Annotated in this window: 73 protein-coding genes and 2 pseudogenes (2 of these 75 cut by a window edge); 69 read left to right on the top strand and 6 right to left on the bottom strand. The window is 36.7% G+C overall.

What is annotated here, in order from left to right:
- The 25 genes and pseudogenes from EO126_RS02400 to EO126_RS02280 form a co-directional block, all read left to right on the top strand.
- Positions 1-94, top strand: a pseudogene (locus EO126_RS02400) (type IV secretory system conjugative DNA transfer family protein); its annotated part reaches 902 nt to the left of the window's first position; the annotation flags it as partial.
- Between the two features lie 96 nt (positions 95-190).
- Positions 191-1,891: a DUF4368 domain-containing protein gene (locus tag EO126_RS02395; RefSeq protein WP_478212864.1), complete on the top strand. Its 1,701-nt coding sequence runs from the start codon at positions 191-193 to the stop codon at positions 1,889-1,891.
- Positions 1,892-2,103: 212 nt separating this feature from the next.
- A complete protein-coding gene (locus tag EO126_RS02390) occupies positions 2,104-2,676 on the top strand; it encodes a TetR/AcrR family transcriptional regulator (protein ID WP_000079884.1) in 573 nt (190 codons plus the stop codon).
- A gap of 50 nt (positions 2,677-2,726) precedes the next feature.
- Positions 2,727-3,245, top strand: coding sequence for a ClbS/DfsB family four-helix bundle protein (locus EO126_RS02385; RefSeq protein ID WP_000708365.1), 519 nt, complete (start codon positions 2,727-2,729; stop codon positions 3,243-3,245).
- Positions 3,246-3,385: 140 nt separating this feature from the next.
- Positions 3,386-5,125, top strand: a complete 1,740-nt coding sequence (locus EO126_RS02380; protein ID WP_001114256.1) for an ABC transporter ATP-binding protein — start codon at positions 3,386-3,388, stop codon at positions 5,123-5,125.
- A complete protein-coding gene (locus EO126_RS02375) occupies positions 5,118-6,827 on the top strand; it encodes an ABC transporter ATP-binding protein (protein WP_127007342.1) in 1,710 nt (569 codons plus the stop codon). Before EO126_RS02380 ends, EO126_RS02375 begins: the two co-directional genes overlap by 8 nt.
- Before the next feature lie 2 nt (positions 6,828-6,829).
- Complete coding sequence (locus EO126_RS02370) at positions 6,830-8,347, top strand: ABC transporter ATP-binding protein (RefSeq protein WP_127007340.1); 1,518 nt, start codon at positions 6,830-6,832, stop codon at positions 8,345-8,347.
- The gene (locus tag EO126_RS02365) at positions 8,337-9,041 is read left to right on the top strand and encodes an energy-coupling factor transporter transmembrane component T (protein WP_000567178.1); all 705 of its coding nucleotides are present in this window, start codon (positions 8,337-8,339) and stop codon (positions 9,039-9,041) included. Before EO126_RS02370 ends, EO126_RS02365 begins: the two co-directional genes overlap by 11 nt.
- A gap of 10 nt (positions 9,042-9,051) precedes the next feature.
- The gene (locus tag EO126_RS02360) at positions 9,052-9,636 is read left to right on the top strand and encodes an MptD family putative ECF transporter S component (protein WP_000791750.1); all 585 of its coding nucleotides are present in this window, start codon (positions 9,052-9,054) and stop codon (positions 9,634-9,636) included.
- A gap of 266 nt (positions 9,637-9,902) precedes the next feature.
- Complete coding sequence (locus EO126_RS02355; RefSeq protein WP_001074478.1) at positions 9,903-10,319, top strand: sigma-70 RNA polymerase sigma factor region 4 domain-containing protein; 417 nt, start codon at positions 9,903-9,905, stop codon at positions 10,317-10,319.
- 84 nt (positions 10,320-10,403) lie between these two features.
- The gene (locus tag EO126_RS02350; protein ID WP_127007338.1) at positions 10,404-10,733 is read left to right on the top strand and encodes a DUF3847 domain-containing protein; all 330 of its coding nucleotides are present in this window, start codon (positions 10,404-10,406) and stop codon (positions 10,731-10,733) included.
- Between the two features lie 245 nt (positions 10,734-10,978).
- The gene (mobQ, locus tag EO126_RS02345) at positions 10,979-12,631 is read left to right on the top strand and encodes a MobQ family relaxase (RefSeq protein ID WP_127007336.1); all 1,653 of its coding nucleotides are present in this window, start codon (positions 10,979-10,981) and stop codon (positions 12,629-12,631) included.
- Positions 12,632-12,633: 2 nt separating this feature from the next.
- Positions 12,634-13,386, top strand: coding sequence for a phage replisome organizer N-terminal domain-containing protein (locus EO126_RS02340; protein WP_047199655.1), 753 nt, complete (start codon positions 12,634-12,636; stop codon positions 13,384-13,386).
- Between the two features lie 173 nt (positions 13,387-13,559).
- The gene (locus tag EO126_RS02335; protein WP_001222548.1) at positions 13,560-13,883 is read left to right on the top strand and encodes a hypothetical protein; all 324 of its coding nucleotides are present in this window, start codon (positions 13,560-13,562) and stop codon (positions 13,881-13,883) included.
- Positions 13,884-13,904: 21 nt separating this feature from the next.
- Positions 13,905-14,912, top strand: coding sequence for an ORF6N domain-containing protein (locus tag EO126_RS02330; RefSeq protein WP_127007334.1), 1,008 nt, complete (start codon positions 13,905-13,907; stop codon positions 14,910-14,912).
- Between the two features lie 109 nt (positions 14,913-15,021).
- On the top strand, positions 15,022-15,207 hold the full coding sequence (locus tag EO126_RS02325) for a transposon-encoded TnpW family protein (RefSeq protein ID WP_000545053.1): 186 nt from the start codon (positions 15,022-15,024) through the stop codon (positions 15,205-15,207).
- An 11-nt stretch (positions 15,208-15,218) separates the two neighbouring features.
- A pseudogene (locus EO126_RS02320) lies at positions 15,219-16,034 on the top strand (VirD4-like conjugal transfer protein, CD1115 family); the annotation flags it as partial.
- A gap of 543 nt (positions 16,035-16,577) precedes the next feature.
- Positions 16,578-16,970 carry an Hg(II)-responsive transcriptional regulator gene (merR, locus tag EO126_RS02315; protein WP_127007330.1) on the top strand — a complete coding sequence of 131 codons (393 nt, stop codon included), beginning with the start codon at positions 16,578-16,580 and terminating at the stop codon, positions 16,968-16,970.
- 24 nt (positions 16,971-16,994) lie between these two features.
- Complete coding sequence (gene merA, locus EO126_RS02310; protein WP_127007328.1) at positions 16,995-18,635, top strand: mercury(II) reductase; 1,641 nt, start codon at positions 16,995-16,997, stop codon at positions 18,633-18,635.
- Between the two features lie 505 nt (positions 18,636-19,140).
- On the top strand, positions 19,141-19,452 hold the full coding sequence (locus EO126_RS02305; RefSeq protein WP_000373439.1) for a hypothetical protein: 312 nt from the start codon (positions 19,141-19,143) through the stop codon (positions 19,450-19,452).
- A gap of 1 nt (position 19,453) precedes the next feature.
- On the top strand, positions 19,454-19,594 hold the full coding sequence (locus EO126_RS02300; protein WP_006555731.1) for a Maff2 family mobile element protein: 141 nt from the start codon (positions 19,454-19,456) through the stop codon (positions 19,592-19,594).
- Between the two features lie 262 nt (positions 19,595-19,856).
- Positions 19,857-20,378, top strand: a complete 522-nt coding sequence (locus EO126_RS02295) for a P-loop nucleotide/nucleoside kinase family protein (RefSeq protein ID WP_003505403.1) — start codon at positions 19,857-19,859, stop codon at positions 20,376-20,378.
- Between the two features lie 359 nt (positions 20,379-20,737).
- Positions 20,738-22,657 (top strand): tetracycline resistance ribosomal protection protein Tet(32), encoded by a 1,920-nt coding sequence (gene tet(32) / locus EO126_RS02290; protein ID WP_003505402.1) that lies wholly within the window; start codon positions 20,738-20,740, stop codon positions 22,655-22,657.
- Positions 22,658-22,738: 81 nt separating this feature from the next.
- On the top strand, positions 22,739-23,194 hold the full coding sequence (locus EO126_RS02285) for an XRE family transcriptional regulator (RefSeq protein WP_003505401.1): 456 nt from the start codon (positions 22,739-22,741) through the stop codon (positions 23,192-23,194).
- A 213-nt stretch (positions 23,195-23,407) separates the two neighbouring features.
- Complete coding sequence (locus EO126_RS02280) at positions 23,408-24,175, top strand: class I SAM-dependent methyltransferase (RefSeq protein ID WP_003505400.1); 768 nt, start codon at positions 23,408-23,410, stop codon at positions 24,173-24,175.
- 252 nt (positions 24,176-24,427) lie between these two features.
- Here EO126_RS02280 and EO126_RS02275 read toward each other — a convergent pair whose 3' ends face one another.
- The 4 genes from EO126_RS02275 to EO126_RS02260 form a co-directional block, all read right to left on the bottom strand.
- Positions 24,428-25,864 (bottom strand): recombinase family protein, encoded by a 1,437-nt coding sequence (locus EO126_RS02275; protein ID WP_127007326.1) that lies wholly within the window; start codon positions 25,862-25,864, stop codon positions 24,428-24,430.
- A 138-nt stretch (positions 25,865-26,002) separates the two neighbouring features.
- Positions 26,003-26,932: a hypothetical protein gene (locus EO126_RS02270; RefSeq protein ID WP_127007324.1), complete on the bottom strand. Its 930-nt coding sequence runs from the start codon at positions 26,930-26,932 to the stop codon at positions 26,003-26,005.
- A 2-nt stretch (positions 26,933-26,934) separates the two neighbouring features.
- On the bottom strand, positions 26,935-27,360 hold the full coding sequence (locus EO126_RS02265; RefSeq protein ID WP_127007322.1) for an ImmA/IrrE family metallo-endopeptidase: 426 nt from the start codon (positions 27,358-27,360) through the stop codon (positions 26,935-26,937).
- A gap of 6 nt (positions 27,361-27,366) precedes the next feature.
- On the bottom strand, positions 27,367-27,849 hold the full coding sequence (locus EO126_RS02260; RefSeq protein WP_127007320.1) for a helix-turn-helix domain-containing protein: 483 nt from the start codon (positions 27,847-27,849) through the stop codon (positions 27,367-27,369).
- Positions 27,850-28,010: 161 nt separating this feature from the next.
- On the opposite strand from EO126_RS02260, the gene EO126_RS02255 reads away from it, so the two are divergent.
- From EO126_RS02255 to EO126_RS02245, 3 genes are read left to right on the top strand one after another with little or no spacing between them, the layout of a single operon-like run.
- Positions 28,011-28,277 carry a helix-turn-helix transcriptional regulator gene (locus tag EO126_RS02255; protein WP_127007318.1) on the top strand — a complete coding sequence of 89 codons (267 nt, stop codon included), beginning with the start codon at positions 28,011-28,013 and terminating at the stop codon, positions 28,275-28,277.
- A complete protein-coding gene (locus tag EO126_RS02250) occupies positions 28,264-28,500 on the top strand; it encodes a hypothetical protein (RefSeq protein WP_127007316.1) in 237 nt (78 codons plus the stop codon). Before EO126_RS02255 ends, EO126_RS02250 begins: the two co-directional genes overlap by 14 nt.
- Before the next feature lie 14 nt (positions 28,501-28,514).
- Complete coding sequence (locus EO126_RS02245) at positions 28,515-28,733, top strand: hypothetical protein (RefSeq protein WP_127007314.1); 219 nt, start codon at positions 28,515-28,517, stop codon at positions 28,731-28,733.
- Here EO126_RS02245 and EO126_RS02240 read toward each other — a convergent pair.
- Complete coding sequence (locus EO126_RS02240) at positions 28,689-28,982, bottom strand: hypothetical protein (protein ID WP_127007312.1); 294 nt, start codon at positions 28,980-28,982, stop codon at positions 28,689-28,691. The genes EO126_RS02245 and EO126_RS02240 overlap by 45 nt on opposite strands.
- A gap of 67 nt (positions 28,983-29,049) precedes the next feature.
- On the opposite strand from EO126_RS02240, the gene EO126_RS02235 reads away from it, so the two are divergent.
- Complete coding sequence (locus EO126_RS02235) at positions 29,050-29,409, top strand: hypothetical protein (protein ID WP_127007310.1); 360 nt, start codon at positions 29,050-29,052, stop codon at positions 29,407-29,409.
- Positions 29,410-29,547: 138 nt separating this feature from the next.
- Here EO126_RS02235 and EO126_RS02230 read toward each other — a convergent pair whose 3' ends face one another.
- On the bottom strand, positions 29,548-30,231 hold the full coding sequence (locus EO126_RS02230) for a hypothetical protein (RefSeq protein ID WP_127007308.1): 684 nt from the start codon (positions 30,229-30,231) through the stop codon (positions 29,548-29,550).
- A gap of 176 nt (positions 30,232-30,407) precedes the next feature.
- Between EO126_RS02230 and EO126_RS10690 the strand changes: the two genes are divergently transcribed.
- The 40 genes from EO126_RS10690 to EO126_RS02035 all read left to right on the top strand — a co-directional run.
- Positions 30,408-30,575, top strand: a complete 168-nt coding sequence (locus EO126_RS10690) for a hypothetical protein (protein ID WP_006556107.1) — start codon at positions 30,408-30,410, stop codon at positions 30,573-30,575.
- Positions 30,576-30,586: 11 nt separating this feature from the next.
- Positions 30,587-30,910, top strand: coding sequence for a hypothetical protein (locus tag EO126_RS02225; protein WP_127007306.1), 324 nt, complete (start codon positions 30,587-30,589; stop codon positions 30,908-30,910).
- A gap of 105 nt (positions 30,911-31,015) precedes the next feature.
- Positions 31,016-31,210, top strand: coding sequence for a hypothetical protein (locus tag EO126_RS02220; protein ID WP_127007304.1), 195 nt, complete (start codon positions 31,016-31,018; stop codon positions 31,208-31,210).
- A 4-nt stretch (positions 31,211-31,214) separates the two neighbouring features.
- Entirely contained in the window at positions 31,215-31,550 is a 336-nt protein-coding gene (locus EO126_RS02215; protein WP_127007302.1) for a hypothetical protein, read from the top strand.
- On the top strand, positions 31,543-31,899 hold the full coding sequence (locus EO126_RS11165) for an HNH endonuclease (protein WP_127007299.1): 357 nt from the start codon (positions 31,543-31,545) through the stop codon (positions 31,897-31,899). The genes EO126_RS02215 and EO126_RS11165 overlap by 8 nt, the downstream gene beginning before the upstream one ends.
- Positions 31,900-32,289: 390 nt before the next feature.
- Positions 32,290-33,030, top strand: coding sequence for a rolling circle replication-associated protein (locus EO126_RS02205; protein ID WP_127007297.1), 741 nt, complete (start codon positions 32,290-32,292; stop codon positions 33,028-33,030).
- Entirely contained in the window at positions 33,023-33,211 is a 189-nt protein-coding gene (locus tag EO126_RS02200) for a hypothetical protein (RefSeq protein WP_127007295.1), read from the top strand. The genes EO126_RS02205 and EO126_RS02200 overlap by 8 nt, the downstream gene beginning before the upstream one ends.
- A complete protein-coding gene (locus EO126_RS02195) occupies positions 33,208-33,597 on the top strand; it encodes a single-stranded DNA-binding protein (RefSeq protein ID WP_127007293.1) in 390 nt (129 codons plus the stop codon). Before EO126_RS02200 ends, EO126_RS02195 begins: the two co-directional genes overlap by 4 nt.
- 80 nt (positions 33,598-33,677) lie before the next feature.
- A complete protein-coding gene (locus EO126_RS02190) occupies positions 33,678-33,920 on the top strand; it encodes a hypothetical protein (protein ID WP_127007291.1) in 243 nt (80 codons plus the stop codon).
- Complete coding sequence (locus tag EO126_RS11160; RefSeq protein ID WP_127007289.1) at positions 33,898-34,104, top strand: Lar family restriction alleviation protein; 207 nt, start codon at positions 33,898-33,900, stop codon at positions 34,102-34,104. Before EO126_RS02190 ends, EO126_RS11160 begins: the two co-directional genes overlap by 23 nt.
- Positions 34,097-34,639 carry a hypothetical protein gene (locus tag EO126_RS02180; RefSeq protein WP_127007287.1) on the top strand — a complete coding sequence of 181 codons (543 nt, stop codon included), beginning with the start codon at positions 34,097-34,099 and terminating at the stop codon, positions 34,637-34,639. The genes EO126_RS11160 and EO126_RS02180 overlap by 8 nt, the downstream gene beginning before the upstream one ends.
- Positions 34,636-35,013: a DUF4406 domain-containing protein gene (locus EO126_RS02175; protein ID WP_021842581.1), complete on the top strand. Its 378-nt coding sequence runs from the start codon at positions 34,636-34,638 to the stop codon at positions 35,011-35,013. Before EO126_RS02180 ends, EO126_RS02175 begins: the two co-directional genes overlap by 4 nt.
- A 25-nt stretch (positions 35,014-35,038) precedes the next feature.
- Entirely contained in the window at positions 35,039-35,452 is a 414-nt protein-coding gene (locus EO126_RS02170; RefSeq protein WP_127007285.1) for a hypothetical protein, read from the top strand.
- Entirely contained in the window at positions 35,453-35,800 is a 348-nt protein-coding gene (locus EO126_RS02165) for a hypothetical protein (RefSeq protein WP_127007283.1), read from the top strand. It abuts the gene before it with no gap.
- A gap of 29 nt (positions 35,801-35,829) precedes the next feature.
- Complete coding sequence (locus EO126_RS02160) at positions 35,830-36,096, top strand: hypothetical protein (RefSeq protein ID WP_127007281.1); 267 nt, start codon at positions 35,830-35,832, stop codon at positions 36,094-36,096.
- A gap of 5 nt (positions 36,097-36,101) precedes the next feature.
- Complete coding sequence (locus tag EO126_RS02155) at positions 36,102-36,356, top strand: hypothetical protein (RefSeq protein ID WP_127007279.1); 255 nt, start codon at positions 36,102-36,104, stop codon at positions 36,354-36,356.
- On the top strand, positions 36,353-37,138 hold the full coding sequence (locus EO126_RS02150; protein WP_127007277.1) for an HNH endonuclease signature motif containing protein: 786 nt from the start codon (positions 36,353-36,355) through the stop codon (positions 37,136-37,138). Before EO126_RS02155 ends, EO126_RS02150 begins: the two co-directional genes overlap by 4 nt.
- A gap of 408 nt (positions 37,139-37,546) precedes the next feature.
- Positions 37,547-38,059, top strand: a complete 513-nt coding sequence (locus tag EO126_RS02145) for a hypothetical protein (protein WP_127007275.1) — start codon at positions 37,547-37,549, stop codon at positions 38,057-38,059.
- Positions 38,060-38,504: 445 nt separating this feature from the next.
- Entirely contained in the window at positions 38,505-39,032 is a 528-nt protein-coding gene (locus EO126_RS02140) for a hypothetical protein (RefSeq protein ID WP_127007273.1), read from the top strand.
- Positions 38,974-40,827, top strand: coding sequence for a terminase gpA endonuclease subunit (locus EO126_RS02135; protein ID WP_127007271.1), 1,854 nt, complete (start codon positions 38,974-38,976; stop codon positions 40,825-40,827). The genes EO126_RS02140 and EO126_RS02135 overlap by 59 nt, the downstream gene beginning before the upstream one ends.
- Position 40,828: 1 nt before the next feature.
- On the top strand, positions 40,829-41,044 hold the full coding sequence (locus tag EO126_RS02130; RefSeq protein ID WP_127007269.1) for a hypothetical protein: 216 nt from the start codon (positions 40,829-40,831) through the stop codon (positions 41,042-41,044).
- Positions 41,045-41,047: 3 nt separating this feature from the next.
- Positions 41,048-42,571 carry a phage portal protein gene (locus EO126_RS02125; RefSeq protein ID WP_127007267.1) on the top strand — a complete coding sequence of 508 codons (1,524 nt, stop codon included), beginning with the start codon at positions 41,048-41,050 and terminating at the stop codon, positions 42,569-42,571.
- A complete protein-coding gene (locus tag EO126_RS02120; RefSeq protein ID WP_164726690.1) occupies positions 42,513-44,402 on the top strand; it encodes a prohead protease/major capsid protein fusion protein in 1,890 nt (629 codons plus the stop codon). The genes EO126_RS02125 and EO126_RS02120 overlap by 59 nt, the downstream gene beginning before the upstream one ends.
- A gap of 13 nt (positions 44,403-44,415) precedes the next feature.
- Positions 44,416-44,739 carry a DUF2190 family protein gene (locus EO126_RS02115; protein WP_127007263.1) on the top strand — a complete coding sequence of 108 codons (324 nt, stop codon included), beginning with the start codon at positions 44,416-44,418 and terminating at the stop codon, positions 44,737-44,739.
- A complete protein-coding gene (locus tag EO126_RS02110) occupies positions 44,732-45,055 on the top strand; it encodes a hypothetical protein (protein WP_127007261.1) in 324 nt (107 codons plus the stop codon). Before EO126_RS02115 ends, EO126_RS02110 begins: the two co-directional genes overlap by 8 nt.
- Positions 45,052-45,663, top strand: coding sequence for an HK97 gp10 family phage protein (locus EO126_RS02105; RefSeq protein ID WP_127007259.1), 612 nt, complete (start codon positions 45,052-45,054; stop codon positions 45,661-45,663). The genes EO126_RS02110 and EO126_RS02105 overlap by 4 nt, the downstream gene beginning before the upstream one ends.
- Complete coding sequence (locus EO126_RS02100; protein ID WP_127007258.1) at positions 45,663-46,163, top strand: hypothetical protein; 501 nt, start codon at positions 45,663-45,665, stop codon at positions 46,161-46,163. Before EO126_RS02105 ends, EO126_RS02100 begins: the two co-directional genes overlap by 1 nt.
- The gene (locus EO126_RS02095; RefSeq protein ID WP_127007256.1) at positions 46,144-46,431 is read left to right on the top strand and encodes a hypothetical protein; all 288 of its coding nucleotides are present in this window, start codon (positions 46,144-46,146) and stop codon (positions 46,429-46,431) included. Before EO126_RS02100 ends, EO126_RS02095 begins: the two co-directional genes overlap by 20 nt.
- A gap of 19 nt (positions 46,432-46,450) precedes the next feature.
- Complete coding sequence (locus tag EO126_RS02090; protein ID WP_127007254.1) at positions 46,451-47,908, top strand: phage tail sheath family protein; 1,458 nt, start codon at positions 46,451-46,453, stop codon at positions 47,906-47,908.
- Positions 47,909-47,920: 12 nt separating this feature from the next.
- Complete coding sequence (locus EO126_RS02085; protein WP_127007252.1) at positions 47,921-48,448, top strand: phage major tail tube protein; 528 nt, start codon at positions 47,921-47,923, stop codon at positions 48,446-48,448.
- A 66-nt stretch (positions 48,449-48,514) separates the two neighbouring features.
- On the top strand, positions 48,515-48,808 hold the full coding sequence (locus EO126_RS02080) for a hypothetical protein (RefSeq protein ID WP_127007250.1): 294 nt from the start codon (positions 48,515-48,517) through the stop codon (positions 48,806-48,808).
- A gap of 159 nt (positions 48,809-48,967) precedes the next feature.
- Complete coding sequence (locus tag EO126_RS02075; protein ID WP_206168751.1) at positions 48,968-51,568, top strand: phage tail tape measure protein; 2,601 nt, start codon at positions 48,968-48,970, stop codon at positions 51,566-51,568.
- Complete coding sequence (locus EO126_RS02070) at positions 51,558-51,761, top strand: tail protein X (protein WP_127007248.1); 204 nt, start codon at positions 51,558-51,560, stop codon at positions 51,759-51,761. Before EO126_RS02075 ends, EO126_RS02070 begins: the two co-directional genes overlap by 11 nt.
- A 1-nt stretch (position 51,762) precedes the next feature.
- The gene (locus EO126_RS02065; protein ID WP_127007246.1) at positions 51,763-52,875 is read left to right on the top strand and encodes a phage late control D family protein; all 1,113 of its coding nucleotides are present in this window, start codon (positions 51,763-51,765) and stop codon (positions 52,873-52,875) included.
- Positions 52,862-53,353 (top strand): phage baseplate assembly protein V, encoded by a 492-nt coding sequence (locus EO126_RS02060; RefSeq protein WP_127007244.1) that lies wholly within the window; start codon positions 52,862-52,864, stop codon positions 53,351-53,353. Before EO126_RS02065 ends, EO126_RS02060 begins: the two co-directional genes overlap by 14 nt.
- A gap of 11 nt (positions 53,354-53,364) precedes the next feature.
- Positions 53,365-53,814: a phage tail protein gene (locus EO126_RS02055; protein WP_127007242.1), complete on the top strand. Its 450-nt coding sequence runs from the start codon at positions 53,365-53,367 to the stop codon at positions 53,812-53,814.
- Positions 53,792-54,112, top strand: a complete 321-nt coding sequence (locus EO126_RS02050; protein WP_127007240.1) for a GPW/gp25 family protein — start codon at positions 53,792-53,794, stop codon at positions 54,110-54,112. The genes EO126_RS02055 and EO126_RS02050 overlap by 23 nt, the downstream gene beginning before the upstream one ends.
- Positions 54,113-55,297, top strand: a complete 1,185-nt coding sequence (locus EO126_RS02045; protein WP_127007238.1) for a baseplate assembly protein — start codon at positions 54,113-54,115, stop codon at positions 55,295-55,297.
- Positions 55,290-55,916 (top strand): phage tail protein I, encoded by a 627-nt coding sequence (locus EO126_RS02040; RefSeq protein ID WP_127007236.1) that lies wholly within the window; start codon positions 55,290-55,292, stop codon positions 55,914-55,916. The genes EO126_RS02045 and EO126_RS02040 overlap by 8 nt, the downstream gene beginning before the upstream one ends.
- A protein-coding gene (locus EO126_RS02035) for a phage tail protein (protein ID WP_127007234.1) crosses the window boundary here: on the top strand, positions 55,909-55,991 show its 5' end (the start). 997 nt of this gene lie beyond the right edge of the window; the window shows 83 of its 1,080 coding nt (coding positions 1-83); it begins with the start codon at positions 55,909-55,911; the stop codon falls past the right edge of the window. The genes EO126_RS02040 and EO126_RS02035 overlap by 8 nt, the downstream gene beginning before the upstream one ends.

Here is a 55,991-nt window from a genome sequence, read left to right as displayed (position 1 = left end):
GAACCCAATTGATAGGCTCTTTGAAGCTCTTGAAAAGAAAGACCCTACTCATTTTGCAGTTAAGCAATATAAGAAATATAAGCTTGCAGCAGGAGTAATAGAATTAAGGAGAACACTTAATCACTATTTTAGTGAAATATGTACTTCTTAATTCTTTTTTTATTGAAAAATTAAGAGAAAGGGGGTAAAAATGAGGAATTTTGAAAAGATAACAGCACTCTATGAGAGATTAAGTCGTGATGATGAACTGCAAGGAGAGAGTAACTCAATCGTTAATCAAAAGAAAATCCTTGAAGAATATGCAAGTAAGAATAATTTAACCAACATCATCCATTTTACAGATGATGGAATCAGTGGAACGCAGTTTGACAGACCGGGATTTATGGCAATGATGAACGGAGTCAATCAAGGAAATATTGGTTGTATCATTGTAAAAGATATGAGCAGACTTGGCAGAGATTATCTCAAAGTCGGTCAATGTATGGAGATACTAAGACAAAAGGGCGTAAGACTAATCGCTATCAATGACAATGTAGATAGTTTTTACAGAGAAGATGATTTTACCCCTTTTAGAAATATCATGAACGAATGGTATGCAAGAGATACATCAAGAAAAATCCAATCGACTTTCAGGTCAAAAGGCGAAAGTGGGAAACATACTGCAAGTACACCGCCTTATGGCTATATCAAAGATGAAAAAGATAAAAACAAGTGGATAGTAGATGAAAAAGCAGCAGAGATAGTAAGGCGAATATTTAACCTGACCATGCAAGGAAATGGTCCGTATCGAATAGCAAAGATATTGGAGAGTGAAAAAGTAGATATACCAGCCTATCATCAACAGAAATTAGGCTATGGACTATATCAAAGCAAAAACTTTGAACATCCCTATCGTTGGTGCAGCTCAACCATAGCAAGCATTTTAAAGAAACAGGAATACTTGGGACATACAGTCAATTTCAAAACAAGAAAACACTTCAAGGACAAGAAAAGCAAATATGTATCCGAGGATAACTGGCTTATTTTTGAAAATACACACGAGCCAATTATAGATCAAGAAACCTTTGACAATGTGCAAAGGATAAGAGGAAATGTAAAAAGGTATCCTGACGGTTGGGGAGAATATCACCCACTCACAGGACTGATGTATTGTGCAGATTGTGGAAGTAAAATGTATGTTCATAGAACAAGCAATTACAAAAATATACCCTATTACACTTGCAGTGCCTATACTAAAACACCTTGTGGCATGCTTTGTCCATCAGCACACAGAATAAAAGCGGAAGTAGTCTTAAATTTAATACAAGACACACTAAAAGATATTAAAAAATACCTTGATGAAGATAATGAAGCCTTTATCTGTTCCATTCAAAATGAAATGGAAGAAAAAGAAAAAATAGAGATAGAAAAGAAAAAGGTAAGATTAACGGAAAGCCAAAACAGACTTAGGGAACTCGAACGACTTATGTGCAGAATTTACGAAGATATGATCCTTAACAAAATACCAAATAGCAGATATGAGATACTAAACAATCAATATGAAACAGAGCAGATAACTTTAAGCAAAGAGATCAAAGATTTAGAGCAGCAGGTATCAAGATATGAAAAAGAAACAGACAGAGCAAGAAAATTTATATCTCTTATCAGTCGTTATGAAAACTTTGATGAACTTACAACTACAATGATAAATGAGTTTGTAGAAAAGATTATCGTACATGAAAGAGATAGAAAAGGAAGTCAGACATCAAAGCAAAAGATAGAAATTTACTTTAATTTCATAGGTAATTACGAACTACCACAGGCGGAGTTAAGCGAAGAAAAAAACAAAAACTTGAGGAAGAAGAAAGAAAAATCGAAGAAAGAAAAGACAAGCTACATCAAAATTACCTAAAGCGTAAAGCGAGTGGAAAACAGAAAGAGTATGAAGATAAATATAAGGCAAGAAGAGAACAGAAGAAACAGGAGAAAATAAAGGTTTTGAAAAGAGTGGGGATACCGGTGAGTGAGTATATAAAAACAAATATTTAAATCTATCTTGACAAATATTGATTTTTAATTTATTATTAAATATAGATTCAGTATTGGAATAGAAAGAGGTGTGCTATGGCACAAGTATTAAAAGAAGAAGTTAGAAATAGAATACTCGAAGCAGCAGAAAAAGTATTTTATAAAAAGGATTATAGAGGTGCCAAATTAACAGAAATTGCAAAAGAAGCAGATATTCCTGTGGCACTAATTTATACCTATTTCAAAAATAAGGCAGTTTTGTTTGATGCAGTAGTAAGTTCTGTTTATATAAACTTCGAGTCAGCTTTTAATGAGGAAGAATCTTTGGAAAAAGGTTCTGCTTCTGAAAGGTTTGATGAAGTTGGAGAAAATTATATTCATGAACTTTTAAAAGATCGTAAGAAGTTAATTATTTTAATGGATAAAAGCTCAGGTACAAAGCATACAGAAGCAAAACAAAAACTCATATCGCAAATGCAGGTTCATATTGAAGTAAGTTTAAAAAGACAATCGAAACAGGAATATGATCCAATGCTTGCCCATATTTTAGCCAGTAACTTTACAGAGGGACTTCTTGAAATAGCAAGGCATTATCAAAGTGAAAAGTGGGCAAAAGATATGCTAAAACTTATTGCAAAGTGTTATTACAAGGGAGTGGAATCATTGTAAGTTGATTTGATATTTAAATGCGATAAATTTAAATTTTTGGAGGAGATATTTTGAAGATATATAAAGATAAAGAAGAACTGAAATCTGAGATAAATAAAAGTTTTGAAAAGTATATTTCTGAATTTGATATTATTCCTGAATCTCTCAAAGATAAGAGAGTCCCTGAAGTTGACAGAACACCAGCAGAAAATCTTGCTTATCAACTCGGATGGACAACATTAGTTTTGAAATGGGAAAAAGATGAGAAAAACGGTTTTGAAGTAAAGACACCGTCGGATATGTTTAAATGGAATCAACTTGGAGAATTATATCAGTGGTTTACCGATACTTATGCTCATTTATCGATAGAAGAATTAAAGAAACGATTGAAAGAAAATATTATATCTATCTATACAATGATTGATACACTAAGTGAAGAAGAATTATTTCAACCGCATATGAGAAAATGGGCTGATGAAGCTACTAAAACAGCGACATGGGAAGTTTATAAGTTTATTCATGTTAATACGGTTGCCCCTTTTGGAACGTTTAGAACTAAGATTAGAAAATGGAAAAAGATTGTGCTATAATTTTTGATTTGCTGATACAGTAATTTAAAAAAATATAGTGATCGGATAAAATAGACTTTGCGTAATCAGCAAAGTCTTACTTTAAACCTTAATACTGAATTAAAATTCAATATTATTCAATTTTGAAAGGAGAGTTGTTCATGCCGGAAAAAGAATTAAGGAAAAAAGTGATTGGGAAAAATAGTTTATCCAATTCACTTCTTGCTTTAAAAATAGTATTTGATTTGATACCACAAATCTTACTTGTATATTTGATTAGTTCTTTAATCACAAACAATATTAACGAAGGTAATTTAAAGTATATATTCTTGGGAATCTTTATATCGTTTGTATTAAAAGGAGTGTTTTATTATTTTGCAACAAAGGTTGCCCATGAGAAAGCATACGAAAAATTAACAGAACTTAGGTTAGATATTATCGGTCATCTGAAAAAACTAAGTTTGGGATTCTTTAAAGAACATAATACAGGAGAGCTTACCAACATTGTTCAACATGATGTAGAGCAAGTGGAAGTATACCTTGCCCATGGTCTTCCTGAAATAATGGCAGTTACACTTCTGCCTACCATTATTTTTGTAGCTATGATTTTTGTTGATTGGCGTCTTGCTCTTGGAATGATTGCTGGAGTTCCACTCATGTATTTGGTAAAAGTTCTTTCACAGAAAACAATGGATAAAAACTTTGCTATTTACTTTAACCATGAAAATAAGATGAGAGAAGAGCTAATGGAATATGTAAAAAATATTTCTGTGATTAAGGCTTTTGCTAAAGAAGAGGAGATTAGTGAAAGAACATTAAAAACGGCAAGAGAATATATTTACTGGGTTAAAAAGAGCATGGGAGCAATTACAATTCCAATGGGACTCATTGACATATTTATGGAAATTGGAGTAGTTATTGTCATGATTTTGGGAAGTATATTTCTTTACTATGGAAATATTACAACCCCTAATTTTATACTTGCCATTATTTTATCGTCTGCTTTTACTGCATCTATAAGTAAGACGGCTACATTGCAACATTTTTCTATTGTGTTTAAGGAAGCACTAAAGGCGATTGGAAAAGTTTTAACAGTTCCGCTTCCAAAGAAAAAGACAGAACAAGGTTTAGAATTTGGAAATATAGAATTTAAAGATGTGAATTTTGCATACGGAAAAGATAGCTTTGAGCTTAAAAATATCAATTTGAATTTTAAGAAAAATAGTTTGAACGCCTTTGTAGGAGCAAGTGGTTGTGGGAAAAGTACTGTATCTAATTTGCTTATGGGATTTTGGGATGCAGATGAAGGACAAATACTGATAAATGGAAAAGATATAAAAGAATATAGTCAAGAAAATATCTCAATGCTGATTGGTAGTGTGCAACAAGAAGTTATCCTTTTTGATTTAAGTATTTTTGAAAATATAGCAATTGGAAAACTAAATGCAACAAAAGAAGAAGTCATAGAAGCTGCTAAAAAAGCAAGATGCCATGATTTTATTTCAGCATTGCCAAATGGATATGAAACACGAGTAGGTGAAATGGGAGTTAAGTTATCTGGTGGAGAAAAACAAAGAATCTCCATAGCAAGAATGATACTGAAAAATGCACCGATTTTAATATTAGATGAAGCAATGGCAGCTGTTGATAGTGAAAATGAAAGACTAATCGGCGAAGCAATTGACGATTTAAGCAAGGATAAAACCATTATTACAATTGCTCATCATCTAAACACAATTAGAGATTCAGACCAAATTATAGTTATGGATAAGGGTGTTGTTCTTGATGCAGGAAGCCATGAAGAGTTGATGAAAAGATGTGAGTTCTATAAGGATATGGTTGAAGCACAGAACAAGGTAGATAGATGGAATTTGAAAGAGGTGGTAACAGAAAATGTTTAGAGAAATGTTAAAGCTGCTTACAAAAACCGGCAAGAGAGATTTGATTATATCAAGTGTATTCTTTGCCCTTTATGGACTAAGCTCCATAGCCATGATTGTTATCGTATTTTCTATACTGTTTCAGATATTTGATGGGACGAGTTTAGCAAGTTTATATAAAGGTTTTATTGCAATTGGGTTACTTGTAGTATTCAAAGGCATTTGTAATATGGTTGCAGATATGAAAAAGCATAGTGCAGGTTTTGATATTGTTCAGCAAATCAGAGAACGCATGATTATTAAATTGAAAAAATTCAGTTTGGGATTTTATACCAATGAAAGACTGGGAGAGATCAATACAATTTTACACAAAGATGTTGATAATATGTCTCTTGTTGTAGGACACATGTGGTCGAGAATGTTTGGCGATTTTTTGATAGGTGCAGTCGTATTTATCGGTTTTGCAAGTATTGATTTCAAACTTGCTATTCTAATGGCTGTATCTGTTCCGATTGCACTTGTCTTTCTATATCTGACAATTAAGCAATCTGAAAGAATAGAGAATCAGAATAATTCAGCACTTCTTGATATGGTTAGCTTATTTGTTGAATATGTTAGAGGAATACCTGTACTAAAGAGTTTTTCAAACAATAAAAGCTTGGATAATGAGCTTATGAACAAGACAAAAAAGTTTGGAGAAACAAGCAAAATAGCTTCAAGATTCAAGGCAAAACAGCTATCTATATTTGGGTTTTTACTGGATATTGGATATTTAGTTCTTTTAATTGCAGGAGCAATACTTGTTATAAAGGGAAATCTTGATGTACTTCATTTTATTATCTTTGCTGTAATTTCAAAAGAGTTTTATAAACCGTTCGCTTCTATGGAACAACACTATATGTACTATGTTTCGGCGGTAGATAGTTACGAAAGACTTTCAAGAATTTTAAATGCAGATGTAATCCCGGATAAAGTGAATGGAATTGTTCCGGAAGATAATGATATAGCTTTTGAAAACATAGATTTTTCCTATGAAAAAGATGAATTTAAAATGGAAAAATTGAGCTTTTCTATTGCTGAAAAAACAATGACAGCCTTAGTTGGAGAATCAGGTAGTGGAAAGACTACTATAACAAACTTACTTCTAAGATTTTATGATGTGCATAAAGGGAAAATTACACTTGGAGGAACTGATATAAGAGATATTCCTTATGATGAGCTTTTAGACCGTATTAGCATTGTCATGCAGAATGTTCAACTATTCGATAACACGGTTGAAGAAAATATCAGAGTAGGTAAAAAAGGAGCTACAAAAGAGGAAATCATTAAAGCTGCAAAGAAGGCAAGGATACATGATTTCATTATGAGTTTACCAAAGGGTTATGAAACTGATATTGGGGAAAATGGTGGGCTTCTTTCAGGGGGACAAAGACAAAGAATATCTATTGCAAGAGCTTTTCTAAAAGATGCACCGATTTTAATTCTTGATGAAATGACAAGTAATGTTGATCCTGTAAATGAATCTTTGATACAAGATGCTATTACAGAACTTGCAAAGAATAGAACCGTACTTGTAGTTGCTCATCATTTAAAAACAATTCAAAAAGCTGACCAAATTCTCGTATTTCAAAAAGGAAATTTACTTGAAAAAGGAAAGCATGGCGAACTTCTTGCAAAAAATGGTTACTACACAAAATTATGGAAAGCTCAGTATGAGGTATAACCATGATTTTGCTAAAAAATGTTTATTATGAATGGGAAGATGGACGAACTGCTTTAAAAAATGTCAATCTTGAAATTAGAAAAGGTGAATTTGTTTTAATTTCAGGGAAAAGTGGAAGTGGTAAAAGCACTCTTGGAAGTGTGATGAATGGTCTTATTCCACATTATTACAAAGGCAAAATGCAAGGGGAAGCTTTTGCGTCCGGAAAAGATATAAGCAAATTATCGCTTCATGAAATAGGGCATATTGTAGGGACTGTATTTCAAGATCCAAGAAGTCAATTTTTTACGACAACGACAGATGAAGAAATAGCTTTTGGGCTTCAAACCATCTGCAAATCAAGAGACGAAATAAAACAGAGAGTAGAAGAAGTATATGCAGAACTGGATATTGAGGAACTGAAAGGAAAATCTGTTTTTGAATTATCAAGCGGACAGAAACAAAAGATAGCTATTGCAAGTATCTATGCGATGAATCCGAAAGTTTTAATTTTAGATGAACCTTCAGCAAATTTGGATATGAAAGCAACATTTGACCTGTTTTTAATTTTGGAGAAATTAAAGAAAAAAGGAACAACAGTTGTTCTAATTGAGCATCGTTTGTACTATGTAAAATCTTTATTTGACCGTTTTCTTTTGGTGAAAGATGGAGAAATTGCACTGGACTTGAGTCGGGAAGAAGTTATTCATCTTGAAGGGGAGTTTTGGGATGAGAATGGATTAAGAACTCTTGAATTAGAAGAATACAGGATAAGTGAGAAGAAAGATTCATATCAATTAAAGGATGAAAGTATCAGCGGAAAAGGCTTGAGATTTTGCTATTCGAATGTAGCTAAGAATGGAAAGAAGCAAAAACAGTACATTTTAAATCATCTTGATTTCAATATGGAGTGCGGAAAAGCCATTGGTCTTATCGGCTTAAATGGTACTGGGAAAACTACCTTTGCAAGAGTGCTTTCAGGACTTGAGAAGATAAAAGAGGGGACAATATGGGCGGGAAAAGATAAGTCGCTTAATCACAAAGATTTAATGGATATGTCATATTTTGTCTTTCAAGATTCAGACTATCAGTTGTTTTCGGAAAGTGTACTTGATGAAATGCTACTTGGTATTTCAAGTAAAAATAAAAAAGAAAATACCCAAAAGGCAAAGTTTATTTTGAATGTACTTGGCTTAGATAAATATATAGACAAGCATCCGTTTGCTTTATCAAGAGGAGAAAAACAAAGACTGACAATAGCTTGTGGAATGATGAAACAGGCAAAAGTTTTTATCTATGATGAACCAACATCAGGTTGTGATAAAGACTCAATGCTTTCAGTCGCAAAATTGATTGAAGAACAATTAAAAAATGGGACAACAGTTTTGGTGATAAGTCATGATTTTGAGTTTTTAGCAAACACAGTGAGTGAGCTATGGGTAATGGGAGATGGAAAAATAGAAAAGGTTCTGAATATGAGTGAAAGTAATAAATTTCTCATATTAGACAAGATGAGAGGAGGTAGAGAACTTGATAGATAGAAAAACAGTCGATCCGAGAATAAAACTTATTCTACTTCCAATTGCCTCCTTTACCAGCTTTTTTATAAGCGATACAATCCTACTTTTCGGACTGATTGTCTTTGCCTTTTTTCTGTATGTATACAGTAGTATGTGGAAAAGAGCATTACGCTTTATTTTGTTTTTTGTGCTTTTATACTGCATAGAGTTAGGGCTTGGAAAGTTTCGTGAAGCAAGTATCGTATTTGCAATATATATGTTTATTTACTTTGCATCAAGGATGACCTTAATTGCTATGTTTGGTGGATATATAACAAAGACTACAAGTGTAAGTGAAATGCTTGAAGCATTAAATAGAATGAAAGTACCAAGAAGCATTGGTATACCTTTTAGTGTTTTGCTTAGGTTTGTACCAACTATAAGAATAGAACTCAAGGCATTAAAAGAGAATATGAAGATTCGAGGAATCGTAACAAGTAGATTTTTCCCGTTGCTACATCCATTTAAATATATTGAATATACGCTTGTTCCACTTTTAATGAGGATGATTAAGATTTCAGATGAACTGTCAGCTTCAGCACTCATTAGAGGACTTGATAGTGATGAGAACAGGGTTACATTGACAAAATTGAGGTTTAGATGGGCGGATTTGTTGATTGGACTATTAGGAGCTTTGATGATTGCTCTTGTGATAGTAATACAGAAAATTTATTAGGAGGACTTTTATGAAAAACAAATTAAATGGTCGTGATTTTATTACAATCGGAATCTTTAATGCAATTGGAATTGTCATATACATGGTGGTTGCATTTGCTATGGCAACAACAGTGATTGGAGGATTTATTGCTTCAGGAGTTAGCTTTATGGTAGCTGCTACCGTTTATATACTTATGGCTTTGAAAGTTAAAAAGAAGGGCGTATTTACAATATCAGGAACGCTTCTTGGTTTAATTGCATTGTCAGGAGGACATTTGCCTCATGCAGTCTTTGCTGTAATCGGTGGAATTATATGTGATTTGATTATAGGAAATTATGAGAGCAAGGGACGAATGATTATTGGATATGGGATATTTGCATTAGCAGATTTTTTAGGAACAGTAATTCCTGTGATTTTATTCGGGACAGCTTCTTTTGTGGAAAGAGCATCAAAATGGAAAATGAGCGAAGCACAAATAAATGAAGCATTATCTTATTTCAAAGTTTCGTGGGCAGTAGGATTTGGCTTGATAACTTTTGTTCTTGCTTGCATAGGAGCATTCGTTGCAACAAAGATACTCAAAAAGCATTTTGAAAAAGCAGGAGTGATTTAATAATAAATTTACTTAGGAGGGAAAATAATGGAGGGATAATTATGTCAAAACTTATAGTTTCGGTTTTCACAGAACGATATAATTATCCTTTTTTATTCTTGGAATTGCTTACACATAGCAATAATACTTTACCAGAAACAACAAAATAGAAAATTATATAAAACATTAGTTTTTAAGCCGAGAGGACTTTTTTACGTCAAAGTGTAGAAGTCCTCCTTTTTTATTCTCAAAACCAAAACAGAGAACTTAAAAAGGAGGATGACTAAGTGGCAAAGAAAGAATATTACCTTTATGTAAAAGGCAAAGCCGTACCTGTAAGTGAAGAAGTCTACAAAGCCTATTGGAAGATAACAGAGCATGAAAAGTATCTCCAAAGAAAAGATTGGAAGCATAATGTAATACCATTTTCGGCACTGGATCATGATGGACACTTTGTAGATAACATCATAGATGAAAAGATAGACTTAGAAAAAATTGTAGAAGTAAAAATGCGAATTGAAGAACTTCATAGAGCATTAAATACTCTTTCAAAAGAAGAACGAGAGTTGATGGAAGCCATCTTCTACAAAGAAGAAAGTCTAAGGTCAATCAGCAGAAGAGAGAAAGTTACACATCAAGCAATCAGTGGGAGGAGGGATAGGATTTTAGAAAAACTGAGAAAGATTTTAGAAGATAAAATCTAAAAACTTGGAAAGGTTAAGTGTCAAAAAAAGGTGCTTAACCTTTCTTTATGGAAACAAGCAGATACCAAAACGGAGGAATGAAAAATGAAGAAAGAAAACACATTACAGGAAGTACAGGAACAAATTTCTGAACTTCAGCAAGAAAGAGAAAAGTGCGATGTGAAGCTGAAACAATTACAAAATCAAGGCAAGAAATTAGAAAAACTTGCAAATGAAAAAGAACGAAAAAGAAGAAATCATAGGCTCATACAAAGGGGATTGATAGTAGAAAGGGTCATTAAAAATCCTCTAATATTTACCAATGAGGAGATAGAAGAATTACTTAAAGTTGTTACTCACACAGAAGAATACAGACAAGCCTATGAAGAAATGATAAATGGGAAAGATATGGAAGATGAAACAATCATCGAGTAGACAGAATAAAAAAACTTAGTTTTTTCAGAAGCTCCCTGCAAGGGCAAAAAGCTTCGCAGAACGCAAAGCACCCTTTAGGGTGTATAATTGCGCCCTTAGAAAAACTAAGGGATTTTAGCAAGTCTTTAAAAATCCAAAACTTAATAAAAACATACGGATAAAGCAGATAGGAAAAGATACAAAAAATAGCCTGTCTGCTTTTTCCTTTACCTGAAAACAAACAAAAAAATGAAAGGAGCTTAAAAGTGGCAGAAACATTTCACTTTAATATTTCTATGATAAGCAGAGGTAAGAGTAAATCGGCAGTTGCAAGTGCAGCATATATCTCTTGTGAGAAAATCAAAAATGAATGGGATGGAGAAGTTCATGACTATCATAATAAAAAAGGACTTTTACATTCAGAAATCTTCTTGCCAGAGAATGTCCCCATAGCATTAAAAGATAGAACTACTTTATGGAATAGCGTTGAACTAAATGAGAAAGCAAGCAATGCACAGCTTGCAAGAAACTTCATTATCGCCTTACCGAAAGAATTATCTTTTGAAGAAAACAAGAAACTCATTATCGACTTCATACAAGAAAATTTTGTATCAAAAGGAATGATAGCAGACCTTGCAATCCATGATGAAAGTGATGAAGAAAATAACAATATCCATGCTCATATTATGACTACCCTTAGACCAATCAATGAAAAAGGAGAGTGGCAGGCAAAAAGCAAAAAAGAATATGTTCTTGATGAAAACGGAGAAAAGATAAAACTAAAAAGCGGAAACTACAAAACAAGAAAAGTAGAGCTGACAGACTGGAACGATAAAGGCAACGCAGAGAAATGGAGAAAGAATTTTGCAAGACTTTGTAATCAGTATTTAGAAAAAAATCATCAAGAAAAGAGAGTGGATCATCGTTCCTACAAAAGACAAGGAATAGAAGAAATCCCAACCATTCACATGGGAGCAAGTGCCAGTGCCTTAGAGAAAAAAGGAATCGAAACCGACAAAGGAAACATCAACAGAGAAATAAAAAAACATAACTCTTTAGTAAAAGCTATCAAGAACAAGATAAAAGAAATCACTTCTTGGATAGACTCTTTACTTGGAAATCTGCAAGCAAAATACGATGAGTATAAACAGACCAAGAAAGATGAACTGGAGAACAAAGCAGAACTCTTTAACCTCTATGAATATATTTCTATCTACAACGAAATACAGGGAGAAAAAACAAAAAATCTATCCTACTATGGACAGATAAAAAAGGGAAATGCAGACCTAAAGAGATTTGTAAAAGCAATCTACTATTTGAAAGATAATCATCTTCAAACCATAGCAGACCTACAAGAAAAAGTCTTTGAACTGGCAAAGCAAAGTAAAAAAATAAGTGGTGATATTCAAGATAAAACACAAAGAATAAAAGACCTAAATCAATGTGTAAGTTGCATAGACTCTATCAAAGAAAATAAAGAAGTCTATCAGGAATACAAAAGCAAAACCATATTCAAAGACAGCTTTTACAATTCTCATAAAAAGGAAATAGATAAGTACCAAAGAGCAAGAAAGATTATAGAAAAATTTACCGGGACATCAGCCATAAAATTAAGTGATTGGCAAAAAGAAATATCAAGCCTTGAAAAAGAGATACAAGACTTAAGCGAAGATAAAGCTAAAGTACAAGATGAATTTAAGCAGATAGACCATATCAAATATGCAGTAAAGATTGTCAATGATGAGTATGGAATAGATTTATCCATAGAGATAGACAAGGCAATTAAGAGAGGAGATAAACCAAGTGTAATTGCACAACTGAAAAAATTCCAAGAGCAAGAGGAAATAAAGAGGCAGTACAAACAAAAAGCCAAGGAAAAGGCTAAAGAAAATTATAAAAATAAAGGGGAGGAAAGATAAAAATGGCAGACAACAGAAGATACTATTGGTTAAAATTGAAAGAAGATTTTTTTACAGATAAGAGAATCAAAAGGCTAAGAAAAATATCAGGAGGAGATACCTATACAATCATTTACCTCAAATTGCTTTTACTTAGCTTAAAAGATAGTGGGAAGCTGTATTATGACGGAGTAGAAACAGACTTTATCAAGGAGCTTGCATTAACGATTGATGAAACGGAAGATGATGTAATGGTTACAGTAAATTATCTTGTAGCACAAGGATTGATGGAGATAATCACAGAAAATGACGAGTATTTTTTAACAGAAATCCCAAGTCTTATAGGTTCAGAAACAGCTTCTACAAGGCGTTCAAGAAAATCGAGAGGACAAAAAGCGTTGCAATGCAACACCAGTGCAACACCTTGCAACCTTTTGCAACAAAACTGCAACGGAGATATAGAGATAGATAAAGAGATAGATATAGAGTTAGAGAAAGAGGGGGAGATAGAAAAAATATCCCCCTCCCTTTATGGAGAATATAAAAATGTTTCCTTAACTGATGAAGAATATGGAAAATTAAAGGATAAAATGCAAGGTCATAGGGATAAAATGATAGAGAAGCTGTCAACCTATATGCAAAGCACAGGAAGAAACTATAAAGATCATTATGCGACCTTAGTTCATTGGTACGAACAAGACAAAGGGAAATTAAAGGAGAGCAGTAAATCAAAAGTATATACCTTTGAAGATTATGACAAGGGGGAACACTTGTAGACCTCGTATAAGACGGTGGAAAGGTGTTTTTAGAGCGTTAATGATAAAACAGGTATCAGACTATTGCTAAGTGTAAAATGGGGCTTAAATTTGTGGTATGGAAAAAATATCGTATTTATGATAAAATGATAATGATATGGTAATAAACTCAGTTATAAGGAGAGGATATATAAATGCGAATTCAATTTACTGTAACCGATGAAGAACTTGAAATTTTAACTAAAAAAGCAATAGAGGGAGGTTTCCCAAGCGTTACTGAATATTGTAAGTGTAGCAGTTTACAAAAAAATACAAGCTATGCTGACCTATATACTACCTTATTAAACAAAATTAGCTCTTTACCGAAGGGCAAAGAATTTGTTTTGAGAGAGTTAATCGCAACACCGCCGGCATTGATTGGCAGATGGTTTTATGAAAATGTAAATAAGAGACTTGTAAAAAATGTGGAACACATCGGAAAAGCTGAAGGTGGAGTAGAAAAATATAAAAGAATTTAGATAATATTGGAGGTGCATTTCATGGCAGAAGAAAATAAAGAGATAGTTATTGTAGATGATAAAACTATACAAGAAAAAATATATCTTATTCGTGGGCAAAAAGTAATGCTTGATTCAGATTTAGCTGAAATATATGGTTATGAAACAAAAAACTTTAATAGACAGGTGAAAAACAACGCAGAAAAATTTGAAGGTGAAGACTTCATGTTCCAATTAACGGACGAAGAAATGGTAGAACTTTCAAGGTGCAAAAATTTCACCTTGAACAGAGGGACTGGTAGAGGAAGTAATATTAAATACAATCCTTATGCCTTTACAGAACAAGGAATCTATATGCTTATGACTGTACTAAGAGGTGAACTTGCTGTTAAGCAAAGCAGAGCTTTAGTTAGAACATTTAAGCAAATGAAAGATTTTATCATAGAAAACCAAGATTTTATTGGTTCAAAAGAATTAGTTCAAATAGCAGTACAGACAAATCAAAACACAAAGGATATAGCTGAAATAAAATCGCAAATGGCTACAAAAGAAGATTTGAAAAAGGTGATGGATAATTTTATAGATCCGGACACATACAAGCATTTCCTTTTAATGAACGGAGATAAGATTGAAGCAGATGTTGCCTATACCAAAATATATAAGTCTGCAAAGAAAAGCATTTATGTGATAGACAACTATATAGGCTTGAAAACCTTAGAATTATTAAGGGCTGCAAAAGACAATGTTGAAATTATAGTCTTTAGCGACAATGTGAAAAACAAGGATATGCTGACAAAAAATATCCTAAACGATTTTAGAAAAGATTACCCTAATATTAATCTGAAGATGAAAATAGCAGGTAAAAAGTATCACGATAGATATATTGCCATTGACTATGGAGCAGACAGTGAAGCCTTTTATCTTTGCGGAGCTTCATCAAAAGATGCAGGAAATAAAATATCAAGTATTACAAAGATAGAGGAATCCTCTAAGGATATGTATCATACGATGTTTGGCGGAATGCTGAACAATAAGGATTTGAAAATTTAATATGTAAATGGTAAAGCGTTATTCAATGAATAGCTATAAGACTTGCGAAAGGCGGTAGAAATAAAATTCTATCGTCTTTTTTAATTGCAACTAATAGGAGGAAAATAATATGCACGAAAACAGAAATGAACAAAATACTGGAACAAAGACCATAAAGAAGATAGGAAGGGCAACTTACGAGGTTGTAGTCCATTTTAATGAAAATGCGACTGAAACCATGCAAGATAAATTGAAAAGGATAATGCTTAGGGAAATGGAGAGAGAAAAACATCAAAAAGTCGATAAAAATGATTAGAAAGTCCTTGACAAGTTGTTACAGGAAAAACTGCAAAATCAATTTTAATATCATGTGGAGCAAGACTTGCACCTTTCGATATAAGAGAGCTTAGAGAGCTAATGAGTGAAGATGAATTAGAACTCGATAAAATTGGAGATAGGAAAACTGCTTTATTTGTAATTATATCAGATACTGATGATACCTTTAACTTTGTAGTATCAATAATGTATTCTCAGCTATTTAATCTACTTTGTGACAAGGCAGATGATGTGTATGGTGGAAGACTTCCAGTTCATGTTAGGTGTTTGCTTGATGAGTTTGCAAATATTGGTTTGATTCCTAAATTTGAAAAACTAATTGCAACAATTCGTTCAAGAGAAATATCAGCAAGTATAATTCTGCAAGCACAATCTCAATTAAAAGCAATTTACAAAGACCATGCAGATACAATAGTTGGTAACTGTGACTCAACACTCTTTCTAGGAGGAAAAGAAAAAACAACTGTAAAAGAGTTATCAGAAACCTTAGGAAAAGAAACCATAGACCTATATAACACATCAGAAACAAGATCAAATCAAAAATCTTTTGGATTAAATTATCAAAAGACTGGTAAGGAACTTATGAACCAAGATGAAATAACTGTAATGGATGGTGGTAAGTGTATATACCAGCTAAGAGGAGTAAGACCTTTCTTATCTGATAAATTTGATATTACAAAGCATAAGAATTACAAGTTGTTGGAAGATTATGATAAGAAGAACTTGTTTGATGTGGAAGAGTATCTAACAAATAGAGATAAGGTAAAGTTAAAATCAAGTTATAAAATAAATAGGTTAAACATTTGAGTTTATGGAGAAAGCAAAATGTGTGAAAATAGAAAATCATCCTTAATTATTTTTATTTATTTGTCTATAATTATGGAATTTGTTTCTATTTTAGTCCCCACTAATTTGGATATGTTCCATATAAGGCAATCAAGCGTGGAGAGAAACCAAGTGTAATATCAAAGATTAAAAAATAACAAGAGCAACAGGAAAAATACAAAAAGAAAAAAGAGAAAACAAAAGATTATTACAGGGATGAGGAATGGTAAGATGTTTTAACTTTATTAGAGAAATTTCAAGTACCATAGGAAGATGATATAGAAAAACACCTAAAAATGATATAATAATAAAATAGACAAAAAAATTTTGAAGCATTCTACTAAATTATTTTTGAATAAATTATATAATGCATCGGATTTTCTGGTGGGATGTTAGGACAATCAATAGTATTATAAAAGTATAAATCACATACGATTGATACGTTGGGAAAAAAATAAAATAGTCCAATTTACTTGACCGCGTACTATGGTACACGATTTATAATATTCATGGGGGTGAAATAAGATGATTTACCGTATTAGTGAGTTTGCAGAAAAATGTGGCGTTAATAAAGAAACGATTAGATATTACGAGCGAAAAAATTTACTACAAGAACCTCACCGAACGGAAGCTGGTTATAGGATATATTCATATGATGACGTTAAGCGTGTTGGGTTTATTAAACGAATACAGAAACTTGGATTTTCTTTAAACGAGATTTATAAATTACTTAGTGTTGTAGATAAAGATGGAGTTCGTTGTCAAGATATGTTCGAATTTGTTTCTAAAAAACAAATGGAAGTTCAAAAACAAATAGAGGATTTAAAACGGATTGAAACTATGTTAGACGACTTAAAACAACGATGTCCAGATGAAAAGCAATTACATTCGTGTCCAATAATAGAAACATTAACATGAGAGATTAACGAAAGGGGATTTATTATGAATAAATTTAAGGTAAACATTCAAGGAATGACCTGTGCGGGTTGTGAAAAACATGTTGAATCAGCACTTGAAAAGATAGGTGCTAAAAATATTGAGTCTAGTTTTCGTCGTGGTGAAGCAGTATTTGAACTACCCAATGATATTGAGGTTGAAAGTGCAATAAAGGCGATTGATGAAGCAAATTACAAAGCCAGAGAAATTGAAGAACTATCATCACTAGAAAACGTGGCGTTAATTAATGAAGACGATTATGACCTTCTTATTATTGGTTCTGGTGCTGCTGCCTTTTCTTCGGCAATTAAAGCTACAGAATACGGTGCAAAAGTTGGAATGATTGAGCGTGGAACGGTTGGGGGAACCTGTGTGAATATTGGCTGTGTTCCGTCAAAAACTCTTCTTAGGGCAGGGGAAATCAATCATTTATCAAAAGACAATCCGTTTAAAGGTTTACAAACATCCGCTGGAGAAGTGGATTTAGCTAGTTTAATCACGCAAAAGGATAAATTGGTGAGCGAACTTCGTAATCAAAAATATGTGGATTTAATTGATGAATATAATTTTGATTTAATTAAAGGTGAAGCAAAATTCGTTGATGCTAGTACGGTTGAGGTCAATGGGGCAAAGTTATCTGCAAAACGCTTTTTAATTGCAACAGGTGCATCTCCTTCATTGCCCCAAATTTCAGGACTTGAAGAAACGGACTATTTAACTAGTACAACACTTCTTGAGTTAAAGAAAATACCAAAACGATTAACTATAATTGGTTCAGGATACATTGGAATGGAGCTTGGACAACTATTTCATCATTTAGGTTCAGAAATAACGCTTATGCAAAGAAGTGAGCGACTTTTAAAGGAGTATGATCCTGAGATTTCAGAGTCAGTTGAAAAAGCGTTAATTGAACAGGGTATAAACCTTGTCAAAGGGGCAACTTTTGAGCGTGTTGTACAAAGTGGAGAGATAAAAAAGGTTTACGTAACAGTAAATGGCAGTAAAGAAGTTATTGAATCAGATCAGTTACTTGTTGCCACTGGAAGAAAACCAAATACGGATTCTTTAAATTTAAGTGCGGCAGGTGTTGAAACCGGAAAAAATAATGAAATCCTGATCAATGATTTTGGTCAAACAAGTAATAAAAAGATTTATGCAGCAGGAGATGTGACGTTAGGACCGCAATTTGTATATGTAGCAGCCTATGAAGGTGGAATTATTACTGATAATGCTATCGGTGGGTTAAACAAAAAAATAGATTTATCGGTAGTTCCTGCTGTTACGTTTACGAATCCAACGGTTGCAACGGTCGGTCTAACAGAAGAACAAGCAAAAGAGAAAGGGTATGATGTGAAGACATCTGTATTACCTTTAGATGCTGTTCCAAGAGCAATTGTAAACCGTGAAACAACCGGTGTATTTAAACTAGTAGCAGATGCAGAAACACTAAAAGTATTAGGGGTTCATATTGTATCTGAGAATGCAGGAGATGTCATCTATGCAGCATCATTAGCTGTTAAATTTAACTTAACGATAGAAGATTTAACAGAAACCCTAGCACCATATTTAACAATGGCTGAAGGGCTAAAATTAGCTGCACTTACGTTCGATAAAGATGTTTCGAAATTATCTTGTTGTGCAGGCTAAGGGAACTTTTTTTACAACTCCCTATTCAAGTGAACCAGCTAATACTGTACTAAAGGTGTGCAGTAGTTTAGCAAAGTCTACAAAAGATTTCATACACTATTTTGCGATCACCCATTATATAAATGCTTTAAGGGATTTTCTAAGTGCATTTGTGGTCACAAAAATAATTTAACACTGATGATTTCGACATCAAATCTATATTTGATACCTTAACACCGCAGAGTAATAAAGGATGAACAATATGTCAGACTCAGACATTAAAACAATAGAATCACCACAAGTAAACAGAAACTATTTTTTTGAATGAAAAAAATTAATACAGATAGATGTTAGGCGATAGAAATTAAAAAATCTATCGTCTTTTTTTATACTCAAAATTAGGAGGTTTAAATGGTAAGGATAAGAAGTCCCACTTAAATAATTTAATATATAAGAAATTTAGCGATTGAAATATAAGTTCAGTCGCTTTTTTAATTGAAATTTTTAGATTAAGGAGAAGAAATTAATGGATAGAGAAATGATAAATATTAATGCAAATTTAGTTAAGGAAGCTGAATTTTCAGAATTTGAAAAAGATGGAGAAAATGTTCAAGTAGCAAATTTTGCTCTTGTTAAAAAATATGGAAAAGGAAAAGAATATACAAATTGCTCAGTATATGGAGAAAAGGTAGAAATTGCAAAAGAATTTGAAAAAGGAGATCTAATCCATGTCTTTGGATATTTCAAAGAAAACAAAAAAGGAGATAAGGTCTACAAGAATTTTATAGTTAAATCACTAAACAAAATAGAAAATAAGAAAGAAAACGAGGAGGAATAATATGGAATTTTTTACAGCTGGAGTTGGAGTTTTAAAGACACTTGTAACTGCAATTGGTGCAGGTTTAGGAGCATGGGGAGTTATTAACTTAATGGAAGGTTATGGTAATGATAACCCTGGTGCTAATGCTCATGTACGGTAAGGAAGCAAGCAACCGAAAACAAGAGATAGACCGCCAGCACTACACTATTCCGAACCAAAGACCAAAAGATAAGCATTGTGGGAAAATCTAAACTTTTGGATTTTCCTACAATGCCGACTACGGCGGAATCCCTCCCACTCCTTATATCTTTCTTTCCGTATACATTGAATTTGTATTTAGTAAATGCTATAATGTCCCTATTCAAATTATAAATGTGTTGAATTAGTTACATGTACATATTTTTTGTGCCGGAGGAAGTGAAATGAAACAAAAAATTTATCTCATTACAGGCTTAATGGCTTCTGGAAAATCTACAGTTTCCGATTTACTGGCAAAATCAATAGAAAAATGCGTCCATCTTCGTGGTGATGTGTTCCGAAAAATGATTATTTCAGGCAGAGAAAATATGTCAGCTACCCCATCAGCGGAAGCAGTCCGCCAGCTGTACCTTCGATACAAATTGACTGCTGATGCGGCAAGGTCATACTTTGACAACGGCTTTTCTGTAGTGATCCAAGATAACTACTACGGTGATGAATTAAACCGAATGATAAATTATCTGCATAAATACCCTGTTGAGGTTGTCGTTCTTTGTCCAGATGTGGAAACAATAAAAGAAAGGGAACGATACAGGGAGAAAACAGGCTATTCCGGCTTTACGGTTGAAACCTTATACGATACATTTATGCAGACAACACCACGGATCGGCTTTTGGCTGGACAATTCCAATCAAACACCACAGCAGACAGCAGAAACCATTCTGAACACCAGGAAGCCGGTATGATTGTTACATATAAGGGGAAGAAAAATTTCTTTTAAGTACTTTCTTTCCTAAAACTGATGTGATATAATAGCTTCATTCCAGAAAAGGAGTAAAAAATATGCGGCAAGGTATTCTTAAATAAAACTATAATCAAATAGTGGGAACAAAGAATTATGATAGCTCCTTTTGTGGGGGCTTGGTTTTTTGTACCCAATTTAAATACTTTTGCCTTATCAATTTTGACATATTCAAAAAACAGCAATCACAAATAGGTGTATGCTGTATATGTGTATGTCCGCAAATTAGAATCCCCAGTGGTAAAAGTATTTTACTGCTGGGGATTTTTATGCCCTTTGGGGCTGTAAAGGGAGGACAATCACATGAAAATAATCAATATCGGCATTCTGGCCCATGTAGACGCAGGAAAAACTACATTGACAGAAAGTCTGCTATACACCAGTGGAGCGATTGCGGAACAGGGAAACGTGGATAAAGGGACCACAAGAACAGACACTATGATTTTGGAACGGCAACGGGGAATTACCATTCAGACAGCGGTTACTTCTTTTTATTGGAATGATTATAAAATCAATATCGTGGACACTCCCGGTCATATGGATTTTTTAACCGAAGCATACCGCTCTTTATCTGTCCTTGACGGAGCTGTTTTAGTCATTTCAGCAAAAGACGGCGTACAGGCACAAACCCGTATATTATTCCATGCGCTTCAGAAAATGGACATTCCGACAATTATCTTTATAAATAAGATAGACCAAAATGGGATCGACCTGCAGTGTGTTTACCAAAGCATTAAAGATAAACTTACCAGTGATATGATTGTCATGCAGGAGGTTTCCCTGTCGCCAAAGATAACCATGACCGATATTTCTGATTTAGACAAATGGGATATGATTATTTCCGGAAGCGATGAACTATTAGAACGATATGTTGCAGAGGATTCTTTGGATATACAGGAATTACAATATGAAAAGTGCAAAAGAACCAGATGCTGCTCTTTGTTTCCTGTTTATCATGGGAGTGCAAAAGACAATTTAGGAACAGAAAAACTGATTGAAGCGATTATAGAAACTTTCATTACAGAAACGGACGATATTCAGTCTGAATTATGTGGATATGTTTTTAAGGTTGAGTATACAGAGCGGAAAAAACGGCTTTCTTATTTACGCCTGTATCATGGGACGCTCCATTTACGGGATACCCTGCTGCTGTCAAAAAAGGAAAAAATAAAGATTACAGAAATGTGTATTCCGTCAAATGGTGAAATCGTCCCGGCTGACCATGCCTGTCCGGGAGAAATTGTTATTTTAGCTGATGATACTTTGAAACTGAACGATATCCTGGGAAATGAAAAACTCCTGCCTCACAAAACACGGATTGATAATCCCATGCCATTACTTCGGACAACGGTAGAGCCGCAAAAGCCGGAGCAAAGGGAAGCCCTGTTAAATGCCCTCGCAGAGATTGCTGATACAGACCCTCTTTTGCATTTTGACATTGATACTGTTACCCATGAGATTATGTTATCTTTTTTGGGAAAAGTACAGTTAGAAGTTATTTGTTCGCTATTAGAAGAAAAATATCATGTGGGCGTGGCTATGAAAGAGCCTTCGGTTATTTATCTGGAAAGACCGCAAAAAAAAGCGAGCTGCACGATTCATATTGAAGTGCCGCCGAATCCGTTTTGGGCATCTATTGGTTTGACTGTAACACCGCTTCCTGTTGGAAGCGGAACACAATATAAAAGCGAGGTATCTCTCGGCTATTTAAACCAAAGTTTTCAAAATGCCGTCATGGAGGGTGTGCGTTATGGAATGGAGCAGGGCTTATATGGCTGGGGAGTGACAGACTGCCAAATTTGTTTTGATTATGGAGTTTATTACAGCCCGGTCAGCACCCCCGCTGATTTTCGTTTTCTTGCGCCTGTCGTGTTGGAGCAGGCATTGAAAAAAGCAGGGACACAACTGTTGGAACCATACCTTTCCTTTACCCTTTTTGCACCGCAGGAATATCTTTCACGGGCTTATAATGATGCACCAAAGTATTGCGCAATCATTGAATCAACCAGACTTGAAAAAGATGAAGTTATTTTTAAGGGTGAAATCCCTGCCCGTTGTATCGGTGAATATAGGAATGATCTGAATTTTTATACAAATGGAAGAAGTGTCTGCATTACAGAATTAAAAGGGTATCAGGAAACTTCCGGCGAGCCTGTATTTCAGCCACGCCGCCCGAACAGCCGTTTAGACAAGATCCGGCATATGTTTCAGAAGATAATGTAACGTCTTGCGCAATGCAAGCGTTCATTGCTGGCTATTGCGAAATATCATTGATAAAATCAGCATCAGAGAGGAGGAACCATTTTGAACCAGAAACAGACGGATATTACAACAGGAAAGCAAATACGTCATCTGCGAACACAATCGGGAATGACACAGGAAGAACTGGCTGGGGAATTGAATGTTACCCGGCAGGCGCTATCGAATTGGGAGAGAGATGTTAATGAACCCGATTTAAATACGTTGAAAAAAATTTGTTTTCTTTTTGGAGTCCACATGGACGATTTTGCGAAGGAGGTAATAACAAAAATGGAAACATGTGAAAAAAAAGAGAAACGACAATTTAATAAGTATGATATGGCAATTGGACTTTTTTATGGTGTCGGGATATTTCTTGGCATTGGTATTTTCTTTGTTGGCGGTTTTATGACAATGTCGGGTGCAGGGTGGGGAGCATCACTATTTGGCGGTGGCTGTTTTTCTCTTGTATTTGGCTTGATATGCCATGCAGTTATTACATTGAGAAGAAATGACAAATGATGACATATCCTGCTTTCTAGACTTTTCGGTCATATCGCGTAAAAAAGCCGCTGCTTTTGGCTTTCCAATAGCGGCGGCAAAGGGAAATATCCTTTGAATACCTTACAGAAGAAAAGTTTTGCAGCATTATAAAAATAAAAGCCTATACCATTTTGGAAAGAAAAGATACATAATAGTCAAGACGGCAACAATCAGAAGTTATGGAGGGTAACAATGGAATATAGTAAGGAAGATTTAATGGAAGCAAAAAGGCAAATTTTGGGAGTGGGAGAGAACATGGGAACAGAGGAAAGTAAAAAAATCTGGGAGAAAAACGCACAATTTTGGGATAATGCAATGGGTGACAAATCTAATGAATTTCACAGAGAGGTAGTGCGTCCCAAAGTAACGGAACTTCTATCTCCTAATCCTGCGGATTACATTTTGGATATTGCGTGTGGCAATGGAAATTATTCTTCGTATCTTGCACAAAGAGGCGCTTCGATTGTCGCTTTTGATTACAGCAAAAAAATGATAGAATTGGCTAAAAGACGGCAATCACAATATGCAAAACAAATTGAATTTTGTGTAGCGGATGCGACCAATAGAGAAAGTATATTAGAATTAAAAAGAAATCGAGCCTTTACGAAAGCAGTTTCTAATATGGCAATTATGGATATTACGGATATTGAACCACTTCTTATGGCTGTTTATGAACTGTTGGAGGAAAGCGGAATTTTTGTCTTTGCAACGCAACACCCTTGTTTTATCACGTTGACTGAAAAATATATGACACCGCACAGTTACTATGGTATAGCGATTGAAGGGCAACCGGAGGAGCAGATTTATTATCATCGTTCCATACAAGATATTTTTAACCTTTGTTTTAGAGCTGGATTTGTCATTGATGGATTTTATGAAGAATGTTTCAAAAACAACAAAGAAATTCCTATGGTAATGATAGTAAGGCTTAAAAAGGTAAAACGTGATAGCTTAAAATAAATTCAAGTTTGCCGGATAAATAGCAAACCTGGCCGAGCCAGTCAACGGTCAAGATGAACGGGCTTCGCCCGCCGTTGACAGCCCCGCCCGGTTTTGCAGTTAGGCAGTCAAGGAGCGACAGCCTAAAGTGCTGCCGCCCCTTACTATCATAAAAAGCAACTACTAACCAGCCACAGCCCTTTTGGGAGGAAAGGGGGATTTTCCATGACCTGTACACGTGGAAGTGATTTCAAAACTTGTCAGAGTTATAGATTAAAAATTCCAAATAATTTCAAAGCTGTTCAGCTCTTCATGTACTATGATTTTGTCAATTAACGTACGGACAATAGTTTGTTTTTCCATGTCAGTTCCATTTTCCATGATTTCATTAAAGCTAGCTTCCATTGATAATACTTCATTGGTAGTTAGCTTTTTCTTTTGGCTAGTTTTTAAATTGGAAAGGGTTTCTTCTAAAACGTCTTTTTCATGTTGCAACTTCTTGATGCGGTCTTGGATATCATCAATAGAGATACCATCAATTTGATACAGGTCTAGCAGTCGGCTTATTTGAGACTGTATAGAATCTATTTGTTTTAAAATCGATTTTTGCTTATTAACAGTATTAGAAGTTGCGGTTGCATTTTTGGCAGAATATAGATACTCTTTGTCAATAAATAGCTTTCTGATTTCATTTATAATGATTTCGTCTAATACAACAACAGCGTATGATGGATTTTTACAGTTGGGATCTACAATATATTTCTTGGTACTTTTTGCTCGTGAATAGCAAGTATAGTATGGCCGATAAACTTTTTTATCACCATGTCCACTATAATTACCTTTGGCCAAGTAGCGTGCTCCACAGTGGGCACAATACAATATTCCGCCTAGTAATTTGGTTGCTTTAAATGGATTGCTATTGCTAAATTTTTTCTTTCTGTACGCCAATAGCATTTCAGCAGCCTTAAACGTATCTTCGCTTATAATGGCTTGATGTTGGCCATCATATATGCCACCAAGATAAGAAATTTTGCCGGTATATAATCTTGTACTTAATATGCTGCGTAATACGGTCTCATGAAAATCTTTACCATATTTTTCAGAAATAATGCGATTAATCCTATGGATGGGAAGTTTTTGTAAAAATAGTTCAAAAGCTTCCTGAACAATATTAGCTTCATATTCGTTAACTATTAATTGACCGTTTATGTAATTATATCCAAAAGGCTCAAAGCCACCACCATGCCACAGACCATTTTTGGCACGTTCGATACGTCCCATAAGAGAACGTTCTTTTATTTGTTCTCGTTCAAGTTGAGCAAATACAGAAAGGATACCTATCATGGCCCGGCCGAAAGGTGAAGAAGTATCAAAGTTTTCATTAAGTGATACAAAGTCTATTTTATTTTTTAAAAAGACATCCTCAATCAGATAGAGTGTATCTTTTTGGCTGCGTGATAGACGATCCAACTTATACACTAAAACACAATTAAGCTTTTTATCTTTTATATCTTGCATGAGCTGGTGAAGGGCTGGACGGTTAGTATTGGATCCGCTAAATCCACCATCAATATAGGTATTGTAAATAGACCAGTCTCTAGATTTACAATAATTGGTTAATCTATCGGTTTGGGCATCGATAGAGTAGCCTTCGGTGGCTTGCTCTTGTGTAGATACCCGGATATAAATACCTACTTTTACTTTAGGCATAAAAAAACACGCTCCTTTGGGTATAGCAAAGCTAACCTGAAGCGTGGTATAATCAATTTGCGGATTGAGTGTATACCTACTTCAGGTATTCTATTCAATTTTCCCTCGGCTGTTGGAGCAGTCGGGGGATTTTTTATTTTAAAATAACCATAAATATAAAGCTAATATGATTAAGATAATAACAATTGGCCAAAGAACACTGTTAATTTTTTTTCGGTTAGGATGTTCTTTTTCTATTTGTAGAATTCTTTGGTTTTCTTTTTCTATAAAAACATCAAATTTTTGGAACATATTATTGTTTTCACTAGTTTTTATTGGAACATCATTCTGAATTGAATTTTGGGTGTGAGGATTTTGCTGCTTATTTTTTAAGCTCTGCCTTGCGGACAAAGAGTTTTTTGAGAGTAAACCAACATTGATTAACTCAGCAGAAACTAGTTTAAATATAGTAGTTGATTTGCTACCACCATAATAAGATTCATCATGATATCCTTTTAATGTTCCGAAAAAACGTAGGTCACTACCAGTATAATTGTTTAATAAAGATTTAAACGCTGTTGGGTGATTGTATACTCTTTTTGCAATATCATAGATGATATCTTTGTATGGAGATTTATCTAGATTACCTTGTCTATCATTTGAGTAAAAACGATAGACAGAAAATATAAAAAATGCAATTTTGTCTAAATCTTTTAAGGAAAGAAAAACATATTTATAACAAGCTTTCTTGCCAAAGAAATCAGTATAGGCTAACCCTCGACCTTTTATGAAATCAAGCAAGTCTGAGCCGGGAGCACGTTCATTATCAACTTTTTTACTAATTGCGTATGTTGCATCCATAAAAGTTGCATTTAAAGGAAGTTGGATATTCAACTTCTTGGCATACTCTAGTTGATTTTCGGTAGCTGGCAAATAATAACGTTCAACTAAATTTAGTGATTCAAAACCATCTTTTTTAAAATCAATTTTTTCGTATGCTTCTATGTCTGAATTGGCCGTAAACTTAATAGTTCTGTTTTTATTTGTTTTAATATAGTTCCCTTTAAATACATATTGTATAAAGCCCATATCTAATTGACCTCTTTTAACATTTCTAGACCTTTAGGAATACCCGCACATTGAGCAAGGCCGTAAAAATTAATGTCCTCATATTCTCTTAAAAGACTGTCTGGTAAGAGCAATTCAACGGCAAATGTATTAGCCTGTCGCTCTATCTTATCAATAGAAAAGAGAGTATTCTTACTAAGAAAAGGTGTATTTACATTCTTATGTAATAAAGTGTGCCCTAACTCATGAGCACAAACAAATGCTTGCAAGTGTTCCGGTACATTTTCATTGATATGTATTGATCGCATCCTAAAATGTGTGTCACAGTAGCCAAAAATATTGCCTAAGTTTTCAACTCTAACCACAATATCTAATGCCTTACAAATTTCAAAGGGGTCATTAGTATTGTGCTTTTTTATTAGTTTTTCAACAGTGCATTTAATATTCAATGGCAATCAATCCTTTTTATCCCGGTACTTATTAGGCGTAAAATTCTTTTTGGCTCTACTTTTGGCAAGTCGGATGGACGCTTCTATAGAGAATCGCATTAATTCCTTTGTTTCCTCATCCATCGCTTCATCACCGTTGTAAAAATTTAAGGCTGCTTTATCATCTAATTCATCAAGAATTGCTTGAAGTCGTTTTTGTATATCGCGTTCATCTTTTTTGGTGAAACCTGAGTTCATATTATTTAAGGTTGTAGTCGCAAAACGTGGGTCTAAGTCAGATTTAGAACAATTTAATGCATCAGCTAATTTCTGAATATTGCCAGCACTTGGAGTTGATCGCATTGCAAAATATCCTGAAATAGTAGAGGTAGGAATACCAGTTAATTTGGATAATTCGTTTTGTGTCATATTAGAACTATATCTTTTTAGATTCTCTGAAATTTGCTTTCTAAGCTTTTTTTCAAAATCACTTAAACTATTTCTCGGCATAATATTTAACTCCTTTCTATGCCTACATTATAACGAATAAAAACGTTAAAAACAAGACGAAAAGATATATAAAAACGAAAAAAATCGTATAAATAATTTTAAAAACATTGACAAAACGAATAAACTCGTTTATAGTTGAGGTAACAAAGGAGGTGAACTCAATGGAAGAAATGACACTTGAAGCGGCTAGAGTAAATGCAGGATATAATCAACAAGAAGCAGGGGCCTTATTTGGTGTGCATTATCAGACTATTGCAAAATGGGAAAATGATAATACAAAAATGCCATATGAAATGATTGAAAAGATTCCGAATATTTACGGAGTTCCTCCTAACTCTATTTTTTTTGGCAAGAAAAACGAGTTTATTCGTTTGTTAAGAAAGAAAGCCAATGGATTGAAGGGAGGGATGAGCCATGCCACCAAATAAAAAAGAGCCATCTATAGAAGAGGCTCTTGAAAATATGGATGTAAATATCTTATTAGAAAATATTACGAATATTGCAGTATGTGGAGCATTAACATCAAAGATACTTTTAGAGTTATTAGAGTCAAAAGGGATTATAAGTAGAGAAGATATTGAATGCCTTTTAGGAGATTCAGACTACTTAGAATCATTTAGGAAACAACTACTTATGAATAAATTGCCATGAAAGGAATAAGCAGCATGAGAGAAATTAAAGAAAGCTTAAAGGAACTTATTTTAAAAAAATTAGAATGGTATAAAAAGTCAGAAAATATAGAACAAGAAATAGATGTCACAATACCAAAACTGCTTGACTTATATATTAATTTAAAAGAAAAAGAGGCTTGCAAATGCAAGACTCTAAACAAGAAGAAATTACGAATTGTTAATAATGGCACCATCACTAATTTCAGCAGTTAAAGTATTAGAAATATACCCATTAATTATACCAAATACTTTAACAGATCCTGTGCCCAAAATATTACCTTTTAAAATCCCATGTATGTTAGCACTTGAATTTTCTGAAATATGAAGATTACCTACTAAGATTCCATGAAGGTTAAGAACAGAACCGTTGTTTAGTATTACATCATTTTCTTGAATCCCATGAATAATTAATTCTTCAGAATTCATAGATAATACAGTTTTGTTAACATTTTTTATATTCATACCATCACCTCCTTTCTTGATTAAATTATAGCATTAAGGGAATAAGGAAAAAAAGGAGACTAAGGATATGCCAACAATTAAAAAAGAGCCACAAAATGATGCGGCTCAAGATAAGTATGATTTATATAAATCACAAGAGAGACTAAGAGCTTTGCTAAATAAAAAATATGAGTTGATAAATGGACTCAGTAAAATTGGCAATGCCTATACAGTAAAAGAGCTTATTGAAGCCTGGGATATGGCTATAGAGAAAGAAGCTAAGGTCTTATTAATGTATGCACAATTTATTGATCGTCAGAATGATATACATACAGAAACAAGAATAGAAACTGTCACAAAGCAGAACTCCTTAAATGCAGAAAAATTAGCTGAAATGATTAAGCAAGGGATTAAGGAGCAGGAGCGGAATGATAGGAGATTAAGATGATTAAACGACATTTAAAGCGTATGTACAATGTGTTGTTCAAAAAAGAGTATACATCGGTTGATGAACGACTTCATGACGCACGATATATAACACGAATTAATATTCTAATAATTGTAATAGCAATTTTAATTACTCTATTTAATTTAAGTAGGCTTGTATGGCTGCTATTAGGATACCGGTAATGATACTTACGATAGCTGCATACATTGCGTATTCGGCATACTTGGTTGATTGTTTACTCTCTCTTAAACTTTCTTCTGCAATAGCTAAGCTTTTTTCAGCTAACTCTTGTAGATGACGTTCTTTTTCTAATTGATGAATCATATTTTCGGCTGGAATGGTCAACATAAAAGTATCAGTGGGGTCAAATTCATAAGGAGCATAAAAGCCGGTAGGAATTTTATCCATTTGAAAATAATAAGAGCGTTTGGAGTTAAGCGAAGCCAATTTAGACATACCTCCCAATAAACCTTCACTTTTAAAACGTAGTTCTGGCTCATCAAGAAGATATTTACAGATAGTAGCTGAATTAATTGAAGGCATTACCTGCTTTAAATCTTCAAAAGTATTTTTCCCAATATGAATGGACCAAATGAGATCTTCAATTTCCTTATTCGTAAGATTAAAGGCTTGATCTTCATAGGCTTTAACTTTTTTATAATATTCTTCTCTCGTAGCTCTTTGCATCTCTGCTTGTACTGCTGGATTAGCCATTATTGTTTGTACGTTTTGAATAACGGGCTCACAGGCATGAAGGAGATCACGTATGGTTGGATTTTGTTGAAGATGGGGGTTGCTATTGGAGTTGTCTTTTTCAGGCATTTAATCACATCCTTTTTGATTTAATTATATCACTGAAAGGAGGTAAAACCTAAACATGATAAAGATAGAACTTTATTACATTGAAATTATAGGTCTTATATTTGCTGTTTTCCTTTTATATATATCTTATAAATTTGCATGGCAGATATTTTCGCATGAACAAAAGGAGAGAAATAATGAAAAATAATGATAATCAGGTAATTAAAATTGTACACCGGTTGAAAAATGGAACGGTAGTCAATTCACTAGACGATATCAATATTAACCAAGATACACCGGCCATAAAAGAAGCGATTGGAATTATGCAAAATCATCGTACTAATCAAGAACTTAATGTTGGTTAAGGAGTGCCGAAATGAAAATAATTAAACTTATCGAACGAAACATTAAGCCGGCTTGCATCATGATACTTTCCATATCTATAGCCTTGCTCATTGGCACTATGGATGGAGCCGATGCCGGAGTAGTGCAGGAAATGCCAATGGGAATATATATAGGCTGGGGCATTATCACCATGGTGGGATTACATGCAGCTTACCAGTGGAATGAAATGGAAAACGAGGCCCAATATTGGCGAATGGAAGCGGAACGGATTCAACAACACCATGAAGCGGTACTTACAAGAATTTACAGTAGACCAGTAGAAAAGAAGCGAGCTTATGATCGTGAGAAAGAATAAAAAAAGAGCCTTGTATGACTGCAATCATACAAGGCCTAACAAATAAAAGTGCTAACCGTTATTTGTATATATCTTTTTTATCATTATAACAGAATGGAGCTAATAATGAAAGAACAAGAATTTCAGGACAATATTATTATGAATATATTGCTTAATGGCGAATTAAGTAACAAGGAAATCGATATTAAGCAAGTGTTATCCGAGAAAAACGAAGAGGAAATTTATGCAGCCTTTATGAAAGCTGTTAACATTTCTCAAAAGTTAAAGAAGTTGCATATAAATAAGTTAATGCTGGGATAAAAGAATGGAATCATTTGAACTAATACAGTATTTGAAGAACAAAAGAAGAGAGTTAAGCCACGCTTTGCAAGAATCAAAGAAGCGTGGCATTGCTTTAGCCGATGCAGAAAGACAATACAAAAAAGAAAAGGCTAAATTCATTGCCAAGGCAAGGCTTGAAAAGGTCGCCGTGACTTTAATAGGAGACTTGGCCAAAGGACATCCGGAAATAAGCGAACTGAGACATAAGCGAGATGTTGCGAAAGTATTATATTGGAATGCCCAAGAGGCCATCAATGTTTATAAATTAGAGTGCCGACTAGTAGAAGCACAAATTAAGAGGGAGTGGGAAGATGCTTAGACGTACTCCGTTGAAAGTTCGTAGTCGATTAAAAGCAAAAAGCAAATTAAAGGCTAAGAAAAGACTGAGCCAAAGAAGTACAAGAAAAAAGAAGTATGATGCGGAACTGGAAAAGGTTAAGCCGATTGTAAAAGAACGTGACGGTTATCGATGTATATTATGCGGCCGGCCATATGAGGAAATACATCATATTAGCTACCGGTCATCAGCCGGTGGCAATGAGATTAAAAACTTATGCTGCTTATGTTGGCACTGCCACCGGATTAAGATCCATCAAGGCAGCTGCCCTAAGGAATATAAAAAGCTACTGCAGCAGATATTATCAGAGAGGTACGGCTATGAGTATTAAATTTAGCGGTTTTGAGAACCGAGAATGTCCGGTATGTGGGAAGTTTCCTCATCATGCGGTTGTGTGCCACATGCACCAAGCCAATATATGCATAAGACATTGCTATGAAAATGGACGATGCAGCCATCAAGAAGTAATCTGTGGCCAGGCACATTGTACATATAAAGACACACCGGAGCAAGCAAGGGCAAAAGCAATGGAAATTTTAGCAAAAATAAAAGGACTACCACCGTAGTGATAGTCCTTATGCGTTACAAAAGTGATGTAACAAAATCTGACACTTTTATTATATCACAATGGACGCAAAAAGTCAGTATTTAACAGTGTTTAGGCACTGTTTAATGACTTGATACTACACATTAACAAGTCGTTCAAGGTGATGTGATATTTATGCGTAAAAGGAAAATTATTAAAAGTAAAAATATGACTGAAATATATGACAGTTTATTCATACGGTCATATCAGGGCAATGGAAAGAAACCAAGATTGCCTAGAAGAAAACCAACAGCCGAAGAAGTAAAGAAAAATAACTTACGCATGGCCAAGGCAAAATTAAGAATGCTAATAGATAATAATTTCCGAGAAGATGATTATTATTTGACTCTAACATTCAAAAGAGAATTGGCACCGGAAGAAAGCAAAAAGGCAATACAGAAATTTGTAAGAGATTTACGGAAACAATACAAAAAAACTGAAAAGGAATTAAAGTACATTTATATTGCTGAAGAAAAAGGCCGATTGCATTTCCATATGCTAGTTAATAGAGAGATTGAGCTAACAACGGCCTTGATGCGGAAATTATGGCCACATGGATTTACAGAAATTAAATATTATCGGGGCGGTGCAGAAGATGCAATTAAAATGGCTGAATATTTTACCAAGGAGCGAACAATAAATGATGATAAAAATGATGAACCAAGAGTATTCAAGAGAACATGGGTAAAAAGTAATAATGTGCATCCGCCGGAAGCAAAAGTAAAAATATTAAAAGCTACAGAATGGAAACGTGAAGTGACTATTCCACAGGGATATTACTTAGATAAAGATAGTTATTATGAAGGCATTAATAATGCCGGTTATCCATTTAGATTTTATAGATTAATCAAAATTAGGGGGCCGATGATTGAATAGTAGGAAGAAACAAAGGCAAAAAGCATTTAAGCTGCTGCCATTTTACCGGAAGGTAGATTATGGAAGTGTTGAATTAGCGGATTGGGTAACAAGGGCTGCTGAAAGAGTAAAGCAAAAGGAAATTGAAGTACAAGCAGCAATTAGAAGGATAGTTAAGATCATTGAAAGGAGCGGACTATGAATTCAGTTCAGATTTTAGGCAATTTAGCACGTGATCCGGAGGTACGTTTTACGAAAACCGGAAGAGCCGTAGCAACATTTACAGTGGCTGCTAGTGATGAGTATGTAAACTCCGCTACGGGAGAGGTTAAGCAGCAGACGGCCTATATTCAGTGTGTAGCCTGGGGCAAGAAAGGTGAATTGGCTGGAAACTTACGGAAAGGCGATCAAGTATTTGTGGAAGGCAGATTAAATACACGCTCCTATGAAACGCATGATGGCCAGAAGAGATATATCACGGAAGTGGTTGCAAATATGGTAGGCGTTTCTCTTGGTGAGACTATGAGCGAGAGTAATTTTGATTCATTTAGCAATACGCAGTCAGGTAATGAAGAAATTCCCTTCTAAAGGCAATGAAGTGAAGGCTGCATTGCCAAAATCAACACATAAACGGAAAAGGGCATTAGAAAAAGCAAAGAAGGATAGATATGGCCAGAAAAAAAGATGAGTATTTAAGAGCAAAGACATGCGAGCACGGAATCAAACTAACTAGATTAGGTGGCTTGTTTGTAAAACAGAGTTGTGAGAATAAAGAAACGCTAATGTTGCCGGTGCAACAATCCACAGGGAAAACGGTGAAGAGAAAATATATTGCAGCCAAACGATGCAATACCTGTCCGCATTATAAAAGAGAAAAGAGGAAAATGAATGGCACCCAAAATGCAGGATAAGAATTTGGATCCATGTCCATTTTGTGGCTCTGATGCGGTGAGAGTTGTACAAGGCATTGGAGCCGGATTTAATCAGCCAATGGTACTGTGTGCAGATTGTGGAGTCACAGTATCATTCCATGAGGCATTTACCTATATTGAATTAATGGATTGTTGGAATAGGAGAGGTGATCAGAATGATTAAGATAACAAGCATCAAAATTAGTGGGGGATATTATATGTTCCAGTATGCAAAGGAAATAGAAGGTGGCGGAACTGAATATTATTCCTTGGAATCAAAAGATAAACCAAGACCGGAATTAATCACCGCCTTTTTAAGATTAAAAGAACTATTACTTGAAAAGTTTAACACTTTAAAATTCGGTGCAAAATATGTAACCGTATTCGCCGTTAGAATTAAATACGGTGGAAAGAACTGCAGCAAAGATAAAATGTCTGAATATAAATTATCAGGAAGAGTGGACAATAAAGAAAGCACTACTTGTAGGCTCGAAACGCAGTCAATCAAAATTGGCTTGAAGAAAGAAGAATTGGCTAATGAGATATTACAGAACCTTGTGATTGAGGGGATGTTATATATCGAAGGGAAAAGAGCACAGGAAAGCTTATTTGAAGAACAGCCGGAACGAATTTCGGAGCCTGATGCGGAAGAAGATGAATTTAATGAAGATTTTATTGCTGCCGCTGATGCGGATGGCAGACAAGGAGCAATCCAATGAAGAAATTAGTGTACGTTGCCCATCCTTTTGGTGGGCTAATCAAAAATCAAAAGAAAATAGACAAAATTATGGAAGAGTTGGTATTTACTGATGATAAGAACGTATACGTATCTCCTATCCATAATTATGGATTTGCATACTTGGAAGGCGATGAATATCAACGAGGATTGGATGTATGCTTAGAGCTTTTGAAAAAATGTGACATATTAGTAATTTGCCCTGGCTGGGAACGCAGTAGAGGATGCAAAGAAGAAGTTAAAACAGCAATTGATAATAATATTCCAGTTGTTTTTTTAGGAAACTGGAAAAATGAATTTTTCGTAGATTCAGAAGTTGAAGAACACTATTATGATTTTGTAACGCAGAAAGAGTAAAAGGCTGCATGATGCGGAGGCTAAAATGTTACCAATAAAAGAACGAGCTCGAATATTAGTAGACCAAATGAAAGTTAATGGAATTGGAGAAACTGAACTACCAGATAACAAAGCTGTATTTATTTATGGTGTTATTCCCAAGGAAAATAAATTAACTAATATAGAAGTCAAAGTAAATTATGATCCTGAATTGATTGAAAGACTTTGGAATGGGGGCATTGGAATGGAATTACCTAAAAGTTTAAGAGTTATCAAAAGTAAGGATGCCTTGATCCTTTACAACAAGAGCCCTAAAAAGAAAGTAGTCGTAAAAAGAAATCCGAATGATGCGGACGATTTAGAAAAGGCCTTGGCCATTGCTGTATTAAAGTGGTTTGGATTTAGTTACGGAAAATTAAATAAATTGAAGAAAAAAGTAATTACGGAAAAGGGAGAATAAATGAATACATGGACTTTAAAAACTCCTTTTTTCACGATGCAAGGAGCATCACGTAGATGTTTAAACTGGAGTAAAGCAATTGAAATAATTAGGAAAAACTATAAGACTAATATGCTTGTTTGGGCCGGCATAAAAGAAGATTGGACAGATACAGCAGGTTTAATATTTAAAGATGGACAATCCGTTGATACCGGTGCAGTTGTCATTGCCAGTCGGATTAACGATGAGCCGGTAATTTTAATCAAACATGAAGATGGAACTTGGTTAGGAGAGATCTGCTGGGGCTATGAAAATGAATTGGAATACGTAGGCAATAAATGGCCGCATGAATTATCATTGCGTGATTAATGATTATTGAAAAAAGGAGCTACATAATAATGGAAACTATTGGAGATCGTTTTAGAAGATTAATGGAAGAGCTAGGAATCAATGGAAGTGGAGAGGGTACAATAAATCCGGTAAAAATGAATGTTACGATTAGAATTAAATATAAAAAATGTGAAAAAGATTTTAATAAAATAGTTGATGATTTTAATGAATTATCAAATTCGAACTTGAATGAAAAACTCAAAGAGGAATTATTGCTAGCATATATAAGAAAATATGGCTTAGAAGTATCCACCGAAATAAAAGAGGAGTGTTGATAAAAATGGGAAAGAAAACCTTAGAAGTCTTGAACGATAAACTGTTTGCTCAACTAGATCGCCTTGAAGCGGTTGATTTAAAAGATAGCGATGCTTTGGTGGCCGAAATAAACAGAACACAGGCAACTGTGAATATATCACGAATGGTCGTAGATAATGCAGCATTAATACTACGTGCTCATATGGCAAGGGAAAATGCATTTGGCAGTAACTATGAAATGCCGGATGTATTACAGATTGAAAGCGGCAAAAAAGAATGAGACGGCTGCTTACAAATGAAGAACGAGAATATTTATTGAGCATATGTTATGATTACACCCTTGATGCGGCGACACAACTAATGAATGAGCGATTTGAGAAATTTTGGAAAAAATCACAGATTAAACAGTATTTAAACAATCATAAAATTAAACGTAGTAGGTCGCAAAAAGATAAAAAAGGATATGCATCCAAGATTAAGTTATTAAGCCCGGAAGAAATGGAATATTTCATGAGCAGCCATAAAGGCCGTAACATTAATGAAACAACAGAGCTCATAAATAAAAAATTCAATAGGTCTATAACATATAATCAAATGAAGGCGTTTTTTAAAAACAATGATTTTACCTGTGAGGTTAACACTCAATTTAAAAAGGGGCATGATTCATGGAATAAGGGAAAGAGATTTCCGGGACAGATTAATAGTGGTAGTTTTAAGAAAGGCCATGAACCTCACAATCATAAACCGGTAGGAAGCGAAAGAGTTGATGTAGATGGATACACTTTGGTAAAAGTGGCAGAACCAAATAAATGGCGTATGAAGCATATATTGATTTGGGAAAAGGAGCATGGTCCGGTCCCGAAAACTCATAGTGTACTGTTTTTAGATCAAAATAAGGGAAATTTTAGTTTAGATAACTTGAAGTTGGTAAGTAAGGCAGAGGTGCTATTTTTTAATCAACACGGAGCAAGTCATGTAAAAGAAGTCAATGAAAGCAAGTTGTTAATTGCTAAGGTAAAAGTAAAATTAGGTGAATTGCAGAAAAAACGGAGAAACTTATGACCGCACACAGAATAGATCATACGGAAGCAATTAAAAACAAGATAGTTGAGTTTTTAAAGAGTCAAGGCGAAAAAATTAGTGTTGACAATATTTATAGAACACACATTTGTGGATACAGCACATTAAACGGAGAAATACAGATTGGTAGGCAGATTAAATATAGATTCACCAGTGACTTTAATCCGAAAACGCATGAAGCGGAATTAAGACTATATAGGAAATGCTTAGATTGTAAATGGATAGTGGAGGAAGGGAGAGAGTGATTTTATTGAAATTACTAGATGAGATATTAAGACGCTACTGCAATTTAATTACATGGATTGGTGCAGTGATTATCAGCATACTGTTTTGGTTTGTTTTGTATTTTGGGTATATGGCAATTTTTGATAAATAAATGGAAGGACTTATATGGAGAAAGAAGAAATTATAAGGTTAGCAGCACAAGCAGCCATTGATATTTGGGATAAAAAGAATGAAAGTAAGCAAGATCGAGTAGAGAGACGGTTGAGGGAAAACACCAAGAAGTTATTAAAAGACTACAAGAAATTAAAAGCTCATGTAGAACAGGCTATAGATAACACCTGTAAATCAAAACCAAGTGATTTAAAATTGGTAATTGCAGAGATATTTGATAAGAAGGGATATATCAGAGTGCGATCCATTATGGAGAGCAAAGAACGTACAGAAGTTATGTTGAGTCATATTGATAGAATGTTGGAAGTCTATCAAAAAGAATGCAAAGAAGAAGCGAGCCTAAAGTACGAGTTATTAAGACTGTACTATATTGAGCATAAGACTGAAGCGGAAATATTATCTACGCAACCGGTAGGACGTACTATATTTTATGACAAGCTACGTGAAGCGGTCGATGATATGACGCTGTTAATCTGGGGTTTCTCCGGAACCTATATCAATGCTTGATTTGCGGACTAATTGCGGACTGACACCAAAGTAAAAACATGATAACATAGTAGTGTGTAATAAAAGGTATCAGCATAAGCTGATGCCTTTTTTGTTTGTCAAAATAGATTGGGCGTGATGGTGATGACTGATGTGCATTGCAATAAGCGGCGGTGCCTGAATAACCGGCACGGCTGGTGCAAGGCTAAGGCCATCAGCATTGATGGAATGTGTAGGACATTCGCTGATAGCAAGACGCTAGTTAAGCATCGTTGTGCCAGAGTGAGACGAGAGCATGGGAGATATGTGGCCGATGATAGAAAAGTATACAAGTAATGGAGTCGCTTCCAAAATTCAAGGTACTTTCCAGGGCTATCCACCCTTGCGGGTGCTTGCGAGCCCGAAAAGTCACTCAAAAAATTTGTAGAAATCAAGGTAACCAATAGAGCAAAGGGGGTGTTTACTAGTGGAGGACATGAACAAGTTTTTTCGTATGAACGAAGGACGAATTTTAGCGAGCACACAAGCGATTGCCAGACTTTTAGCCGTTGATAAAAAAACGGTCGCTGTATGGGCTAAAAAAGGTCTGCCACGAGTAACCACCGGCTGGTATGATCTTCAAGGCTGTTTGGAGTTTAAAAATATCAAAAATTCAGAGCATGGGGAAAGTCTGGAACAGCAAAAATTGAAAGCCGATTTACGCTACCGGGAAGCCCGTGCAGATAATGAAGAACTTAAACAAAAGGCTGCCATTGGCGAGTATATTGCCGTTGCCGAAATTGAAGAACGGCTGAAGGAAACCTTTGCTCAGGTAAAAACAACATTACTGGCCATTGGTCAAAAAACCATGGCCGATATATATAATCAGTATCCAGAAGTAGCGTTTGACGTAAAGCATACCGTGGAACGTGAAATTGAAAGGGGGTTAGCTCAACTTGCGACAGGAGCCAAGCAGACAGCAAGCGGAAGATATAGTAAGGCAAAATCTAAGTAATGCCGTATTAAGGGCATTAGCTATATTTACGCCGCCGGAACGGCTGACGGTTTCTGAATGGGCGGATAAATACCGTGTAATGAGTTCGCAGGAGACTAGCCGGCCGGGCATGTGGGATACAAACAACGTACCCTATATGAAATTTATAATGGACTGCTTTAATAAGGATGAAATTGAACAGATTGTGTGGCTGAAGTGTACGCAGATTGGCGGAACCGAAGCCATGCTTAACATGGTGGGTTACACTATCAGCCAAAATCCAAGCCGGATCATGTATGTGCTGCCGGATGATAATTTGATAGAACAATTTAGCGAATTACGACTGCAGCGGATGATTGGCAATTGCCCTACGTTGGCTGAAAAAGTAGATAGTAGAAATAGTGTGGATTTGATTAAATATCAAGGCGGTTTCTTGGTGTTTGCATCAAGCCGATCTCCTAGTGCATTGGCCTCATGGTCAGTGCCTATTTTGTTTTTAGACGAAATAGACAAGTTTCCTATTTTCGCCGGCAAAGAAGCCAGCCCAATCAAGTTAGCCAGTGAACGATTGAAGAACTGGCCAATTCGTAAAATGTTTATGTGTTCTACCCCTACTCTCAAAACCGGGAACATTTACACCGCCTATGAAGCAGCTGATGTGCGGTATAGATATTATGTACCTTGTCCGCATTGCGGAAAATTGCAAACGCTGGAGTTTGGCGGTATCAAATGGCCAAAAAATGAAGAAGGCCATTCCGATGTTACTACTGTTAGATATTCCGCTTATTATGAGTGCACCTATTGTGGTGGCCGTATTGATGATCGCCATAAGATGCAAATGCTGAAGCAAGGTAAGTGGATTGCAGAAAACCAAGTTGCCGGTATTGTCAGTAAGGTTGGATTTAGCATTAGCAGTTTGTATAGTCCGTGGGTCACATTTGGACGAATAGCCAGTGAATTTTTATCATCCAAAGATAATCCTACCGATTTACAAAACTTTGTAAATTCTTGGTTGGGCGAGCCATGGGAAAATAAAGCAGATACGCTTGATGCGGACATTGTATTGTCTAAAGAAAGTGATTTGGATGAAGGGGTTGTGCCGGAGTGGGCTCAATTACTTACGGCCGGTGTTGACGTGCAGAAAAATGGATACTATTGGACTATCAGAGCATGGGGCTACCGAATTACAAGCCAGAACATTGCTCATGGTTATTGTGAAACATTGGAAGAAATCGAAGAAATCATGAACCGGCATTACCCGGATAGTGATGGCGAACTCCGGTGGCAGGTGCAGTTATGTGCCATTGACTCCGGTTACAAAACTGACGAAATATACGAATTTTGCTTATATAACGGCGATTGGGCAGTACCGGTTAAAGGTGCTGCTAACAGTCAAAAGATAGCAAGGTACACTCGTAGCAATATTGATGCCTCCGGTAAATCATGGAATGGACAAGGGGTGTATGTGATTAATACGGATCAATACAAGGATTTTATCTATGCACATTTAAGAAGGCCACTCGGTGAAGGCTGCTGGATGGTCTATAACGGATGTGATAGACGGTATGCAGAAATGATTACAGCGGAACACAAGATTGAAACGATTAAGAATAATCGGCGTGTGGCCTCTTGGGTGCCTAAATCTTCCGGAATAGACAATCACTATTTAGATACTGAAGTTTATGCAGCCCTTGCAGCGGATTTGTTATCAGTAAGGTATCTCGGTGAACAAGTACAAATAAATAATACAAGTGCCCAGCATCAAGGGCGTAAGCAATCAAACGATGAATTTGGTGATGATTGGTTAGGAGTATGATATGGATTTACAAGAATTGAAAAAACAATTAGCATCCATCAATGAGGCAATTAGCAATATTGAAAGTGGTGCACAAGAATACCGGTTATCCTCGGATACGATGGTTAGGCGTGGCGATTTGGCCACGTTATATAAAGAACGGCGAAGATTGATGGCCGATATCGCTATGGTTGAAAATGGCGGCGGTGCCTTTGTTGCGGCTTATATGAGAGGGTAAACTATGAACATTTTAGACAAGGCCATTGCTTGGTTTAGCCCTCAATGGGCGTACGAACGGCAAGCATGGCGGAATGGGTTATCAAATACCTACAAGGCAGGCAAAAATAATAACAGTAGTTTAGGGTGGCTCCCTACGAACGGCAAGGCTGAACAAGTTAATACGCCGGCAAGAAGTATTATTCGGGCTAAGGCAAGAGACATGGAGCGTAATAGTGATATATTAGGCTCTATTTTAATTGCCTTTGAAAATAATGTTGTTGGCACCGGATTTACATTGCGGATGAAAACCGAGGATGAGAAGCTTAATAATCAAATCGAAAAATTATTTGCTGAGTGGAGCAAGCCTAAGAATTGTGATATTACCGGCATGCAGAGTTTTGATGAATTATGTGCTATGGCCTTACGGCGAATGCGTGTAGATGGAGGTATTTTGCTTCTTAAATGTAATACCGGCTCTAAGCGATTTCCATTCCAGTTGCAGGCAAAAGAAGTTGATGATCTTGATGAAACACTAATTACTAAGCCGGGGCAATATACGATTATTAATGGTGTAGAAGTCAACGAAAATCAAAAGCCAATGGCGTATCACTTACTGTCAACGAGCCCGGATGGATGGACGCTACCACAAAGTAAAAGAATTGAAGCGAATCGAGTGATTGCATTGTGGCAAAAAGAATTGCCGTCACAAATCCGTGAAATGCCACCGCTGGCTAAGGCGATTGAACGAGTCAATGATATGGAAGAATACATGGATACAATATCGATTAAGGAAAAAATCTTAGCATGTATCTCTGCATTTATTAAGCGTGCCTTGCCTATGGGGGCCGTGGGGCGATCCATGAACCAGAATCCGCCGGAAGGTAAAGACTATGATCCGGCTACCGGCTACACTCGAAGCCGAATATCTCCGGGCATGATCATGGAATTACAACCGGGGGATGATGTAGCATCGGTTATTCCGGCCGGACAAGCAAGCAACACAAAAGAAATGGTATCACAATATATCCGTGCTATTGGTTCTGGCCAAGGGCTTAGTTATGAGGCCACAAGCCGTGACATGAGCCAGGTTAATTATTCGAGTGCCCGGCAAGGACTTATTACGGACACGCAACTATACAAACGCCTGCAGCGTTTTATGATAAATCACATGCTTAACGATGTATTCGAGGCTTTTCTAGATAGTTTGGTTTTGGCTGGAACGGTCAAAATTAAAGACTATTGGGAAAACCGGGAAGAATATATCAATGCATGTGCTTGGAGTATGCCGGGACAGCCGTGGATTGATCCATTGAAGGAAGCCAATGCAAACCGTATTGCATTAAAGACTGGCCAAGATACGTTGGCCAACATCTGTGCCAATAAAGGTTTGGATTGGAAAGATGTGATGGAACAACGTGCAGCGGAACTGGCGTACATTAAAAAGCTGGAGGCTGAGTATGGTATCAAAATGGAAGGAGGAAATAATAATGCCACAGCAACAGGGCAACAGGAGTCAAGCAACTCGACAAATGCAGTTGAATCGTGATGCGGTAAACGAAGAAACACGAACTGTCAGATTGTCATTTGCATCCGAAGAGCCATATCAACGGTGGTTCGGGGCAGAAATTTTGCATTGTGCTCCTGAAGCGATTAACCTGCAGCGTTTTAATAGCGGATTAGGTTGTTTATTGTATAACCATAATCGGGATCAAGTTATTGGCCACATTGAAGCAGTAGAGATTACGGACAATAAGGCTTATGCAGATGTACGGTTTGATGCGGATGAACAATCTAACATTATCTACGAAAAGGTAAAAAGCGGAACATTGCAAGGTGTATCCGTTGGTTATCGAGTAGATAGCTGGGAAGATATAGAAGCAGGTAAGCAATCGGCAACTATGCCGGGGGTGACGGGACCGGCAAGCATTGCAAGGCGTTGGGAACCGTTAGAAATTAGCATCGTATCTGTTCCGGCCGATGCGACTGTAGGCGTAGGCCGCAGTGAAGAGGAATTTGTAATTAATGAGGAGGAAGAAAAAGTTATGCCAGGAAAAAATCATGAAGTAGATAATGTGCGTACAGAAGTAGCACAACCGGTGCTTGCACCAGTAGTAAATGAAGAAGAAATTCGTGCAGCAGCTGCAGAAGCAGAACGCACACGTGCTGCAGATATTACAGCATTATGCCGTAATTTTGACATTAATGCCGATGAATATATTCGCAGTGGTGCAACCGTGGCATCGGTACAAACTGCAGTATTAAATAAGTTAGCTGAAGAACGTGCGGCAGTGCCTAGCAATATGGCAGAAATTCGCCAGGGGGCTCAAGAAGCCGATAAGATTCGTGAAGCGGTATCTGATTCCATCTTAATGCGTGGCGGTATCAGTGTAGTAAATCCGGCAGAAGGTGCCATGCAGTATCGTGGTATGCGTTTACGTGAATTGATGATTGATACTCTTGAACGTGAGGGCAAAGCTAATGCACGCTATATGGATGATGCCGATTTAATTCGTGCTGCGTTAACCGGTACCGGTGCATTCCCGAATATTATGGCATCCACCGTCAATAAAGCTGCAGCTACAGCATATCAAGCGGCACCAACAACATTTGAACAATTTACTTCTGTAGGAAGTCTTTCTGATTTCAAACCAACTAAAGCCGTACAAATTTCTGAGGCTGGTGAATTGGTTGAAATCAAAGAAAATGGCGAGTTTAAATATGATGAGTTGACGGATGCCGGTGTAGATAAAGTGTTGCTTACATTTGGCCGTAGCTTTGGCCTTACTCGCCAAGCAATTATCAATGATGATTTAGGTATGCTTACTAAGATTCCACGATCTTATGCAGCTGCCGCACGCCGTGGCATTAACCGTTTGGTATATAAAGTATTAAGCGACAGTAAATTATATGACACTAAAAAAGGCAATTTGGGTAGTGCATCCGATCTCACTGTAGAAGCATTATCTGAAGGCCGCCGTGCAATGCGTGTACAAAAGAACATCCGTAACAAAGAAACGTTGGGGATTGCTCCTAAGTATTTGATTGTGCCGGCTGCACTGGAAACAAAAGCATATCAGTTAATTCATTCTATGGCTGATCCTAGTCAATCGAACGCAGCGGTTGTAAATCCGTTTGCATCCTCTCTTACCATTGTTACTGATGCGGAATTAGATGCAATTAGTGAAACTGCTTGGTATTTAGCAGCAGCTCCAGGCTTAGGTGTGGATACTATCGAAGTATCTTATCTCAATGGTAAAAATGCTCCTACGATTGAATCTCGTGTAGCGTGGGATACATTAGGCATGGAATATCGTATTTATATGGATTATGGCGTACAGGCCTTAGATCACAAAGGTTTGTATAAAAGTGCAGAATAAGGAGGATTAAATTATGGCAACGTATATTAACAAAGGGGAGACTGTAACAATTACAGCAACGGAAGCCGTTGCATATGGCAATGTAGTAGCATTTGCGACTCGTATCGGGGTGGCGTTGGAAAATATTCCGGCTGGCGGTTCCGGTACAGTAGGTATTGCCGGTGTATATGAAATTCAGGCTAAGGCCTCCGATAAAATGGCAGTTGGTGATGCAGTATATTGGTCTAAAACAAACAAAGAAATTACAATCACAGCCGATGGTAATACTCCGGCCGGTATTGCAGTTAGTGATAAAGCCGCCGCAACAGCCGGTGTTGTAGCGGTTAAAATTGGCTAGCTGTTTACGCAATCAGATTAAGCGAGATATTGATAATGTATTATTTTCCGATTTTGGCGAAATGCATATCATTGATGATAAAGAAGTCTTGGCCATTGTTGAAAAGAATACAAGTAAGTTATTAAATGATCGCTTCAGGCAAGGCTTTGATGGCAGCTATGAGGTGTACTTATATGTTCACGCCAAAGTAAGAGATTTGGTAAGATTGCCGGTAGAAGGTGATTATTGCAGAGTCGATGGGCTAACATATAGTGTTATATCGGCCACAGATGATTGCGGATTAGCCATCTTGATCTTAGGAAGTGATGTAGGATGATACTCATTGATACATCTGAAATCAAAGCATTGGAAAAGAAGTTAGAAAATATACCCAATGGGGCCATTAAGGTGTTACGCCGTACGATTAATGAGACTGCAAAACGTTCAGGAAAAACGGTATCCGATGCAATTAAGGACAACTACAATTATATCGGCAAGGTGGGCCTGATTAAGAAGTCGATTAAAGTTACGAAACCGGATACCGGAGAGGATATATCAGCCACGATTAATGTGACGAGCGGTGCACAGCCATTACGAGACTTTGCTCATAGCCCTAAAAAAATGACGTTTGGACGAGGTCGTATATTGACGGCTAATGTAAAAAATGGCGGTAATGCATTGCCGGGAGCATTCAAAACTGTCATGACAAATGGCCACATTGGGATTTATAAGCGTTTGCCCGGTAAATATATGAAAAGGGTAAATAAAATAGGCGTATTCAAAGGAATGCAAAGGCGAGCAGCCATTGATCAATTATTTGGGCCGTCTATTGCGGCAATGGCAGGTAGTGATGAATCACGAGAAACCATTGAAAAGGACATCAAGGAAACATTTGATAAACGCTTAGATCATAACGTAGAACAGATATTGGCAGGTGATAAGTAATGCTTACCCCTCTTGCTTTATCCGATGCCTTAAAAAAAGAGATAGAGAGTGCCTTAACTGGGTACTCTCTACCTATTAGGGTGGATGGCGTAGAAAATAAGGTAACGGTATATCAGCAGTTTATACCGATTGAAGAAAAGAACAATCGCCGTAACGATAATTTGGATGATAGCTTGTACCCTTATGTGTTAATTAAATTAACCGATGGACAAGACGGAAAACCAAATCAAGGTGGTATCTGTAGAGGCTATATCGCATTTGGCACTTACGATACGAATACCGATGAATGTTGGCGTGACTTGTTTAATTTAATAGAACATGTAAGACAGCACCTGGATAAGATTAGATTTTTATCCGGGTGTTTTGTTTTAGCTGAGCCTTTTAAGTGGGAAGTACCGGAGCAACAAGGGGTAAATCACATGGAAGGGTTGATGTATTTTAGCTATGAAATTGGTAAGCCAGTACCGGAGGTGAATTGGGATGGCGAAGATTTTGAATGAGGTTAAGCCGGAAGTAGTAATGGAGCCGGGCCCGGTAGTGGAAAAGCAACCGGAAGCGGCTAATTATATTTACATTGGTCCGACTCAACCGGGATATAAATTGGTAAAAAATGCGGTGTATTTTGGTGGTGTGCCAGATTATATTGAAGCGGAATTAAATGAAAAGCCGTACTTACGGCGTTTAATTGTAAAGACTGCTGATTATGCGGATAAAGTGCAAAAAATGCACACTAAAGGCACACCGGAATATGATGCGGCCAACCGTTAATTAGGAATAGGAGGAAATTATGGAAATTAAGCATGGTATTGGTGTTAGCGAAAAAGCGACATCTTTACAGCAAATTGCGACAGTGAACGCTGATGTGCCGGTAGTTATTGGTATTGCTCCGGTACACTTAGCAACGGAGCCGGTGGCAGCCAATGTGCCGGTGTATTGTAACGACATTGGCGATGCACAAGCTCAGTTAGGGTATTGTACTGATTTTGCTAATTATGATGCCTGTGAAGCGATGTACGCATATTTTTATTTATATAATGTAGCACCGGTAGTATTTATCAACGTTTTGGATATTACTAAACACAAAAAGGCCGGCACTCAAACAGCACTTAAATTGACAAATAAAGTGGCAAGAATCACGGAACCGGTTATTGTGCCTACATTAAAAGTTAAAGATAGCACTAATCAAAAGGATTTAACAAAAGATGTTGATTATACCGCCTTGCATGATGATGATGGGAATTTGGTAATTACATTACTTGATACTGATGCAGTAAAGAATACTGTTAATTTAGCAGTAACATATGAACAGGTAGATCCAACAGCAGTTACTAAGCAAGATATTATTGGCGGTGAAGATGCCGCCACCGGAATTAAAAAAGGCATTGAAGCGATTGAAAACGTATTTCCAAAATTGCGTATTGTGCCGGGGATCTTGTTAGCACCAAAATATTCTATGGACAATGAAGTAGCTATGATTTTAAATGCCAAAGGGGAATCTATTAATGGATTATTCCCGGCCATGGTATATGCTGATTTACCGGCTGACGAAACGTTAAGTAAATACAGTGATGTACCGGCCTACAAAAATGAAAAGAATTTTGTGGATAAAAACTTAATGATTCATTGGCCAATGGCAAAAATTGGCGATAAAGTATTGCACATGGGCACATTAAATGCGGCTTTAACATATTATATTGATTCCTCTGAAGGGGAAGATGTTCCGTATATTTCTCCTTCTAATCATGTAATGAAAACGGATGGAACTTGCTTAGCAGATGGCACAGATGTTTTATTGAGCATTAAGGATGCCAATGTGCTTAACGGCGAAGGTGTTACTACGGCAATTAATTTTGTCGGTGGGTGGCGTAGTTGGGGCAACCGTACAGCTTGTTATCCAGCCAATTTAGATCCAAAAGATAATTTCAATCCATTGCGACGTATGGCAAATTGGATTAGTGCTACCTTGGTATTATCGTATTTTACTAAAGTAGACGGTCCGATTCGTCCACGTTGGTGCGAACAAATCACGGATACAATTAATATTTGGTTATCGGGACTTACTGCAGATGAAAAATTATTAGGGGGCCGGGTAGAGTTCCGCCGGGATGAAAATCCTAATACGAGCCTGATTAATGGTCATGTGAAATTCCATTTATTCTTAGGATACTTGACACCTGCAGAATATGTAGAGTTTGTATTAGAATATGATGTATCGTACTTAAAACAATTATTTAATGCTGCATAATGAGGAGGAACTATGAACACACATAATATTCCTGATCGCCTTCATGACATGCGTGTGTATAATAACGCTAGTAACGTTATGTTAGGCATCAGCAAGGTAACGTTGCCGGATATGGATTACTTGACTGAAACAATGAAAGGTGCGGGCATTGCCGGTGAATTTGAATCCATTGCACCTGGATTGTTAAAGGCCATGGAATTAGGTTTGGATTTTAATACTGTAACTAAGCATACCTATTCTTTATTTGCACCTACTAGTCATTATATTGATTGCCGTATGGCCGTAAATAATGTGGATGGTGGTGATGGTGCACCAAAATCCGAAGGGTGGCGTGTTGTTGCGAAAGGTGTAACTAAAAGTTTTAAACAGGGCAATGCAGAACCATCGTCTCAGATGGGAACCTCCGTAACATTATCTTTGACGTATATTAAAGTAACCAATCAAGGCAAGACAATGATGGAAATTGATGTAATCAACTACATTTGCAAAGTTGGTGAAATTGATTATTTGGCAGAAATCCGCTCTTTATTGGGGATGTAATATTAGAAGCAGTGACATAGATATGGCGTAGCACTATGCTACGCCTATTTTATTTGGAGGTAAGGAATGGAAACTATTAAATTGGTAAAACCGGTTATGATCAATGACAAAGAAGTATCTGAATTACACTTTGATTTTAATAAATTGACTAGTGCAGATTTTTTTGAATTAGAACAAGAATCTCGTATGCTCGGTGAAATTACACCTAATATCGTATGGGGTGCAAAATATCGTGCTATGGTGGCCGTTAAGGCATGCAAGGAAAAAATTAAATTTGAAGATATTCGTGATTTAATGACGTTTAAGGACGTGGCTAAAATCACTGAGGCCGCAGCAAATTTTTTGCAATTTCTGGATTAACGCCTGAAGAAATAGTGCCTTATTTACGAGAACAATTGTTGAAAATGTCATTGGAAACAAAAACATCCATAGCCTTTTGGGAAAAGAAACCGGTGCCGGTGCTTTTTAAATGGATAAATTGCTGGAATGAACGTATAGCTGCGAAGAAAGGGTGATTAAATGGCTAAAACGTATACAACACAATTTAATATTACGGCTAATACTGCCGGGTCATTTAAGGCTGCCTTTTCCAATGCGGCCAAGACGATGCGGCAAACACAGACTTATGCTAAATCCTTGCAAAAGGAAATGGATAATCTCAAGCAAGCCTATAAGGATGGTAAGGTTGATGCGGTAAATTACACAAAGACAATGGATAATCTTACCAAGGCATATGAGCGGCAACAACGTGCAGCTAAAGCACTAAATAATGTGGAAAAAACAAAAGCATTGCGTGCTAATGTTGAAAATGTTAGAGACCAAGCCGGTGGCATGGCTGTTAAAGCCGGAGCGGCTGCGGTGGCAACATTAGGCTTTCCAATCAAAGAAGCCATGGCATTTGAAGATGTTATGGCCGATGTACGAAAAGTTGTTGATTTTGACACGCCGGAACAATTTAAGCAGATGGGTGAAGATATTAAACAAATGAGTACGGTGCTGCCGATGTCAGCGGAAGGTATTGCTCAAATCGTTGCAGCCGGCGGACAAGCCGGTATTGCTCGTGAGGACCTAAAAGCATTTGCTACTGATGCGGTTAAGATGGGCGTGGCTTTTGATATGAGTGCAGAAGAAGCCGGCCAAACCATGGCCGAATGGAGAACTGCATTTAAAATGACGCAACCGGAAGTTGTATCGTTAGCGGATAAGGTCAATTATTTAAGTAATACCACAGCTGCATCCAGTGCTAAGATTAGTGATATCGTATCTCGTGTTGGTCCTCTTGGGGCTGTAGGTGGATTAGCCTCCGGTGAAATCGCTGCATTAGGTGCGACTATGGCGGCAGCCGGTACAGAGTCGGAAGTAGCGGCAACAGGTATCCAAAAAATTATCTTGGCCATGACTACCGGCGAAGGTGCCACTAAATCACAGGCGGCTGCATTTAGTGCGTTGGGTCTTGATGCGGTTGAGATGGCTAAGCGTATGCAGACGGATGCCAGTGGTGCCTTGCAAGATGTGTTCACTCGATTGTCTCAATTGGATAAATATCAGCAAGCGGCAGTTTTGAAGGACTTATTTGGAGCTGAAGGGATTAAGGCAATTGCTCCATTGTTAACAAACTTGGATGCATTACGTAACAACTTGGCCACGGTAGCGGATCAATCTAAATATGCTAATTCCATGCAGGCAGAGTTTGATACAAGAATGCAAACTACGAGCAACAGTATGCAATTAGCACGAAATGCATTGAATAATTTAGGGATTACAATCGGGACCGCATTATTGCCACCGGCAAAAGAATTACTTGATAGCTTAACGCCAATGATTCAAGGTGCAGCCAATTTTGCAAAAGAACATCAAACATTAACGGCCGTAGTGGTCGGTGGTGTAGGTGGATTGCTGGCAACAGTAGCGGCGGTTTCCGGATTAACTTGGGCGGTAACCTCTGTACTAGCTCCAATCTTAAAAGCTAAGGAAGCATGGCAAGCATATAAGGCGGCTCAACTGTTATCAACTACTGCCACTAATACACACACATTAGCAAGTATGCGTAATGCAATAGCCACTAAAGCTACAGGCATAGCGGCAAAAGTTTCCGCTGCCGGGCATGCAGTATATAATTTTGCATTGGCCACCGGTAGTAAATTAATGTCAGTTGGCCGTTTAGTGGCTTATCATGGGGCGGTGCTTGCAACTAGTGCAGCAACAAAGGCAGCCGCAGTTGGCCAATACATGTACAACGGGGCCATGGTAATAGGTAGAGGTTTAATGAGTGCAGGGAAAGTTATTGCCTATAGTGCTGCTATGGCGGCAGTAAGAGGTGTAACGATGGCCTGGACCGGGGCACAGTGGTTACTTAATGCAGCCATGTTGGCTAATCCGATAGGTTTAGTTATTGCCGGCATTGCTGGGTTGATTGCAGTCGGTTATTTATTAGTCACAAATTGGGATACAATCAAAGCTTGGTTTGTGCTCCTTTGGAATGATCCAAAGGCTGCAATGGATAAGTTCTGCTCCGGAATTAAAGACTCCTTAGGCGAAGCTGGCGAATGGGTTATGCAAAAATGGCAAGGAATTAAAGAGTTCTTAGCAAATCCGATTGAAGGAACCATTAACATCGTTAAAAATATGATTAATGGCGATGATGGCGGCGGTGGCGTAGAAAAGAAAAACGCTAAAGGCGGTATTTATGGCAAGGGTGCATTTACTACTTGGTTTGCCGAAGATAGTGCAGAAGCTGCTATTCCGCTTGACGGTAAACCAAGATCCATTAGCTTGTGGCATAAAGCCGGGCAAATGCTTGGTATATTACCGAAAAATTCTAGTGAAGGAATAAACTCTACTGGGAATAATCAAAATTATCAGCCAAGAGCCGTACGATACTTGGCACCGCAAATGGCAGGACAGCCGGCACCAACGGTCAAGGCTCCTAGAATGATGGAAAATACTACTAGCAGTAACAGAGAAATAGCTATTAATCCGTCATTTGAATTTAATATTACTATTACTGGCAATAGTACCGAAGCAGAATCTAAAAATATTGCGGCGACTATTAAGCGAGAAGTATTAAAGGTGTTGGATGAAATCAAACGGAAGGAGGCAAGAGTGGCCTATGGCAACTAAATATACTACCAGATTAGGTGATATGTGGGATGTGGTTGCTAAAGAGCAGATGGGTGATGAACGATTTATGTCTGTTTTAATGAAGGCAAATCCTGATTATATTAATTACGATATGTTGCCATCCGGCATTACGCTCAATATTCCTTCCGTGACAAAGAAAACCATAGTAAACTTGCCACCATGGAGGCGTTAATATGTTAGATATTAGGGACTTAACACAATATTTACCTGAAGCGGCTCCATTGGCATTAAAACCGATATATCCGGCTAGACGTGCAGCCTTGCAGATTTTATATGAATCAACAGATATTAGCGTGGATTTGGCACAGTATTTAATTGGGGCAAGTTATAAGGACGTTATGAGCGGTGAAGCGGATACCTTTGATTTAACATTAGATGATCGTCAAGGATTGTGGTCGGGCGATTGGTATCCATCTAAAAATGCTCAAATAACAGTAAATCTGATACTAATACATTGGTATTACGATGTAACTACTGATATTAATATTCCGCTTGGTAAATTTTACATAGATGATATAGGTTTGGCATCCGGCAACTCAGGATCAACAGTACAACTTAATACAGTATCGGTTCCTGATGGAGTAGCCAGGGATATAAATAATACTAGATCTTGGGAAAAGGTACAATTAAAAGTTGTGGCCCAAGACTTGGCCAATAGTGCAAGTTTAGGTCTTGTATATGATTCTGAAGATAATCCAACATTAGATAGGGTAGAGCAAACTGAAGAACCAGATTTGGTATTTTTAGAACGATTGTGTAAAGATAATGGCCTGTGTACTAAAGTTTCTGATGGTAAGATTGTAATTTTTGACGAGGCTAAATATGATGCACAAGATCCAATTGCTATTATTGATAAATTGGCGTTAGAGGATATGGAAGATTACGAATTTCATAGCAAAGTGCGTGATATTTACACGGCCTGTACAGTGACCTATCAAAAATCCAAGAAGAAAGAAAAAATATCCGCTACCTTTGAGGCACCGGAGCAGAACAACAAATTAAAAGGAACCACAGAGAAAAAGGTGCTCAAAATTAATCAAGAAGTGGCTGATACGGCAGCGGCTTTACGTTTGGCCAAGAAAGAATTATTTAATAAGAACAAGGAAGAAACCACCGGTAAGATTACATTGAAAGGCCGGCCGGACTTGTATGCCGGAGCAACTATTATGCTTAATAATTTCGGTGTATTTGATGGGAAATATGTAATTCGAGAAGTTGATGTGGAATTATCAGGTAATTACGTTACAAGTTTAGATATAAGGAGGGCTCTCATTGGCTACAATTAATCAAATTATAGTAAAAGGGTATATTGATGCCATAGACCCTGCAACTCATACTGCAAGGGCTGTAATACCGGATAAGGATAATAAGGTAACAGGGCCATTGCAGATTCTGGAAAAGAATACACTCAATAATAAGCACCAGCACTCCTATGCAGTAGGGGAACAGGTGCTTATTATTTTTGATCCGAACAGTAAGAACCTTAATGAAGGATGGATTATTGGTGCCATGTATTCCGGTGCAGATACACCGCCGGTGGCTGATGCAAATGTGGAAACGGCTGTGTTTAGTGATGGTACATCGGTAACTATGGATACAAGCAGCGGCACATTAAGCATTAGCTCTCCCGGAACAGTTAATATTGAGGCCGGTACGATTAATATTCAGGGGGCCGGAGATGTTGTTGTAAATGGAATTTCGCTAGTTAATCACACTCATGGCGGTGTGGTGCCGGGCGGTGGTAGTACCGGCAAACCACAATAGGAGGTGATTATATGGTAGTAGGATCATTGGGTGATGTATATTTTGTAGCAAGCACTCGAACATTACGTACTATTAGTGATTATAGCCGAAAAGTATCTGCACGTTATGCAGAACATGCGATTTTACTAAATAAGCCTAAATTGGAATACGTTGGACCAAATCTGGAAGAAATATCGTTTAGCATTCAGCTACATACCATGTATGGCGTTACACCAGAAGAAGAATTTGAGCAGTTGAAAGAATACGTTGAAAACGGAGCTGTTGTAGATTTTGTATTAAATAATACTCCGATTGGTATTGATCAATGGGTGGTGAAAGAAGCTGATATGAGTGATGTGTTATTTGGCCCAAAAGGCGGCATTATATATGCAAAAGTAAATGTCACATTGAGCGAGTACATCAATGACACAATCATTACGACTAAGGAGGTGGCTGATAGTGCTACTCAATCCAGTAATTAATTCTGTTACCGGCAAAATTAGCCTTGCTCCGGAATCCGTTGAAGCGGAGGTAGTGCAAAATGTACGTATGATTATCACTACAGTTAGAGGCACAGTACCACTATTTAGAGATTTTGGTCTTGATAGTACAATCATCGACTCACCAACATTGATGGCACAGGCTAAAATCAGCACTGAAATTATTAGGCAGGTTAGAAAGTATGAACCGAGAGCTAAGATTACGAGTCTCAAATATGATGTGCCTGAGATTGGGCACCTTAGACCGATATTAACCGTAGCCGTGAAGGGGGTGAGATAAATGGCGATTGAAGAATTATTAACCTTTGATACAGAGGATACGTCAGAACTGTTGGTAAAGGCCGGATTGCCGGATATTTCATTTGCTGAATCTAATCCGGATAAGATCATGGCTAACTTAGTGCAAATCTTTAATGCTTTGGGAGGGCATGCATTAGCTCCGGCGGATCCAACGTATCTGACATTTAAGGTAATCACCTATGCACTTACAGGCCTTAGGCGACGTGTTGATTTTACCGGGAAGCAAAACTTACTTGCATATTCTAGGGCTTGGGGCTTAGATCATCTAGGTTTATTGGTAGGTACGGCAAGGACAGCTGCTAAAAGTGCTCAAACTACAATGCTGATCACGTTATCAGAAAAGCGTACATCAGCAGTAGTTATTCCAGCCGGTACACGAGTTACGGCCGGCGATAATATTTATTTTAATTTTGACAAAGACATTACCATTAATCCAGGGAAATTGAATGCTACGGCGATTGCTTATTGTATGACTGCCGGTAAGCTGGGTAATGGATACGTGGCAGGGCAAATTAACAAGCTGGTGGATCCAGTGCCTTGGGTGGCCAGCGTGGTGAATACGGATACCAGTGCAGCTGGTTCTGATATTGAAACAGATGAACCATATCGGGAACGCATTCATTTAGCACCGGAACGATTTTCTTCTGCCGGACCAAAAGGTGCCTATGAATACTTTGCGTTATCGGCGAATACAGGCATCATTGATACTTATGTAGAGGGGCCGGAGGATAGAAACTTTGAACGTGAAGGTGAAGTTGATCTCTATGTGCTCATGGAAAATGGCGAACTGCCGGAACAAGAAGTTTTGGATCAAGTAAAAGTAGCTTGCTCGAATAAAACTGTACGGCCATGCACAGATAAAGTAAATGTGCGGCAGCCTAAAAAGAAGTTGTTTAATTTTGCCGCAACATACTATATTGCAAAATCTAAAGAAACTACACAGGGGGCCATTCAATTAGCCGTAAATCAAGCGGTAGAAGATTACATTGTTTGGCAACGGTCTAAAATGGGAAGAGATATTGAGCCTTCTGAATTGATTCATAGGATTATGGAAGCTGGGGCAAAACGAGTTGAACCGGCATTTGTGCATCAAGCTGTGGCCAATAATGAAATAGCTTGGAATAGTAGCAAAAATATCATATATGGGGGGTTAGAAGATGATTGATGTTGAAAAAATGAAACTGATAGATATCTTACCTTCCAGTCTCGATGATGAAAATATTAAACTGATTATTAAGGCTGTGGATGCATTGGTTGAGGATGTATCTAATGATGTTAAAAAGTTAGAACTTTATTCTCGGCTAGATGAACTGCCTACAGAAATACTCAATTTATTGGCATGGCAATTCCATGTTGATTTTTTTAAATATGATATGACTGATGAAGTGAAGCGGAATCTGATTAGGCAATCAATAGCATGGCACCGGCGAAAAGGTACACCACAGGCCGTAGAAGATATGGTATCAGCCATTTACAGTACGGCCGAATATCAAGATTGGTACGATTACGGAGGAAGCCCTTACCACTTTAAAGTGAATATTTATGGTGAAGCCGTAACGGAACCAGATAAGTTAAATGAATTACGAGATAGCGTTTACGCCGTCAAGAATGCGAGAAGCATTTTTGACGGCTTTAATTTTATAGAAATCAAGGAAACTACATGGCATGTGGCTTTTGCTGCAGGCATTGATCACACCAGTGTAGTTGTAGATCCTACACCGGTTGCAAGTACAAGAATTGGGATAGGGATGATTATTAATAATGAGGAGGTAGTAAATGGCTAATTGGCAAGGTGCAAAAGTCACCAATAAAGGCACGGCACTCATTGCAAAAGTTACGGCCGGAAGCACTAAATTAAA

Source organism: Veillonella seminalis, from assembly GCF_003992065.1.
Classification (GTDB): domain Bacteria; phylum Bacillota; class Negativicutes; order Veillonellales; family Veillonellaceae; genus Veillonella_A; species Veillonella_A seminalis.
The sequence above is the reverse complement of the archived record's forward strand: the minus strand, read 5'-3'. Positions and strand labels throughout refer to the sequence as shown.

Excerpts from the sequence above, each read along its gene's own strand:
- EO126_RS02395 (WP_478212864.1), top strand. The coding sequence starts at position 191 with ATGAGGAATTTTGAAAAGATAACAGCACTCTATGAGAGATTAAGTCGT.
- EO126_RS02390 (WP_000079884.1), top strand. The coding sequence starts at position 2,104 with ATGGCACAAGTATTAAAAGAAGAAGTTAGAAATAGAATACTCGAAGCA.
- EO126_RS02380 (WP_001114256.1), top strand. The coding sequence starts at position 3,386 with ATGCCGGAAAAAGAATTAAGGAAAAAAGTGATTGGGAAAAATAGTTTA.
- EO126_RS02375 (WP_127007342.1), top strand. The coding sequence starts at position 5,118 with ATGTTTAGAGAAATGTTAAAGCTGCTTACAAAAACCGGCAAGAGAGAT.
- EO126_RS02370 (WP_127007340.1), top strand. The coding sequence starts at position 6,830 with ATGATTTTGCTAAAAAATGTTTATTATGAATGGGAAGATGGACGAACT.
- EO126_RS02360 (WP_000791750.1), top strand. The coding sequence starts at position 9,052 with ATGAAAAACAAATTAAATGGTCGTGATTTTATTACAATCGGAATCTTT.
- EO126_RS02350 (WP_127007338.1), top strand. The coding sequence starts at position 10,404 with ATGAAGAAAGAAAACACATTACAGGAAGTACAGGAACAAATTTCTGAA.
- EO126_RS02340 (WP_047199655.1), top strand. The coding sequence starts at position 12,634 with ATGGCAGACAACAGAAGATACTATTGGTTAAAATTGAAAGAAGATTTT.
- EO126_RS02335 (WP_001222548.1), top strand. The coding sequence starts at position 13,560 with ATGCGAATTCAATTTACTGTAACCGATGAAGAACTTGAAATTTTAACT.
- EO126_RS02330 (WP_127007334.1), top strand. The coding sequence starts at position 13,905 with ATGGCAGAAGAAAATAAAGAGATAGTTATTGTAGATGATAAAACTATA.
- EO126_RS02325 (WP_000545053.1), top strand. The coding sequence starts at position 15,022 with ATGCACGAAAACAGAAATGAACAAAATACTGGAACAAAGACCATAAAG.
- merR (WP_127007330.1), top strand. The coding sequence starts at position 16,578 with ATGATTTACCGTATTAGTGAGTTTGCAGAAAAATGTGGCGTTAATAAA.
- merA (WP_127007328.1), top strand. The coding sequence starts at position 16,995 with ATGAATAAATTTAAGGTAAACATTCAAGGAATGACCTGTGCGGGTTGT.
- EO126_RS02305 (WP_000373439.1), top strand. The coding sequence starts at position 19,141 with ATGGATAGAGAAATGATAAATATTAATGCAAATTTAGTTAAGGAAGCT.
- EO126_RS02300 (WP_006555731.1), top strand. The coding sequence starts at position 19,454 with ATGGAATTTTTTACAGCTGGAGTTGGAGTTTTAAAGACACTTGTAACT.
- EO126_RS02295 (WP_003505403.1), top strand. The coding sequence starts at position 19,857 with ATGAAACAAAAAATTTATCTCATTACAGGCTTAATGGCTTCTGGAAAA.
- EO126_RS02280 (WP_003505400.1), top strand. The coding sequence starts at position 23,408 with ATGGAATATAGTAAGGAAGATTTAATGGAAGCAAAAAGGCAAATTTTG.
- EO126_RS02275 (WP_127007326.1), bottom strand. The coding sequence starts at position 25,864 with ATGCCTAAAGTAAAAGTAGGTATTTATATCCGGGTATCTACACAAGAG.
- EO126_RS02270 (WP_127007324.1), bottom strand. The coding sequence starts at position 26,932 with ATGGGCTTTATACAATATGTATTTAAAGGGAACTATATTAAAACAAAT.
- EO126_RS02260 (WP_127007320.1), bottom strand. The coding sequence starts at position 27,849 with ATGCCGAGAAATAGTTTAAGTGATTTTGAAAAAAAGCTTAGAAAGCAA.
- EO126_RS02255 (WP_127007318.1), top strand. The coding sequence starts at position 28,011 with ATGGAAGAAATGACACTTGAAGCGGCTAGAGTAAATGCAGGATATAAT.
- EO126_RS02250 (WP_127007316.1), top strand. The coding sequence starts at position 28,264 with ATGCCACCAAATAAAAAAGAGCCATCTATAGAAGAGGCTCTTGAAAAT.
- EO126_RS02245 (WP_127007314.1), top strand. The coding sequence starts at position 28,515 with ATGAGAGAAATTAAAGAAAGCTTAAAGGAACTTATTTTAAAAAAATTA.
- EO126_RS02240 (WP_127007312.1), bottom strand. The coding sequence starts at position 28,982 with ATGAATATAAAAAATGTTAACAAAACTGTATTATCTATGAATTCTGAA.
- EO126_RS02235 (WP_127007310.1), top strand. The coding sequence starts at position 29,050 with ATGCCAACAATTAAAAAAGAGCCACAAAATGATGCGGCTCAAGATAAG.
- EO126_RS02230 (WP_127007308.1), bottom strand. The coding sequence starts at position 30,231 with ATGCCTGAAAAAGACAACTCCAATAGCAACCCCCATCTTCAACAAAAT.
- EO126_RS10690 (WP_006556107.1), top strand. The coding sequence starts at position 30,408 with ATGAAAAATAATGATAATCAGGTAATTAAAATTGTACACCGGTTGAAA.
- EO126_RS02225 (WP_127007306.1), top strand. The coding sequence starts at position 30,587 with ATGAAAATAATTAAACTTATCGAACGAAACATTAAGCCGGCTTGCATC.
- EO126_RS02220 (WP_127007304.1), top strand. The coding sequence starts at position 31,016 with ATGAAAGAACAAGAATTTCAGGACAATATTATTATGAATATATTGCTT.
- EO126_RS02215 (WP_127007302.1), top strand. The coding sequence starts at position 31,215 with ATGGAATCATTTGAACTAATACAGTATTTGAAGAACAAAAGAAGAGAG.
- EO126_RS11165 (WP_127007299.1), top strand. The coding sequence starts at position 31,543 with ATGCTTAGACGTACTCCGTTGAAAGTTCGTAGTCGATTAAAAGCAAAA.
- EO126_RS02205 (WP_127007297.1), top strand. The coding sequence starts at position 32,290 with ATGCGTAAAAGGAAAATTATTAAAAGTAAAAATATGACTGAAATATAT.
- EO126_RS02195 (WP_127007293.1), top strand. The coding sequence starts at position 33,208 with ATGAATTCAGTTCAGATTTTAGGCAATTTAGCACGTGATCCGGAGGTA.
- EO126_RS02190 (WP_127007291.1), top strand. The coding sequence starts at position 33,678 with ATGGCCAGAAAAAAAGATGAGTATTTAAGAGCAAAGACATGCGAGCAC.
- EO126_RS11160 (WP_127007289.1), top strand. The coding sequence starts at position 33,898 with ATGGCACCCAAAATGCAGGATAAGAATTTGGATCCATGTCCATTTTGT.
- EO126_RS02180 (WP_127007287.1), top strand. The coding sequence starts at position 34,097 with ATGATTAAGATAACAAGCATCAAAATTAGTGGGGGATATTATATGTTC.
- EO126_RS02175 (WP_021842581.1), top strand. The coding sequence starts at position 34,636 with ATGAAGAAATTAGTGTACGTTGCCCATCCTTTTGGTGGGCTAATCAAA.
- EO126_RS02170 (WP_127007285.1), top strand. The coding sequence starts at position 35,039 with ATGTTACCAATAAAAGAACGAGCTCGAATATTAGTAGACCAAATGAAA.
- EO126_RS02165 (WP_127007283.1), top strand. The coding sequence starts at position 35,453 with ATGAATACATGGACTTTAAAAACTCCTTTTTTCACGATGCAAGGAGCA.
- EO126_RS02160 (WP_127007281.1), top strand. The coding sequence starts at position 35,830 with ATGGAAACTATTGGAGATCGTTTTAGAAGATTAATGGAAGAGCTAGGA.
- EO126_RS02155 (WP_127007279.1), top strand. The coding sequence starts at position 36,102 with ATGGGAAAGAAAACCTTAGAAGTCTTGAACGATAAACTGTTTGCTCAA.
- EO126_RS02150 (WP_127007277.1), top strand. The coding sequence starts at position 36,353 with ATGAGACGGCTGCTTACAAATGAAGAACGAGAATATTTATTGAGCATA.
- EO126_RS02145 (WP_127007275.1), top strand. The coding sequence starts at position 37,547 with ATGGAGAAAGAAGAAATTATAAGGTTAGCAGCACAAGCAGCCATTGAT.
- EO126_RS02130 (WP_127007269.1), top strand. The coding sequence starts at position 40,829 with ATGGATTTACAAGAATTGAAAAAACAATTAGCATCCATCAATGAGGCA.
- EO126_RS02125 (WP_127007267.1), top strand. The coding sequence starts at position 41,048 with ATGAACATTTTAGACAAGGCCATTGCTTGGTTTAGCCCTCAATGGGCG.
- EO126_RS02120 (WP_164726690.1), top strand. The coding sequence starts at position 42,513 with ATGCCACAGCAACAGGGCAACAGGAGTCAAGCAACTCGACAAATGCAG.
- EO126_RS02115 (WP_127007263.1), top strand. The coding sequence starts at position 44,416 with ATGGCAACGTATATTAACAAAGGGGAGACTGTAACAATTACAGCAACG.
- EO126_RS02105 (WP_127007259.1), top strand. The coding sequence starts at position 45,052 with ATGATACTCATTGATACATCTGAAATCAAAGCATTGGAAAAGAAGTTA.
- EO126_RS02100 (WP_127007258.1), top strand. The coding sequence starts at position 45,663 with ATGCTTACCCCTCTTGCTTTATCCGATGCCTTAAAAAAAGAGATAGAG.
- EO126_RS02095 (WP_127007256.1), top strand. The coding sequence starts at position 46,144 with ATGGCGAAGATTTTGAATGAGGTTAAGCCGGAAGTAGTAATGGAGCCG.
- EO126_RS02090 (WP_127007254.1), top strand. The coding sequence starts at position 46,451 with ATGGAAATTAAGCATGGTATTGGTGTTAGCGAAAAAGCGACATCTTTA.
- EO126_RS02085 (WP_127007252.1), top strand. The coding sequence starts at position 47,921 with ATGAACACACATAATATTCCTGATCGCCTTCATGACATGCGTGTGTAT.
- EO126_RS02080 (WP_127007250.1), top strand. The coding sequence starts at position 48,515 with ATGGAAACTATTAAATTGGTAAAACCGGTTATGATCAATGACAAAGAA.
- EO126_RS02075 (WP_206168751.1), top strand. The coding sequence starts at position 48,968 with ATGGCTAAAACGTATACAACACAATTTAATATTACGGCTAATACTGCC.
- EO126_RS02070 (WP_127007248.1), top strand. The coding sequence starts at position 51,558 with ATGGCAACTAAATATACTACCAGATTAGGTGATATGTGGGATGTGGTT.
- EO126_RS02065 (WP_127007246.1), top strand. The coding sequence starts at position 51,763 with ATGTTAGATATTAGGGACTTAACACAATATTTACCTGAAGCGGCTCCA.
- EO126_RS02055 (WP_127007242.1), top strand. The coding sequence starts at position 53,365 with ATGGTAGTAGGATCATTGGGTGATGTATATTTTGTAGCAAGCACTCGA.
- EO126_RS02045 (WP_127007238.1), top strand. The coding sequence starts at position 54,113 with ATGGCGATTGAAGAATTATTAACCTTTGATACAGAGGATACGTCAGAA.
- EO126_RS02040 (WP_127007236.1), top strand. The coding sequence starts at position 55,290 with ATGATTGATGTTGAAAAAATGAAACTGATAGATATCTTACCTTCCAGT.